Raw genomic sequence first — 57,671 nt, forward strand, 5'->3', positions numbered from 1 at the left:
AACCAAAGAAACTGCTGTTGTCCCGTCAACGTCATAATCGCCAAAAACTAATATGTTTTCCTGATTTTCAATGGCGCTTTCTATTCTTGCAACAGCTTTGTCCATATCTTTCATCAAATATGGATCGTGAAGATGCTCTAATGACGGGCGAAAGAAATTCTTGGCATCTTCAAATGTATCAATGCCACGCTGAATCAAAAGTGTTGCTACAAAATCTTCTACATTTAGGGCTTGCGCCAAATGTTTGATTTTATCTTCAGAAGGTTTTGGTTTTATGGTCCAACGCATTTTTTAATTGTAGATTTTAGACTTCAGATTTTAGATTCTCAAAACTAGCGTTTATTAAAACTATTAAATCTTCAGGATTTTTATTTTGACTTTTGAAATTGTAAAATTCATTGTTCATTGATATGTCTAACGCTTTTCCATTGCTAATTTTAATTATATATGGAAATCCTTTTCGTTTAGAAACGTTTAGTAACATATGTGAAAGATATTTCCGGTTATCTTCATTTCTAATTCGTTTACCTTCAAGAAAAATCGGTTCAATGTCATTAGTGAGATTTGGAATAATATTTTTTTCGATATAATGATGATTGTTTTTGCGATTGTTGTAACAAAAGAATTTTTTTCCTTCGATCGATATTAAATAATTGCTATATCTTTTTTTGAATCCTTTTTTTTGAAAAAATTCAAATATCAAATAAACCAGAATTACAGGAAAGAATAATATACACAAAGGAATGCCAATTATAAGCAGAAATATTATAATTGGGATTTCTTTTAATCTTTCCTTCATTTTAAAAAGGTATTAGTATTTATTTCAGTTCCAAGGCATTTCCTTCAAACTTAATTCCGTCCCAGCCCAAGTTGATGAAATTTCTAATGTTTTGGTGATTGGTTCCGTTTGGATCTCCTAAAACTTCTTCAAAATAGAAAGCTCCAAAACAAGCTAAAGTTTCTTCTTTGTTTAAGTTCTGCAATTTTGCAAAAGAAAATAATTTACAAGAACCTGAATTTTCTCCGGCAGCATTATGCTGTGTTCCATTTTGAAAAGCAGTTGGTGTAAAGTTGTAATTTTCTTCGATTACTGCAATAGTTTCAGGAAATGTTATTTGGGTTGGAGTTTGTTTTACTTTTTCTAAAAATGCTTGTATGCTCATGATTATAATTTGATTTTTTTGCGACAGATTAAAAGGATTAAAAAAAGATTTTTTTTGCCACGAATTACACGAATTACACGAATTTCCACTAATTTAATTCGTGCTAATTGGTGTAATTCGTGGCAAGCTTAAATATAATCTGTGTTAATCTGTGAAATCTGTGGCCAATATTGTTTTTTATTCTTCTTCGTCTTTAGAAAATTTACTTTTCTTAGCTTCTTTTGTTATTGTTTTTCCGGCAACGACAACGACGATTTCGCCGCGCGGTGCTGTTTTTTCAAAATGCGCCAGAACTTCTTTTGCAGTTCCGCGCACATTTTCTTCGTGTAATTTTGATAATTCTCTTGACACACAAACTTGTCTGTCTTCTCCAAAATACTGAATAAATTCGGCTAATGTTTTAACGAGTTTATGCGGAGAAACATATAAAATCATGGTTCTGGTTTCTTCGGCTAAAGCCAAAAATCGAGTCTGACGTCCTTTTTTATCAGGAAGGAAACCTTCAAAAATAAATTTATCATTTGGGAGTCCGCTGTTTACAAGTGCCGGAACAAAAGCCGTTGCGCCCGGAAGACATTCTACTTCAATTTTATTTTCGACACAAGCACGAGTTAACAAAAATCCGGGATCTGAAATTGCCGGAGTTCCTGCATCTGAAATCAAGGCGATAGTTTCGCCAGCTTTCAAACGTGCAATTAAATTTTCGGTTGTTTTGTGCTCGTTGTGCATATGATGGCTGTGCATGTGCGTGCCAATTTCAAAATGCTTTAGCAGTTTTCCGCTTGTTCGGGTGTCCTCAGCCAAAATCAAATCGACTTCTTTCAAAACCCGAATGGCTCTAAAAGTCATGTCTTCAAGATTGCCAATTGGCGTTGGAACGATATATAATTTTGACATATTTTTTATATTATAACACGAATTTACTTCGTCTGTTCGCTTTCGCTCGAGTCACGAATTGACACAGATTATAAGTGCTTTTAAAAGATTTCACAAAGAAAAAATTCGTGCTAATTCGTGTAATTTGTGTTTTATTTCTAAGCGAATTTCTTCTCAATAATTCCAAGAAAACGTTCTGCGTAATCGTCTTTTCCTTCCCAATTATTATAATCTGGTTTTACCATGTTTTCGATAAAATCTTTAGCTTCTGCATAAGAATCAAAAGTTAATAATTGGTTTAAAACACGGCTGTAATCTTCTGTACTGTTTCCGAAAAGATTTTTTGTAAAAGCGATTCTGTCGTTCAAATCAATATGAAAACCTTTTGCCAATTTTTCGTTTAAAGAAACTGATTTTGGTTCTTTCGGAGTTTCTAAAACCGGGATTTCAATATTTTTTTTCTCTTTTAAATCATTGTTTGAAGAAGAAACAGGTTCGAAACTGTCCACTTTTACAAATTGTGCATCGGCATAATTGATCCCGAAATCCTCAAATGCAATTGGGATAGGTGTTCCTTTTGATTCTGCTTTAGGCTCTTCTTTAACTTCCTCTTTTATTTCTTCTGTATCTAACTCAAAAGCAGGTTTAAAATCTGGAATTGGGTTTAAATTATTTACAGTTGTGAACGAAAGTTCTTCGATATTATTTTTTGAATCTTCTGTCTTTTCAACTTCTTCTATAACTTCTGGCTGAGGAATTTCTGCAGCAATTGGTCCTTCTGTTTTTTCTTCAACAGGTATTTCAGATGTTTCTTGAACGGTTTCTGTAATTGGCCCTTCAGGAATTTCTGCTGTTATTTCTTCGATAATCGCAGGTTCATGAGTTTCTTCTTCTTTAACTTCATCAATAACTGGAACTTCAGGAGTTTCTTCAGCTTTAATTTCTTCAACAATAGCTGGAGCAGCAGCAGTTTCTGTCTGAATTTCTTCTTTTTCAAAAATAGTTTCAATTTCAGAACTGATTTCGCTGTGGCTGATTGTTGGTTTTACCTCGTCAAAATTTTCATCGACAAATTTTAAAATCGCTAATTTCTCGTATAATTTCTGAGTTTCAAGATATAATTGATTGATATCGGATTTATTTTTAAGTTTTAAAATTCGATGTGCAATGCTGATTAAATCGGCTTCCAATTTTTTTTTCATAACTGTTGAAATTATAGTGAATAAGGTATTTTAGTGTATTTGATGCTTGAATGTCTTTATTCTTAAGGAAAACGGACAGATATTTTAAAGATATTTTTTATTTCTGTTAATAAGCGTCTGCCAATCCCTGATTTGATAAAAATTTTCTACTTTTGAAAAAATGTAAAACAGCACATTTTTACGTCGATTTATTACCAGTACAAAGTAATAAAAACTATTCATTTTTAAAGGCAGAAAAATACAAAATGTTTCTCGAAAATACAGTAAATCACAAAGAACAATTTGGTTGGATTGAAGTTATTTGTGGATCAATGTTTTCGGGTAAAACCGAGGAATTAATCCGCAGATTAAAACGCGCCCAGTTTGCCAAACAAAGAGTCGAAATTTTTAAACCCGCTATTGATACCCGTTATCATGATGAATTGGTGGTATCGCATGATGCCAACGAAATTCGTTCGACGCCAGTTCCGGCTGCAGCTAATATTGCTATTTTAGCTCAAGGCTGTGACGTGATTGGTATTGACGAAGCTCAGTTTTTTGATGATGAAATTGTTACGGTTTGTAATGATCTTGCTAATCAGGGAATTCGTGTGATAGTTGCAGGTCTTGATATGGATTTTAAAGGAAATCCTTTTGGGCCAATGCCGGCACTTATGGCTACTGCCGAATATGTAACGAAAGTTCACGCTGTTTGCACCAGAACCGGAAATCTTGCGAATTACAGTTTCCGTAAAACGGATAATGATAAATTGGTAATGCTTGGTGAAACCGAAGAATATGAGCCGCTGAGCCGTGCCGCGTATTTTAAGGCAATGAAAAAAAACCAGGAAAAATAAATCTAAATTCTATTTAACTTTAATAACCAATACAAGAAAAGCAGAGTATGAGAAAACAAAATATCTTACTATTAATTGTGATTGGAATTGCGGTGGCTTTAGCTGTTTATTTTCAATTTTTTCTTTCTGAAAAAGCAGATGAGGTAAGTACTGAAATAACAGAATTAGTTGAAAAATATAATAAAAGCTGTCCGTTAAAAATTCAGGAGGGCATTCGTTTAGACAGCGTTAGTTTACATGAAGAAAGAGTTGTTCAGTATAATTTGACATTGCTGAATGTAGAAAAAGAAACTGCGGAAGTTAATGTTATACAAGACGAAATTGAGAAAAGTCTTTTAAGTACAGCAAAAGCAAATCCGGGACTTCAGGTTTTTAGAGATAATGATTATACTTTGATTTATAGTTATAGTGACAAAAAGAAAGGATTTTTGTTTACGGTGAAAATATTACCGGATCAATATAAATAATTTGAACTTTTACAAATTGGTAAACCCGACAGGTTTTTAAAACCTGTCGGGTTTGTTGTTTTTTAGAAGTCATTCCATTCCATACATTCCATAGGAATGTTTCATCGGTAGAAAAATATTGGATTTGTGAGGTATACGTTCCGTAGAAACGTTTGATTAATATAACAGACATCGTTTTAATATAAAAAACCAAGTGTCCCGAAGGGACACAATGCCAAACGCTTTTTTTTTTCTACCAACCAGATATTCCTACGGAATAACAAATAATATCAATTAATGTAAACTGGACTGAAGTCCAGCTCTACAAAATAATTCGTTCCTTCGGAACTAAGAAAGAGCCAGAGGCTCGATACATATTGTAGGGCTGGACTTCAGTCCAGTTTAAGATGTAATGATGTGTAAAAGCACAACCCGATTTTTTAAAAACCTATTGGGTTTGTTGTTTTTAAAAGAAAATATTCATTCCGTAGGAATGTTTCATTGGTAGAAAAATATTTGTTTGTGAGGCATACGTTCCATGGGAACATTTGATTAATGGATGATGAATAATCTCAATTGATGTAAACTGGACTAAAGTCCAGCTCTACAAAATAATTCGTTCCTTCGGAACTTTGAAAGAGCCAGAGGCTCGATATATATTGTAGGGCCGGATTTTAATCCGGTTTGACGTGCAATGATTATGTGGAAATAATAAAGCCCGATAGATTTTAAACCTATCGGGCTTTATTATTTTAAATGAACTTATATTTCTTATATGGTTTGTAAAAAAAAACTAAATTTTCTTTCTCATTCTCGCAACCGGAATATCAAGTTGTTCACGGTATTTTGCAATCGTTCTTCTCGCAATTGGATAACCTTTTTCTTTTAAGATTTCGGCTAATTGATCGTCTGGAAGTGGTTTCTTTTTGTCTTCTTCTTCAATTGTATTCTTAAGGATTTTTTTGATTTCTAAAGTCGAAACATCTTCACCTTGGTCATTTTTCATGGCTTCAGAGAAGAATTCCTTAATCAGTTTTGTTCCGTATGGCGTTTCCACATATTTACTGTTAGCAACACGCGAAATCGTCGAAATATCCAAACCAACCATATCTGCAATATCTTTTAAGATCATTGGTTTTAGTTTGGTTTCGTCGCCGTCCAGGAAAAATTCTTCCTGATAATGCATAATCGCATTCATCGTTACAAAAAGTGTTTCCTGACGTTGTCTAATCGCATCGATAAACCATTTAGCCGAATCCAGTTTTTGTTTGATAAACTGAACCGCATCTTTCTGTGCCGTCGATTTATCACGAGAATCTTTATACGTCTGCATCATTTCCTGATAATCTTTAGAAACGTGCAGGGAAGGAGCATTTCGCCCGTTTAGAGTTAGTTCCAATTCGCCATCCACAATTCTGATAGCAAAATCCGGAACCACATTTTCAGTTACTTTATTATTTCCTGTAAAAGAGCCGCCCGGTTTTGGGTTTAGTCTTTCAATTTCGTGAATCGCTTTTTTAAGCTGTTCGTTCGAAACGCTGTATTTCTGTAATAATTTGTCGTAATGTTTCTTCGTAAAAGCATCAAACTGATTTTCGATAATATCAATCGCTAAATCAACATATTCAGTTGGCGTTTTATGCTTTAATTGTAACAATAAACATTCCTGTAAATCACGCGCTCCAACTCCCGAAGGTTCAAGTTCATGAATGACATGCAGCATTTTTTCGACCATTGCTTCATCAGTATAAATTCCCTGAGTAAAAGCCATATCGTCTACAATATCCGGAACGCTTCTGCGGATATAACCCATATCATCAATACTTCCAACAAGAAACTCCGCAATTTCGCGTTCTTCATCGTTTAAAATAAAAGTATTCAGCTGATTGATTAAATCCTGATGAAAACTAATTGGCGAAGCAAAAGGCGTTTCGCGTTCTTCATCATCACTATAATTGTTAACCTGAGTTTTGTAATCTGGAGTATCGTCGTCGCTTAAGTATTCGTCAATATTAATATCGTCTGCTTCGATTCTGTCAGACTCTGCATCATCATAATCGTCGTAGTCTTCATTTGCGAATTCATCCGCTTCGTATTCTTCTTCTTTTCCAGCTTCAAGAGCCGGATTTTCGTTCATTTCTTCTAATAAACGCTGTTCAAAAGCTTGCGTAGGCAATTGAATTAACTTCATCAGCTGAATTTGCTGTGGAGATAATTTTTGGGATAATTTTAAATTTAAAAATTGCTTTAGCATAGTTAAGGCGCTATTTTTTGCCACTAAGGCGCGAAGGCACAAAGTTTTTTTATTTGTTTTTTGTTTCTTGCCACAAAGGCATTAAGCCACAAAGTTTTTTTTGCTTTCTTATATTTCTATGAAAACTTAAAATACTCTTTTTGTATTTATAAATCTTCTAATGCCACTCTTTATTAATGGAACATTGAAGTTAATTAAAAATCCTAAATCTTTATTTAGCAATTTTAATTGACTTATAATTTGTGCTTCCCAAACCGGATTTATTTGTTCAACCGCTTTTATTTCTATAATTATAGAATCTTCAATCAGTAAATCTAATCTTAATCCTTCGCTAAATTCAATTCCATCATAAAAAATTGGAATATCAACCTGACGTTTTACATCAAGACCAGCTTTTGTGATTTCATGGGCTAGACAAACTTCATAAACTCTTTCTAATAATCCAGGTCCAAGTTGTTTATGAACCTTAAATGCCGAGTTTACAATTATTTTTCCAATTTCTTCTGTTCTTTCAGAGAGCATATTTTTTTTTGGTTTTGCCACGAAGGCACTAAGGCACAAAGCTTTTTGTTTTAAAAGTTTTTTAAATCTTCAGTAAACAATAAAATAATACTTGTGAATTTGTGTCTTCGTGGTATTATTTTAATTTTTTTAGAGTCTTTAATTCAGTTTAAAAATAAACTTTGCGTCTTTGTGCCTTCGTGGCAATAACCTTATGTATTAAAACTCCGCACTTCCAGGAGTTCTAGGGAAAGGAATTACGTCTCTAATGTTTGTCATTCCTGTTACAAACAATACCAAACGCTCAAATCCTAAACCGAAACCTGCGTGAGTTGCAGAACCAAATCTTCTGGTGTCTAAATACCAGTATAATTCTTCTTCGTCGATTTCCAGAGCTTTCATTTTTTCAACCAAAACATCGTAACGTTCTTCTCTTTCAGAACCACCAACGATTTCTCCAATTCCAGGGAAAAGAATATCCATTGCACGAACCGTTTCTCTTCCTGGCTCCGTGTTGTCGTTCAAACGCATGTAAAACGCTTTAATGTTTGCCGGGTAATCGTATAAAATTACCGGACATTTAAAGTGTTTTTCAACTAAATAACGTTCGTGTTCAGATTGTAAATCAGCTCCCCATTCTTCAATGATATATTGGAACTTTTTCTTTTTATTTGGAGTTGAATCTCTTAAAATATCAATTGCTTCCGTATAAGAAACACGTTTGAAATTGTTTTCTAATACAAAGTTCAATTTCTCTAACAAAGCCATTTCGCTTCTTTCTGCTTGTGGTTTTGATTTTTCTTCTTCAAGAAGTCTTCCTTCTAAGAAAGCTAAATCGTCTTTACAGTTGTCTAAAGCATATTTAATTACATACTGAATAAAATCTTCAGCCAAATCCATATTGTCATCAAGATCGTTGAAAGCAACTTCCGGCTCGATCATCCAGAATTCTGCTAGGTGGCGAGAAGTGTTTGAGTTTTCAGCTCTAAAAGTTGGTCCAAAAGTATAAATCTGTCCCAAAGCCATAGCGAAAGTTTCACCTTCTAATTGTCCAGAAACTGTTAAGTTCGTATGTTTTCCAAAGAAATCTTTTTTGAAATCAATGTTTCCTTCTTCATTTTTTGGAAGATTATCCAATGGCAATGAAGTTACCTGAAACATTTCTCCAGCACCTTCAGCATCAGCTCCGGTAATAATTGGCGTATTTACGTAAACAAAACCTTTGTCTTGAAAATATTTGTGAACTGCATAAGACAATACCGAACGCACACGCATAATTGCTCCAAAAGCATTTGTACGTACACGTAAATGTGCATTTGTACGTAAAAATTCTAAAGTATGTTTTTTAGGCTGCATTGGGAATTTTTCAGGATCAGAATCTCCAAGAATTTCCAATTTAGTAACCTGAATTTCGTATTTCTGACCCGCACCTTTACTTTCAACCAAAGTTCCAAATACAGAAACTGCAGCTCCGGTTGTGATTCTTTTTAAAGTCTCTTCCGGTGTATTTTCAAAATCAACAACACATTGTATATTATTAATGGTAGAACCGTCATTAAGCGCGATGAACTGATTATTTCTAAAAGTTCTCACCCATCCTTTTGCATTCACTTCCTGTAGCGTCGTCGTACTGTTTAATAAGTCTTTAACCTTTGTGTGTTTCATTTTTATTTTAGATTTTAGATTTCTGATTTTAGTTTAAAATAAAATCAGTGTTTTTATATCGAATTGCAAATATAAACGATAATAATTAATTTTTGAAGCTGTTTCCTGCTATCCGCTATATCTTTTTCTTGCTAAAGAAGCAAGAAAAAGGATGTCGCTTCTATCAGGGCTAGGGCATTCGGTTTCATGAGAACCATTTTAGATGCAGTTTTCATTCCGAGTAACGAGGAATCGCACTAGTAATTCCGTAAAGCAAATCACTAATAGTTGTCGAGCTTCGAGTGAGATTTCTCCTTTGTCGAAATGATAGACTATTTAGAGATTAGGTATTATTCCATAAGTAATATATAAAATCGACTTCAAAAAATACTGTAAACAAAATTGCTATTAATAATGAAATAGAAAATGCTTTACGAGTTTGATTTTTTACTAAAAGATTAGATTTTTGTAAAATGAATTTTATTATAATTCCTCCAATCATTGTGTAAATAAAAATAGATAGACAAAGAAATATAAAGTGGATAAACGTTATAAATCGTGCTAGTCCATATTGTCCTTCAGCTAAACAATTGCTACTATATAAATAAAGTAATGCAATTGCCATAATTCTTTTCTTTACCATCTTAATTCGTGTCAATTCGTGAATCCCGATAGCTATCGGGAGTGGCAAAAAAAACTATTTCTCCAAATTCTCCAATTCCTCCTTCTTAGTTTTCTTCTTCTCAAAAGTCAAAACCAGCGAAGGCAATACAACCAAGTTCGCAAACATAGCAAAAGCCAAAGTACAAGAAATTAATCCTCCAAGCGCAATTGTTCCGCTAAAGCTTGATAACGTGAAAGTCGCAAAACCTAAAATCAAAACAACCGATGTGTAGAAAGTACTAATTCCAGTTTCTCTTAAAGCACTAAAAACCGATTTCTTAACTTTTCCGCCGCTTTGAAGCAAGTCGTGTCTGTACTTCGCCATAAACTGAATCGCATTATCAACCGAAATTCCGAAGGCAATACTAAATACTAAAATAGTCGAAGGTTTTAAAGGAATTCCAAAATAACCCATTAATCCAGACGTAATACAAAGCGGCAAAACATTTGTAATTACAGATGCCATTACCATTTTGAAAGAACGGAATAAATATAAAATCAGAATTGCAATCGTTAAAATCGCGAAGATTAATGACTCAATTAAATTTTCTACCAAATATGTAGTTCCTTTCTGGAAAACCAATGCTTTTCCGCTAACGGTAACTTCATAACGATCTTTTGGGAAAATTTCATCGATTTTGCTGTGCAATTTTTTCTCCACTTTAGCCATTTCGTCCGTTCCAATATCTTTCATGAAAGTTGTGATTCGGGCATATTGTCCAGTTGAATCAACATAAGCTTTCATTAAATTTTCCTTGCTGTTTTTAGTTGCATTTTTAGCATAACTCAAAATAAAAGTCTGCTCCTGCGAAGTTGGCAATTGGTAATATTCCGGATTTCCGTTGTAGAAAGCCTGTTTCGAATATTTAACCAAATTCACAATGGAAACAGGTTTTGCTAATTCTGGAATTTCAGCAATTGTATTTTGAAGTTCATCCATTTTACGAATCGTTGAAGCCTTCATAACACCTTTTTTCTTTTTGGTGTCAATCATGATTTCAAGCGGCATAACTCCGTTAAACTCTTTTTCGTAAAATAAAATATCTTTAAAGAAAGAAGCACTTTTTGGCATTTCACCAATCAAACTTCCTGAAACTTTCATTTGTGAAACTCCAATTACGCTGAAAACCAAAAGCAAGCCGTAAACAATATAAACGTATCTGCGTTTTGTTTTAACTACATCTTCAACCACATTTAATAAAGTCGAAATGTAAGTTTTAGTCAAGTGATATAAATGCTTTTCTTTTGGCAATGGCATAAAACTATATACAATTGGCACAATAAAAAGTGTCAATAAATAAACAGAAATTACGTTGATTGAAGTTACCAGACCAAATTCAAAAAGCAAATCATTTCCGGTAATCATAAACGTAGCAAAACCAATCGCAGTCGTTAAATTCGTCATTAAAGTCGAAACCCCAATTTTTGAAATTACACGCTGCAGCGCCTTAGCCTGATTATTATGTAATTTAATTTCCTGCTGATATTTATTAATCAGGAAAATACAGTTTGTAATACCAATTACAATAATTAACGGTGGAATAATTGCTGTTAAAATCGTGATTTTATATCCAAATAATCCAAGTGTTCCAAACGACCAGATTACTCCGACAATTAATATACAAATCGAAATAAAAGTCGCTCTGAATGAACGGAAAAAGAAAAAGAAAATCAATGAAACTGTCAATAAAGCCGCACCAATAAAAAGACCAATTTCGCCTTTCATATCCGCTGCATTAATTGTTCTGATATATGGCATTCCCGAAACTTTAAGATCAATTCCGGTTGTTTTTTCGAATTTATCGATTTTCGGAACCAGATTTTCAAGAATAAAAGTTTTTCTTTCAGCAGTATTTACCAGTTTTTTATTGATGTAAATTGCAGAACGAACACTTCCGCTTTCTTTATTGAACAACAATCCTTCGTAAAAAGGTAAATTATGGAATAAATCGTACTGAACGCTTTTTAAATAAGCTGGATCTAAAACTTTATTTTGATCGATAAATGGCGTTAAAACAAATTTTTCGTTAACGGTATCTTTCTCTAGTTTTTTTAAATCGTTTAGTGAAACAACTAAATCTACTTCTTTAGATTTTTTTAAACCTGTCATTAATTCATTCCACGCAGCATAGTTCTTTGGAGTAAAAAAGTTTTTATCCTGAAAACCAATTACAACTAAGTTTCCTTCTTCGCCAAACTTGTCTAAGAATTTTTGATATTCTTTATTTGCGATATGATCTTTTGGAAGCAGGTTTGCTTCAGTATAAGTCATAGCAAGGTTTTTCCATTGGTAACCAAGGAAAATAGTTAAAGCAGAAAGGATGACCAGAATTGTGATTCTGTTTTTAAGTATGATTCGGGCTAATTTCTCCCAGAACCCAACTTTAATAGCGTTTTTCATAAAATCTTTAAAAATGGTTGCAAATGTAGTGAAAACTGCTCAAAATCATAAACAATCGATTGTATTTTACTTAATGTTAACACAAATGAACACCTTAAAAATTTGTGATAAATTTCTTTCTTTTCACTGTTTAGTCGTTAGCTTTTCTCATATTTGCAGTTAATTTAAAAATGAAAAGAAAATGAACTGGATTTTATTGATTATTGCCGGACTATTTGAAGTTGGATTTGCATCGTGTTTAGGAAAAGCAAAAGAAACATCAGGAATTACATCAACTTATTGGATGGCCGGATTTTTTGTATGTCTTTCAATCAGTATGATTTTATTGTATAAAGCAACGCAAACTTTACCAATTGGAACTGCTTATGCCGTTTGGACAGGAATTGGAGCAGTTGGAACTGTTTTAGTCGGGATTTTTATTTTTAAAGAACCGGCAGCTTTCTGGAGAATATTTTTCCTTACAACATTAATTGCTTCTATTATTGGGTTGAAATTCGTTTCAAGTCATTAAAAATATATGCCACAGATTTCACAGATTTAAAGGATTTTTTCATCAAAATAATTATTTTTAATCTGTGAGAATCTGTGTAATCTGTGGCAAAAAAAAACTTTAATTATCCTTAAACAATGCAGGAAAACAATACCACAACTTTTATATTTCTAGCCATTCTTTTACTGTTAATTATCATAATTTGTTTTATGATATATCAATTAACGCAGGCAAAAAAGGCAAAAGATAATGCCGAAAAAAGTTTTTATGCACTCGAAGCAAAAGTAAACGACTTGCAGTTAGAGAATTTAGAGTCAAAACTAAATCCGCATTTGTTTAAGAATATTTTGAATTCGATTCAGTCGCACGCATATCAAACTTATTTTGCTCTGGATAAACTGGCAAATGTGCTGGATTATATTTTATACGAAAGCAAAAAGAAATTCGTAACCGCAAAAGAAGAAATAAATTTCGCATTGAATTTAATCGAAATCAATAAAATCAAAATCAGTCCGCTTTTTGAACTGAAGATCAAAACCAATATCAACGAAGATGATAAATTGTACGATCAGCCTTTGCTGGCGCCTTTGATTTCGATTGATTTAATTGAAAATGCCTTTAAACATGCTGATCTTCAAAGTGCCGATGCTTTTATTTCGGTAGTTTTTGAATTTCGTGACAACGCTTTTTCTATGACTGTTTCGAATAAAATTTCAGATAAAAAAGTATTGAAAAAGGAGCGAAGCGGTTTTGGCCACGCCACTTTAGAACATCGTCTGCGTATTATTTACAAGAATAATTTTAAACTTGATAAATTTGTAGAGAACGATGTTTATATTGCCCATCTAAAAATAGATTTACTTGAATACAAAACTGAAATGCTTGCTTCTGGACGATGAGATTCCGGGATTAACGTACTTGAAAATGCTTTGCGAACAAATTCCTGAACTGGAAATCGTAAAGACATTCAATAATCCGCAGAAACTTTTGTCTGATATTCCCGAACTCGAATTTGATTTGCTAATTTCAGATATCGAAATGCCTGGAATGGACGGACTTCATCTGGCTGAAATGGTTGGTAATAAATTAGTGATTTTTTGTACGGCGTATAAAGAATATGCCGCCGATGCTTTTAATATCGATGCGGTAGATTATATCACAAAACCGGTAAAACTGGAACGTTTGCAAAAAGCAGTTTCAAAAGCTTTAGAACGTTTTGAAAAGCCGGATGCATCTAAAAAATTTATTCAGTTAAATACCGATAAAGGAAAAACACTGCTTTATTTTAATCAGATTCAATACATCAAAACGGCTGCAAGTGACAGTCGGGACAAAACGGTTTTGCTTGCCGACGGAAGTTTTTTGAACTTGAAAAACGTAAAATTCGATACACTTTTAAACGAATTGCCAGAAGCTGATTTCTGCCGAATTAACAAAAAAGAAATCATTGCAGTAAAAGCGATAAAATTCTTCAACCACAACGAAATTGTACTGCATCACGTTGAAGAAAATAATAAAAACACTACTTTAATTTTAAGCGAAACTTACCGTTCTGATTTTTTAAAAAAGGTAAAATTATAAGCTCTTCTCCCGATGCCTCGGGATAGCTTAGAGTGACAATACAAAATATTTAAGAATAAAGTTTTAGCTATAATTTGAATTTGAAATTTCAGGATTTGGAATTTTATTTTACTGTCATCCTGAGCGAAGTCGAAGCCCTTTTTAGTTCCATAGGCCTTCGACTTCGCTCAGGATGACAATGCTTTTTAGATGTTGTTTTTAACTTATTACAAAGTTTTTCCGACTTGTTACATACATTGAAAATTAGGTGTAAATTTACTTTTCCACTTGAAGCCCACTTCTGATATTTGCGGCAATAATTAAAAGAACGAGTTATGAATAACATTAAGAACTCCTTATTCTACGTAACCATTATTGGAGGTTTTACCGCTCTGATATATTGGGTAATTTCAAAAGGCGCTGCATTAGAAGTAGGCCGTAATATCATCAAGAAAAAAATCGAAAGTAATCATTGGAATGATTTCCTTCATTCAATGGTTGAAAATTTACAGCATCCATTAGCTATTTTACTGGCGCAGATTGTGACTATTATTTTAGTGGCACGTTTGTTTGGATGGTTTTTTAGAAAAATTGGACAGCCGTCTGTAATTGGTGAAATGATCGCCGGAATTGTTTTAGGGCCATCTTTAGTCGGGATGTATTTCCCTGAATTTTCTGCAGCGTTGTTTCCAAAAGAATCCTTAGGGAACTTACAATTTTTAAGTCAGATTGGTTTAATTCTTTTCATGTTCGTTATTGGAATGGAACTGGATTTGAAAGTGTTAAAAAACAAAGCACACGATGCTGTTGTTATTAGTCACGCCAGTATTGTAATTCCGTTTGCTTTAGGATTAAGCTTAGCATATTATATATATCATACTTTTGCGCCGGTTGGTGTGGAGTTTGCTTCTTTCGGATTGTTTATGGGAATTGCGATGAGTATTACTGCATTTCCGGTTTTGGCCAGAATTGTGCAGGAAAGAGGTATGCAGAAAACCAAACTCGGAACCATTGCCATAACGTGTGCCGCTGCAGATGATATCACGGCTTGGTGTATCCTGGCTGTTGTAATTGCTATTGTAAAAGCAGGTTCTTTCACGAGCGCGTTGTATGTAATTGGTTTAGCAATTTTGTATGTAATTATAATGTTGAAAATCGTTCGTCCGTTTCTAAAACGTGTTGGAGATTTAAATTCAACAAGAGAAAGTTTAAACAAACCAGTTGTTGCGATTTTCTTCATTACACTTTTAATTTCTGCATATGCTGCTGAATTAATCGGAATCCATGCTTTATTCGGAGCTTTTTTAGCGGGAGCAATCATGCCGGAAAACAATAAATTCAGAAATATATTTATTGAGAAAGTAGAAGATGTTGCGATAATTGTATTACTGCCATTATTCTTCGTATTTACAGGTTTACGTACACAAATAGGTTTGCTTAACGATCCCGGATTATGGAAAATTACCGGATTAATTATAGCGGTTGCCGTGGCCGGAAAATTCTTTGGAAGTGCATTAGCAGCAAAATTTGTGGGTCAAAACTGGAAAGATAGTCTGGCCATTGGAGCCTTGATGAACACAAGAGGTTTAATGGAGTTGGTTGTTTTAAATATTGGATACGATCTTGGTGTTTTATCGACAGAGATTTTTACCATGATGGTCATTATGGCTTTGGTAACCACTTTTATGACAGGGCCGGCTTTAGATTTCATCGGGTTTGTTTTTAAAGATAAAATCACGGCTATTCCACAGGAAATTGGAAATAAAAGTAAATACAAAATACTGCTTTCCTTTGGAACTCCTGAAAGAGGAAAAAAACTGTTGCAAATTGCCAATAGTTTAGTTAAAAAACAGCAGGATAATTCAATCGTAACGGCAATGCATTTGTCTTTAAGTACAGAAATACATTCGTTTGATGTAAAAGAACACGAACGTAAAATGTTAGTTCCGGTTATCGAAGAATCGCACAAGCTGAACCAAAATATGGTAAGCCTGTTTAAAGTTTCTAATGATATTGATACCGATATCATTGACGCAGCGAATCAAGGAGAATATGATTTACTATTGGTTGGTTTAGGACAGTCTATTTTTGATGGAACTTTACTTGGAAAAATTCTTGGTTTTACAACCCGAATCGTAAATCCGGATCGTTTAATCGACAAGTTTACCGGAAAAGAAGGTTTATTTGAAAATAATCCTTTTGATGAAAGAACGCGTCATATTCTTGCAAAAACCAAAATGCCGGTTGGTATTTTTATTGATAAAGATCTTGAAGAAGTAAATCAGGTATTCATGCCGATTTTTAGCCGTGAAGATGCTTTTTTAATTGATTTTGCTAAAAAATTAATCAATAATAATGGTTCACAAATTACAGTTCTGGATGCCAGCGGTGAAGTAAAAAACACACGAGACATTCAGGAAACGATTCGTTCTATCGAGCAAATTGCACCAAATCATATTATGATTATGCACGACAGAACAATCAAAAAAGATTTTCTGGATAGTCAGAACTTAATGATTATAAGTTTAGACAGCTGGAAAAAATTGATCGAATCTCAAAGTACATGGCTGAATAATACGCCTTCGGTGCTGATTTTGAAACCATAGTTAGTTTAAAATTCCAATATTTAAATTCCAAATTCCAATTTTTATGATTGGGGTTTGGGATTTTTTTATGGTATTAATTGTCTGCAGACCTTTGTCAAAGTTTTAAACTTTGACAAAGGTTAACCGTAAAGTTTATTATAGAAATCGAAATGACAAACTTTGTGTATAATTAAACTTTGTGGAGTTACGAGACGATCCTTCGACTTCGCTCAGGAAGACAAAAATAGGAGAATTGCTTTGTGCTCTCATCAAAACATGTTTTCTTAATAAACTTTGCAAACTTTGCGAAAAAAAACTTTGTGACCTTTGCGGTTAAACTCGCTCTAATTGGAATTTGGAATTTTAAGATTTGGAATTTAAAATTTATAATCCCAAATCAAGAACATAAGAAATCTTAACCGCAATATTATCATCAAATTCAGGTAATTGATTCGGACCGTAGCGATAGAATCCGCCGAGACCAAAACCTTTGTAGATTTTATTTAATTCAATTCCTGATTCGAAGAAACCTTTATCTAATGTCTTATAAGTCGGGCCAACGTGTTGTTCCGGTTTTTCCATATTTCCCCACGCCATTCTGGTAACTAAAACTAGTGAAGGACGTACTTTTTTCATGATTTTAATTCTATCAAAACCATGTTTGATTTGAAAAAACACATATTGACTGGAGAAAAATTCATTAAAAAACATAGTTTCAAAACTGTTTCTTCCGGCAAAAGTTATACGCTGAATAATAGTTTCCTTAGTAAGGTTATTCGGCATGGTATTATATAAATGCGTAATCGGAACATCACCTATTGCATGACCTCCCTGTAAAAGCAGACTTGTTTTTTGACCGTTTAGATATTTCTTTTCGTACTCCGTTTTGAAATCTATTTTTCCGAAACTAAAATCATTATCTAAAACATTTGGCAGCGATTGTGTATACTGAAAAGTAAATCGAGGGAATCTTTTATCAGATTCCGTTCTTCCTGTTGGAGTCTGCATAAAGTCGCTGAAAGGCGCCCAAACAATAGAAACCATTGCGGTTGTCATAATAAAACTTGAATACAACTGACCGTTGTAATTAAAAAGATAATCGAATTTAGGCTCAACATACGTTCGGGATAGTTCCAGAACAGCTTCTGTCTTCGGAATGATTTTCGTCTGTACATTTGCTTTCCAGCTTTTATAATGATAAAAAGTACTAATGTTGATTGGTCTCGGATCATAAATTTTAAATACACGTTTGTCAACAGCAAACAGTGTACTAGCAATTTCCCGTACATCATCTGTATACGATCCGTTTAACCAAGTGTTCGTATTTTGGTCTAATAAAACACCAGCTCCTAAATTGTATTTAACAACACCGTCTTTTGTACCGTATGCCGTATAGCCTTCAATTCTAAAATCTTTAGAAAATTTATCATTTGTAATGCCTCCAAGACCTAACCGAAAACCTTCGTAATTGTTGTAACTAATAATTTTCTTTAAATCTAAATCAACAGGGCCAATTGGAATATAGCCATTAATGATTTTTCGGCCTAATCCCAAACGTTTTTCAATTCTTTTATTGATAGATAAGCTGTCTAATAATTGATACGTTTTCTGGCTTTTTTGGTCTAAAGCTTCTTTGCGGTACTGATTCCAAAATTCTTCCGGCTTTTTGCTTGCATCGTCTTTAATTTCAATATAAAGAGATGGGTTTTTTATTGGAGTTTCGGTATTGTAATGAATATCAAAATTATTACTTTCAGAAAGTAAATAGGTGAAATCTGAAGCGGCTTTTTTTCTAGGTTCAAAATCTTCGGCAACATCTCCGTCAAACTGAATCGTTCCGCCTAAAATTTTAATATCATCGTCATTTTTACCTTTTACGATTTTAAAAGTCGTATTACTTTGAAACCATACTTTTTCATTTGGCACGTAATCAAATTCGTGAATACCGCTAATATCTAAAACGCCTTTTATGCGCATTACCGCTTTTGCAATAGCAAAATTTTGCGAGTCGATATACAACACACCTTCTAAGCCTGATGTTCTTCGTTTGTGTTTATTTTTAAAGTAAATCATAAAAGTTTCACGTCCTTTTATGTTTACGGTATCCAGTAATTTGTAATTGTAGGTTCCAGGAGCTGTGTTCGAAATAGGATTTTCGTATTTAGTTTCGAAAAGCTCATATTTGTTATCGTAAATCGAAATAGACTGTAAATTGAAAGCGATAACTTCATAAATAGGATTTTTAAAACCGGCTATTTTGGTTCCCAGAACCGTTTCTTTAAGTTTATTATTTCCGAATTGATATTGTGAAACTTTTTCGGTTTGAAATAAATGCTGTTTGCTTATTATTTCTTTGAATTTATAATCAGAGGAATCGATGTTGATTTTCTTTTTATTAAAGTCTTTATAAACGGCAGATGAATCTATTCTCCCGTCAATCGAATCAGGATTGGCGGTAACAATAAGTTTATTATAGGTTTTGTACTCAAAACTGCTTAATTTTTTCTGCGGATTATTATTGTTTTTATTGGCAATAACTTTTTTGATAATCGTTAAAGCCGGATTTTCATTAGAAACAATAACTTCTTTTAAATCATCTGTTTTTTGAGATAAGGAAACAGAATAAAACTTTTTGTTTTCTACTATCGCAATAGTTTTAGTTTGAAAACCAATATAGGAAACAATAAAATTCCCCGAGTTTATAGAAGTTTTGAATGTAAATTTCCCGTCAACATCTGTAATTGTGTTGCTATTATCAGAAGTTTTAATAGTCGCAAAGGGAAGTGGCTTGTTGTTTGAATCTGTTACAATTCCGCTTATTTGAAATTGCGCCTGAATACTAAGCGTAAAAAATAAAGTCAAAAAACAAAATAGCCTCATAGAGAATTATATAGATTCAAAAACGGAAAGAATTCAATTTTGGTATGCAAAAATAAGAATAAAAAAATCCGTCTGATAATTTTACCAGACGGATTTTTGAATTTCAGTATCAAATACTTAAACCTTCATGATTTCAGCTTCTTTTGCAGCTAATAATTCATCAATTTTTTTAATATAAGTGTTTGTTAAGTTTTGAACTTCTTCTTCTGCAGATTTACAGATATCTTCTGAAGTTCCTTCTTTTTCTAATTTTTTAATGTCAGTATTTGCGTCTTTACGAGAGTTACGAATACCAATTTTTGCATCTTCAGCTTCAGATTTAGCTTGTTTAGCCAGATCACGACGACGCTCTTCTGTTAAAGGCGGAACGCTGATAATGATAACGTCTCCGTTATTCATTGGATTAAAGCCAATATTAGCAATTAAAATAGCTTTTTCAATGGCTTGTAACATGTTTTTTTCGAAAGGCTGCAAAGTAATTGTTCTTGCATCAGGAACACTGATTTTTGACACTTGAGAAAGTGGCGTTGCAGATCCGTAATAATCAACAAAAACACCTCCAAGCATAGCTGGAGAAGCTTTTCCTGCACGAATGTTTAGAAATTCTTTCTCTAAGTGTGCAATAGAACCGTTCATAGATTCTTCAGTACTTTCTAATATAAAATCGATTTCTTCAGTCATTTTTTTTTTAGTTTTCAGTTTTTCAGTCTCAGTTTTCAGTTTAAGCCGTTGCGACTGTAAACTGTTACTGGGACTTATATATTTACTACAGTTCCGATGTTTTCTCCTTCGCAGATTTTCAAAAGGTTTCCAATTTTGTTCATGTCAAAAACAACAATTGGCAATTTGTTTTCCTGGCTTAAAGTAAAAGCTGTTGTATCCATTACATTTAGTCCTTTTTTAAGAACATCATCAAACGAGATAAAATCAAATTTTACAGCCGAAGCATTTTTTTCAGGATCAGAATCGTAAACACCATCAACACGTGTTCCTTTTAAGATCACATCAGCATTGATTTCGATTCCTCTTAGAACCGCTGCAGTATCAGTTGTAAAATATGGATTTCCTGTTCCGGCACCAAAAATAACAATTCTTCCTTTTTCTAAGTGACGATCTGCTCTTCTTTTGATATATGGTTCTGCAATAGATTCCATTTTTAAAGCAGTCTGCAAACGCGTTTTCATTCCCTTGTCTTCAAGTGCACCCTGCAAAGCCATTCCGTTAATAACAGTAGCAAGCATTCCCATATAATCACCTTGTACTCGGTCCATTCCTGCGCTGGCACCGGCAACGCCTCTAAAAATATTTCCTCCTCCAATAACGATTGCAATTTCTACTCCCTTTGCATGGATCTGTTTAATTTCATCTGCATATTCGGCTAATCTTTTAGGGTCAATTCCGTATTGTAAATCACCCATTAAGGCCTCACCGCTAAGTTTTAGAAGAATTCTTTTATATTTCATATTTCGTGTTGCGTTAATTTGTGCAAATATAGACATATTCTGATTTTTAAAAATAATGTTTACAAAAAATTAATTGTACTTGAGATTTAATTTTATAACGACTTTTTTGATTTTTTCTTTCGAATGTGATAAAAGTCATTCGAGGTTGTTTTTAAAATCCGTAATTTTATAGTAAGCAAAATAAACCTCTATGAAAAGTACTGTAGCCAAAGCATTATTCAACAGTCATTCCTATGCTGAATATCGAAAATTAGTTACTGATTTATTATCTGAAGGAAAATCAACAGGAAGCGAACAGTCTGAAAGTCTGACTAATTATTCCAAATTGAACGAAGCCAGAATGAATCGATTAGAAAAAACAATCAAAATCTCCGAAGATGTTATTTCAAAACTCCAGCATCTGGATAATCATTATATCTGGCTTGTAATTTCTGAAGGCTGGTGCGGAGATGCGGCACAGATTCTTCCCATTTTAGATAAAATGGCGCACGGATCTAATAAAAAAATTGATCTTCGAATTGTACTTCGTGATGAAAACGACGAATTGATGAATCAATATTTGACAAACGGCGGAAGAGCGATTCCGAAAATAATTGTGATCTGCAAAGAAGCCGGAATTGTTCGTGCCGATTGGGGACCAAGACCAAAAGGCGCAGCCGAATTAATGGCTAACCATAAAAGAGATGTTGGCCCAATTGATGAAAAAATTAAAACCGATTTACAATTATGGTATCTCGCAGATAAAGGTCTTTCTGTGCAGGAAGAGCTGGTCGAAATCATGGAAAAGATCAAATATAACCGACTTTAATTGTTGATTACTTTTGTAATACTTGTCTGAAACCCTTTAGTGGTAAAGTGTTGATAGTAAATGTTATAATGTTTTTAAAAAATGTAAGAAAATAGTTTTTTTATTAGAAAATTTTGTATCTTGCTATAACCAATCCCACTTCTATTATATATTTTTTGATTTACTCTTTTTATTGGTGTCTATTTTCTACTAACAATTAAAAATGCACTATTATGAAAAAGTTATTCGAAAGGTTTTATGATTTTTTCTCCAGATATTTATTCGGAGGACAAAGAAATGTTCCTCACTATTGATTAAGCAATAAGTATGGAGTAACATTATTTTAGGAGTAGGCACATTACAATATTTATATGTAATGTGCTTCTTGTTTTTTATGAAGTAAGACTTTCTTCAAACAACGTAATATCAATCGCATTTTTTACGTCGTAGTCACCAATCTTCGTTCTGCATAAAACAGTTAAATGCGAACCGGAATTCATTGCTTTTCCAAAATCGTAAGCCAGAGACCGAATATACGTTCCTTTACTGCAAACTACTCTAAAATCAATTTCAGGCAGCGCAATTCGTGTAATTTCAAATTCGTGAATCGTAGTTTTTCTGCTTTCAATCTCTATAGATTCTCCGGCACGCGCATGTTCATATAAGCGAACACCATCTTTTTTAATAGCCGAAAAAATAGGCGGTTTCTGGTCGATTTCGCCTAAAAATTGTTTCACCGTTTCGTGAATTAAAGCTTCGTCGATATGTTCCGTTGGAAAAGTCTGATCGATTTCGGTTTCTAAATCATACGATGGAGTAGTGGCTCCAATGTAAAATGTTCCCGTATATTCTTTTGCCTGACCCTGAAGTTCAGAAATTCTTTTGGTAAATTTTCCGGTACAAATTAATAAAAGACCGGATGCTAACGGATCTAAAGTTCCGGCATGTCCAATTTTGAACTTTTTTGGAAGTCCGACTTTATTAATTAAAAGGTATTTTAATTTATTGACCGCTTGAAACGAACTCCATTTTAAAGGTTTGTCTATCAATAAAACCTGTCCGTTTAAATATTCTTCGGGTGTCATTATATAATGGTAAGCGGGTGAATGAAAAAGTGAATCAGCAATAAGATGATTCCGGCAAGAATTCGGTAATAACCAAAAACTTTAAAACCGTTTTTAGTCAAAAATCCAATAAAGGTTTTAATAGCCAAAAGTGCTACAATAAAAGCAACAATGTTTCCAATAACTAGTATGTTGATTTGATCGTGAGATAATTCAAATCCAGCTTTGTAATAATCGTAACATTTTTTTACTGTTGCGCCCAGCATAGTTGGAACTGCAAGAAAAAACGAGAATTCGGCAGCCGTTGTTCTTGATAATTTTTGAGACATTCCGCCCACAATACTGGCGCCGCTTCGTGAAACTCCGGGAATCATCGCGATACATTGAAATAATCCAATTTTAACCGCTTGTAAATAGGTGATTTCTTGTGAAGTTTCGGCAGTATTTGGGTTGTTGAACCATTCGTCAACTTTCAATAAAATTAATCCTCCAATTAAAAGAGAAATTGCAACCGTAACCGGGTTTTCTAATAAACCATCAATAAAGTCACTCAGCAATAATCCTAAAACTACCGCCGGAATAAAAGCAACTAAAAGTTTAAAGTAAAAATCAAGCGTTTGAAAGAAACGTTTAAAGTATAAAACAACAACCGAAAGTATAGCACCAAGCTGAATAACAATCGTAAAAAGTTTAGTGAAATCTTCATGTGCGATTCCAAAAAAAGAAGAGGCAATAATCATGTGTCCAGTTGAAGAAACAGGTAAAAATTCTGTAATTCCTTCAATAATGGCAAGAACGATAGCTTGTAATGTGTTCATTAGAAATTTTAGATTTCAGATTTTAGATTTCAGATTGTTCTTTTCGCTGCGCTCAAAGTTTTAATTGAAATCTATAAACCTAATTTATTTAGATTTTTTGAAAATAGAATAAATCGTGATTCCAAAACCAATTAAAACAGTTGTTGGAGCTAAACGAATACGTCTAAAACTAAAAACATCCTCATTAAAAACATTCGGATTATCACTTCCACCGCCAGACATTAAAATAAATCCTAATGCAATAACGCCAATACCAACTAATAAAATTTTGTAATTGATACCGTCAAAAAGGAATTCCTGTTTTTGCTGTTGTTCTTCTTTAATATTGTTGTTCTTCATTTTTTATATTTTGTTGCCCTGGATAATCAAGGGCATTTTTATTTATTTGTCAGCCTGAGCGAAGTCGAAGGCCTTTTCAAATCTAAAATCTGCAATCTAAAATTAATAAAGATCGTCAGTTCTTAAATTAAGGAAACGCTGTGTTGCAAAGTGTGTGCTTACCCAGGTAATTAAAACCCCTAATCCGAAAACGGCCAATAAAACCAATCCAATTAAAGCTTTATCTTCTAAAATTCCTAAACCAGGGAAATTAGTTTCTACATAGAATAAAAGTCCAATTAAGGCAATAATTGCCAGTAAAGCACCAAGCATTCCTAATTTTACGCTGCGCGTTACAAAAGGTTTACGAATGAACGATTTTGTAGCACCCACCATTTGCATGGTTTTAATAATAAAACGGTTGGAATGGATTGATAAACGAAGCGAACTATTGATTAATAAAACAGCAATTACAGTAAGGAAACCACTGATAATCAAAATCCACATACTTACTTTTTTAATATTGTCGTTTACCAGATTTACTAATTGTTTGTCGTAAACAATGTCTTCAATCATAGTGTTTTGACGTAATGCGCTTTCTATTTTAGAAATACTGTCACGTTCAACATAATCTGCTTTTAAGTGAATGTCGTATGAATTCAATAATGGGTTTTCGCCCAAAAACGTCAGGAAGTCTTCTCCAATAATATCAGTATGTTCTTTTGCTGCTTTTTCTTTGGTTACATAAACATAAGAAAGCGCAAAAGGAGCTCTTTTTAATTCTGAATCAAATGCTTTGATAATACTGTCATTCGCTTCGTTTTTAAAGAAAACCGTCATGGCGATTTTTTCTTTAAAATCATCTGCCAGTTTTTTAGAATTGATAATGAATAATCCCAGTACTCCCAAAAGGAATAAAACCAAGAATACACTTAATACAACCGAAAAATAAGAGGAAATTAACCTGCGTTTTTGAAATTTATCAAAATTAGAACTCATAGATACTTAAATTATGTGGTAAAAATAATAAAGAATTTCTTTATTTAAAGTTAATAACAAACTTTTATACTATAAATGTACGATTTGATATTGAATAAAAGTTTTTATTTAACCGCAAAGTGCGCAAGGTTTTCGCAATGTTCGCAAAGTTAAAAGAGAATAGCTGCAGATTAAAGGATTAAAATGATTTCAAAATCTGTGTGAATCCTTTTAATCTGTGGCTAAAAAATAGTAACGCAAAGTTCACAAAGTTATTTTAAAGGTATTGTTTTATAAAAATACAAAGTTCGCTAAGCTTTATGAACACAAAGCTTAGCGAACTTTGCGGTTAAATATTAAATTTTGCTGGTTTCCCAAACTAAAGATAAATAATACAATCCGCCAATTGACGGCCCGCCAAGAATTGAAGTATAAGGTTTATTTAAAATATTTGTTCCGCCTAATTTTGTAGTAAGACCTGTTCTTTTGAAGTTATAATTGATTTGTGCATCCATTGACCAATAAGCCGGAACCGTTCCGCTGACTAAAAAAGAAACATAATCAAAATTGTTTTGATAACGCGCCGTCGCACTTGCGCTAAGATTTTTCCAGATGTTTTGGGCCAATAAAGTTCCGTTAACATTAAATTCCGGTGTGTTGAAACCATCTTCTAAACCATCTTTATCGTCAGTTCGGTCGAGTTTGGTATAAGTAAGATTGGTCAAAGCTGTAAAAGTTGCATCAATTCGATATTTTAAACCTAAACTTCCGCCATAATTGTAAATTTTACTTTTAGAATTCGTCCACAAACGGTAACGATTTTGCGTGTTTTTAGAATATAAAGCGGTCGGAATTTGATTTGGATCTGTAGTATTTGGAATACTTGCTTCGACCTGAGCGATGAAATTTTTATAAGAGTTATAATAAAAATCGGCATCAATAAAAAGGTTTCGGTTTAATGTAATTCCCCTAAAACCAAATTCAAACGACTTTACAAATTCAGGCTGTAAATAGGTATAAGGATTTTTTTGAATGGTATTTTTATTCTTTTCAATGGCCTGCGCCTGAGTTAAACCGTTTGTGTTCACATCAGTATTTACCTGCGCCTGAAATTTATCGATTGAAGCTTTTGTGTAGGAATTCTCAAAAATACCATCAGACATAATTCGTAAACCGCCAACACGTTTTACGCCGCCCGAATTCACGTTAGAAAACCCTTCAAAAATACTTGGAAATCGATATCCGTTTTGATACGAAGCCCTAAAATTAAGCACTTCTTTTGGAGAATAAACTGCCGTAAACTGTGGTGTAAACTTGGCATCAAAATAATCAGCTTTATCAATTCGAATTGTTGCGCCTAAACGCAATTTGGAACGAAATAAATCTTTTGTCAATTGTGTAAAACCTCCTGTTTTTTGGTACGTCAAATTTTCATCAGTATGAACGGGATTTATAAAATAATTTCCGTCTGGAACGATAATGTAATTTCTGTAATCGAAACCGCTTAAAAGTTTAGCATCGATTTTTTCGAAGAAATCTACAAAAGCCTTGTCCCAATTCAATAAACCTTCGCCATGAACTAAAGTCGATTTTACGAGCAAAGCCGCACCAATGTCCCAGTTATTGATATCGATTAATTCATTTTTCTTGTTTTCATAAGTCTCGGTTCCGGGTTGAAATCTTCCTTGATCAGATTGTGTTCTGGCAATTCTGTGGGCATCGGCAACAGTTGCGCCATTTGTAACTGCATTTTTATAAGCCGTACTGTAATCTGCGAACCATTTATCATCAGATTTATAAGCGCGATCCATGTTTTCGGCAAGTGAACGTAAATTGTATGAGTTTCCAGTATTTTCAGTTGTAGCATACGCTTTTACCTGAAAAATAGGGGTGTGATAATCTACCGCAAACTGATTTAAAGTATAGTCGTCAAGTCTAAAACGATTCGAACGCTGATAAATCGTATTGATCAAAGCGGTTTTATACGTTACAGAAAGTTCATTTCCTTGTTTTGGACGAAAGTAAAACCCAACATCAGCTTTATAATTTTTAATATCATAATTAGTAATGTCTGTTTCGCGATAACCGGTTCTGGCAACAACATAATTTTTGCCATTTAAGTTTAATGTTTTTCGGTTTGCCGACTCATTTCCATAACCATTTACTTCATCGTAAGCCGGATTATCGGCACCAAATAAATTGGTTGAAGCATTTGCATTTGGAGCCAGATCAGTTCTGTCATCTGCAACCCAGTCTTTTCCTCCGGTTGAAGATGCATTTACTTTAAACGCCAATTTTTCATTGAAAGCTTTTGCCAATCTCAAATTAAACTGCGAATAAACTTTTGGAGAAAACCGGTCAATGTTTCCAACATGATTTACGCCGGTTAATTGCTGTATGGCAATTCCTTGATATTCAAAGGGATTTTTAGTCTGGATATTAGCCAAACCATTAATGGCGTTCATTCCGTATAAAGCAGCGGCAGTTCCAGGAATAATTTCGATTTTATCTATATCAAGATCATTGGCACCCAAAGCATTTGCAATTGGCGCGCCCAGATGCGGAGCCTGATTATCAATTCCGTCCACTAATTGTGCGAATCTAACATTGGTCGAATTGGCAAAACCTCTTGTATTAATCACTTTAAAACCTAAACTGGGCGTAATAATCTGAACGCCTTTTACATTTTCCAGCGCTTCATAAATACTTGCCGATCCCATATTTCTGGCTTCCGCCGATTTTAATTGTTCAATTGTTATAGGAGAACGCATTAAATTTTCAGGACGTCGGGATGCTGTAATAACAACTTCGTTTAATTCTTCTTTTTTAATGCTGTCTTGCTTTGCTTTAGAATTTTCGGTTTGAGAAAAACTTTTCAAGCTTATAATTAGAAAAAACAGATATAGTTTTTGGTTCATGCTTTTGGTTTTATTTCAGTATGTTTTAAAATGAATACTGATGGTTAAAAAAAATGGTCTTGGTTTAAATGCTTTATCTGCTCTGGGTTTTATTAATCTCGCAAAGACGCTAAGTCGCAAAGTTTTTTTTCTTTTTTAAGTTTTAATATTATTCTCTTTGCGACTTAGCGTCTTTGCGAGATTAAAAATATAAATTCTGCGAACTGATTTCTTTAAATTAAAATTTCAGATTTTGAGTTTCCTTTTCAGCAAAATCTTTAATACGTTTTTCGAGTTCGTAAAAAGTGGTTATCGCTCTTTCTCCGGCTTCCGTCAATCGTGCGCCGCCGCCGCCTTTTCCGCCTAATAGTTTTTCAACAAGCGGACTTTCGGCACGCTGATTCATTTCTTCAACCAATTGCCAGGCTTGTCGATACGCCATTTTCATTTCTTTAGCAGCATTTGTAATCGAACCTGTTTTTCGAATATTTTCTAAAAGCCAGACTTTGCCAATACCAAGAAAAGCGCCTTCTGCTCCTTCAATCCAAACCCGAACTTCGATATTGTATTTCTTATTTTCTGCCATAGATTTCAGTGCAAATAAGTATTTGTAATTGCAATAATACGTATTTTTACTTAATTGTAAATACGTAAAACGTAAATTTATTTGTTTGTCAATGAAATAGCTTTGGTACAATGCGCAATAAATGTAAATTTGCGCCTAATAATTAATTTAGTGAAAAGCCTTAGAACCTTAGTAACTTAGAATCTTAGTCACTTAGAAATGAAGTACAATCCAAACGAAATTGACGCCAAATGGCAAAAATATTGGGCAGAAAATCAAACTTTTGCAGCAAAAAATAACTCTGAAAAACCTAAACATTATGTTCTCGATATGTTTCCTTATCCATCTGGAGCAGGATTACACGTTGGGCACCCGCTGGGTTATATAGCTTCAGATGTTTATTCTCGTTTCAAAAGACACCAAGGCTTCAATGTTTTGCACCCAATGGGTTACGACAGTTTCGGATTGCCGGCAGAACAATATGCAATTCAAACAGGACAGCGTCCTGAAGATACAACACGCGTAAATATTGACGGTGGTGTTGATAAAGAAGGAAAACAAATTGCCGGATACAGAAAACAATTAGACAAAATAGGATTTTCATTTGACTGGAGTCGTGAAGTACGAACTTCAAATCCTGATTATTATAAACATACACAATGGATTTTTATCCAGTTGTTCAACTCTTGGTATTGCAGAAAACAAGGTCAGGCATTTGAAATTTCAGAGCTTGTAAAGGTGTTTGAAGAAAGCGGAAATGCATTGGTTGAAGCAGTTTGCGATGACAATGTTGCGATTTTTACTGCTGATGAATGGAACTCCTATTCTGAAGATCAAAAAGAAAAAATCCTTTTGCAATACAGAATGACTTATTTGGCAGAAACAGAAGTAAACTGGTGTCCTGGTTTAGGAACTGTTTTGGCAAATGACGAAATTGTAAACGGAGTTTCTGAGCGTGGAGGTTTTCCTGTTATCAGAAAAAAAATGACACAATGGAGTATGCGAATTTCTGCTTATGCAGAACGTTTGCTTCAAGGTTTAAATGATATTGACTGGAGTGAATCTATAAAAGAATCTCAAAGAAACTGGATCGGGAAATCGGTTGGAGCTTTGGTAACTTTTAATTTGAAAAATCACGATGAGGTAATCGAAGTTTTCACGACTCGTCCTGATACTATTTTTGGAGTTACTTTTATGACTTTGGCACCAGAACATGATTTGGTTGCTAAAATTACAACTCCAGAGCAAAAAGCTGCGGTTGAAGCCTATATCGAAAAAACAGCAAAACGTTCAGAGCGCGAGCGTATGGCAGATGTAAAAACTATTTCGGGAGTATTTACAGGAGCTTATGCTGAACATCCATTTACAAAAGAAGCTATTCCGGTTTGGATTGGTGATTATGTTTTGGCAGGTTATGGAACAGGCGCTGTAATGGCGGTTCCTTGCGGAGACGAAAGAGATTATGCTTTTGCTAATTTCTTTAAAGGTCAAAACGGAATGCAGGAAATCAAAAATATCTTCGCTAATGTTGATATTTCTGAAGGTGCTTACGGATCAAAAGACAATGTTGAAATCGCAGCTTCTGATTTCTTAAACGGATTAAATTATAAAGATGCAACAGCAAAAGCGATTTATAAACTTGAAGAAATCGGGCAGGGAACAGGAAAAACAAATTACCGTTTGCGTGATGCTGTTTTCTCTCGTCAGCGTTATTGGGGTGAACCATTCCCGGTTTATTATGTAAACGGATTGCCTAAAATGATTGATACACAGCATTTGCCAATTATTTTGCCAGAAGTTGAGAAATATTTACCAACAGAAGACGGTTTGCCTCCATTAGGAAATGCAGCAGTTTGGGCTTGGGATACAAAACAAAATAAAGTTGTCGATACTGATTTAGTTGACAATGTTTCAATTTTTCCTCTTGAATTAAACACAATGCCGGGTTGGGCAGGAAGTTCATGGTATTGGATGCGTTATATGGATGCACACAATGAAAATGAATTTGCAAGTAAAGAAGCTCTAGCTTACTGGGAAAGTGTAGATTTATACATTGGAGGAAGCGAACACGCAACCGGACATTTATTGTATTCTCGTTTCTGGAATAAATTCTTAAAAGACAAAGGTTTTGCTCCAACCGAAGAGCCATTCAAAAAACTGATTAATCAGGGAATGATTTTGGGAATGAGTGCAAGTTTTTATCAATTGGCTGTTAATGTCTTTATTGATGAGGAAAATAAAACGGAAGAAATCAGAAAAGAAATTCGTCGATTAACAGAAGACAATAAAAGTGTTTATTTGTCATCGGGATTGATTGAAAATATCCCAGATTTAAAGTTTAATGAAGAAGGTGTAGCAAAAGATAAAGATCAAAAATGGATATTTATTAAAGATTTAAATGAATATTTAAGAAATGAAATTATTGTTGCTTATGAAATTAAGGAATGTATTCAAGAATTTATTGCTGTATCTAAATATTTGCTTCTGTCTCCAAAGCGTATTGATATAAATTGCGTTGATCTGAGTAATAATTTATTATTCGATAAGTTAGAGAAGGATTCACGAACAGAAGCGAGAATTCTTGCAAAAAAAGGAACGTTTATAAAAGAACAAAATGGAGATTTTAAAGTTTCTCGCGAAGTCGAAAAAATGTCGAAATCAAAATACAATGTGGTAACGCCAGATGATATTTGTAACGAATACGGCGCTGATACATTGCGTTTATACGAAATGTTCTTAGGACCATTAGAGCAGGCAAAACCTTGGAATACTGCTGGAATTTCAGGAGTTTTTGGTTTCTTGAAAAAATTATGGAGATTGTATTTTGATGATAACGGTTTAATCGTAAACAACGACGAACCAACAAAAGACAACTTAAAATCATTACACAAAACAATCAAAAAAGTAGCAGAAGATATTGAGAATTTCTCTTTCAATACTTCAGTTTCTCAGTTTATGATTTGTGTAAATGAATTGTCTTCTCAAAACTGTCATTCAAGAGCGATTTTAGAACCATTAGCCATTTTGGTTTCGCCTTATGCACCGCATATCGCAGAAGAATTGTGGTCACAGTTAGGACATACAACTTCAATTTCAGAAGTTGCTTTCCCAATTTTTGATGCAAAACATTTAGTTGAAACCAATAAAGAATATCCAGTTTCTTTTAACGGAAAAATGCGTTTCACAATCGAATTGCCTTTGGATTTAACCGCAGCGCAAATCGAAGAAATCGTAATGAAAGACGAAAGAACGCAAAGACAATTAGACGGAAGAACTCCAAATAAAGTGATTATCGTTCCTGGAAAAATTATCAACCTTGTAGGTTAATTTTAAAATTGCTTCGCCTATTCGCTATCGCTCGAGTCCAATATAAAAATCCTAAATTCCAATTTTACGATTGGAGTTTGGGATTTTTTTTTGTTTATTTTTTTGCCACGAATTGCACGAATTTTCACGAATTATTTTTTCACGCGGCGGTGAGTCATTGCGAGGAACGAAGCAATCTCATTGGCTAGATCAAGCTTTGTGTTTTATTATAGTGAGGTTGCTTAGTTTCTCGCAATGACAAAGATGTGGAAAAACTTTGCGCTCTTTCTCGATAAAATCGGAATTACAAACAAAAAAACTTCCAAACTTTGCGAAAAACCTTAGCGCACTTTGCGTTAAAAACACACACCAACATTGGAATTTGAAATTTTTTTATTGAAAATTTAATTTGAGTTGTAACATTTTAATAGTTCACGTATCCAAACGACGGATCCGATTAAATTAACAACTTAGAACTATTAAAAATGAAAAAGTATATCATCTTAATTATCGCATTCTTATTCTCTGCATTATGTCTAAATGTTTTTGCACAAACAAAATCATATCCTTTTGAAGTTCTTAAAACCGGAAAAGGAAAACAATCGATTATATTCATTCCCGGATTTGCTTCTTCTGGTGAAGTATGGAACGAAACCAAAGCCGCATTCGAAAAAGATTTTACTTGTTATACGCTAACAATGGCCGGATTTGCCGGAGCAAAACCACAGCCAAATCCTTCGTTTGAAAATTGGAAAACAGGAATTGCCAATTACATCAAAGAAAATAAAATAGAAAAACCAATTATAATCGGTCACAGTATGGGCGGCGGACTGGCGCTTGCCATCGCTGCAGATTATCCGGAATTAATTGGTAAGATTGTCGTTGTTGATGCTTTGCCTTGTTTGGCTGCTTTAACCGATCCTTCTTTTAAATCAAAAGAAAATAATGATTGTTCAGCAACAGTAAATCAAATGATGACAATGACCGAAACACAGTTTTATGATATGCAGAAACAAGCCATGCCGAGACTTTTGCAGGATACTTCAAAACTAGAAATGGTTATCGGTTGGAGTGTAAAATCAGATAGAAAAACCTTTGCTCAAATGTATTGCGATTTCTATAATACTGATTTGAGAGATAGGATTTCGACGATAAAATGTCCGTCGCTAATTTTATTAGAATCTTATTTTATAAATTTAAAACCGGCAATCGAAGGGCAGTATAAAAACCTAAAAACAGCTAATTTTCAATATGCTAATAAAGGTTTACATTTCATAATGTACGATGATACTGAATGGTATTTGGCACAATTAAACACTTTTTTAAAATCTTAAAATGGAATTCGAAGAAATCTACAAAACATATTGGGATAGAATTTTCAGGCTTTGCATGGGATTTGTGAATGATTATGATGCCGCACAGGATTTAGCTCAGGAAACCTTTATAATTGTCTGGCAAAAGCTGGAAACCTTTAGAAACGAATCTTCTATTGGAACCTGGATATTTAGAATTGCGTCTAATAATTGTCTTCGGCAGATAGAAAAGCAAAAACGCTTTCCAAAATCAGAACTGCCAATTCATCTTTCAGAAGAAAAACAAACTTCATTAGAACCTCAAATTCAGTTTTTATATAAATGTATCGCTGAACTGCCCGAAACGGAACGTATCATTATCTCATTAGAATTAGAAGATGTCAGGCAGGCAGAAATCGCTAAAATTATTGGACTTTCTGAAGCCAATGTGCGAGTGAAAATTCACAGAATAAAAGAAAAACTGACTCAAAAATTTAAAGAAAATGGACAACGATAACAATATAGATTTTAAAGATTTATGGAAAAAACAATTCATAAGTCAGCCTGATATGCAGGATTTGCTGGCGCGGGTAAATAAATTTAAAAGAGCAGGCTTAAGAAGTTTGTGGATTACTAATATGCTGCTTTTTGCAACAACTGCGTTTATTGTTTTTGTCTGGATTTATTATCAGCCGCAATTTATTTCGACTAAAATAGGAATCATCGTGACGATTCTGGCAATGATGATTTATTTATTTGTTTACAATAAATTATTGAGCAATTATAAAAACATCGAAACGACGCAAACTAATCAGGAATACCTTCAAAATTTAATTCTGATTAAAAAGAAACAACAATTTTTGCAAACCACAATGATGCGTTTTTATTTTGCAACGCTTACGTTTGGAATCTGTTTATACATGTATGAATATGCCAGCAGAATGACTTTTTTAGGAGCAAGTCTGGCTTATGGACTAACATTATTATGGATGGCGGTTAATTGGTTTTTTATTCTTCCAAAACAAATCAAAAAACAGCAGTTCAAAATAAACAGCCTGATTGAGAAATTTGAAGAAATAAATAAGCAATTGTTATAGAGATAGATTGTAGAGACGCGCAGCAGTGCATCTTTTTTATTTAGATATGGTTTTTTGTCTGAAAAAATGCCAAAATGACATTTTGTTAAAATGGTTCATAATTTGCAGTTTGTTTTGTAAATTTAAATTCAATCAAAAAAGATAAAGATATGGGAGGTGAATATTTAATACTTGCCGGAGCGATAATGTTGTTTAGCTGGATGGTAAGTTCAAAACTTAAAAGTAAATTTGAATTGTATTCAAAACTGCAATTACGAAACGGAATGAGCGGCGCAGAAATAGCTGAAAAAATGCTTGCGGATAACGGAATTAGAGATGTTCGTGTTATTTCGACTCCGGGTCAGTTAACAGATCATTATAATCCGTCAGATAAAACAGTAAACTTAAGTGAAGCAGTTTATAATCATCGAAATGCTGCCGCTGCGGCAGTTGCGGCTCACGAATGCGGACATGCAGTTCAGCATGCTATTGGTTACGAATGGTTAACAATGCGTTCTAAATTAGTGCCAATTGTAAACGTAGCCTCAAGCTATATGCAGTGGGTTTTATTAGCCGGAATTTTAATGATCAGAACTTTTCCGCAATTGTTATTAGTGGGGATTATAATTTTTGCTGTAACAACATTGTTTTCGATTATTACACTACCGGTAGAATACGATGCGAGTAACAGAGCGTTAGCATGGCTTGAAAATAAACACATGTTAACACAAGAAGAACAGGCAGGAGCAAAAGATGCCTTAAAATGGGCTGCAAGAACGTATGTTGTTGCCGCACTTGGATCGATTGCAACTTTATTGTACTATATCTCAATTTATTCCGGAAGCAGGAGGAATTAAAAGAAAAATAAATTCCAATATAAAAATTCCAAATTCCAAATTTGGTGTAAAAAAGACAAACCCGACAGATTAAAACCTGTCGGGTTTTGTTTTTGCATATCTATATAAATTAAACTGGACTGAAGTCCAGCCCTACAACATAATATGTTCCTTCGGAACGACTAAAGAGCCTTGGCTCAATCCATATTGTAGAGCTGGACTTCAGTCCAGTTTAGAATAATAAATCAAAAAATTGTCACATTCTCTAATTTTACAATTGAATCTGTCTGTCAATCTGCTGATCAAGTGAAATAAACGTTTCCGTTCTTGAAACACCTTCAATAGCCTGAATTTTAGTATTTAAAAGCTGCATTAAATGTTCGTTATCACGGCAGATGATTTTAATTAAAACCGACCAGTTTCCGGTTGTATAATGACATTCCAGAACTTCGGGTATTTTTTTTAAATCTTTTACAGCTTCTGAGTTTCGGGAAGCTTTGTCAAGATAAACTCCCACAAACGCCATAGTATTATATCCCAAAACTTTTGGATTTACAGTAAACTTCGATCCTGAAATAACACCAGACTGTTCCAGTTTTTTTAAACGCTGATGAATCGCAGCTCCCGAAATGCCAATTTTATTAGCAATTTGTAAAATAGGTTTTCGGGCATCGTCCATAAGATATCGAAGGATTTCTTTGTCGATACCGTCAATTTCGATTAAAAGGGAGTTGATTTTCATAACTTATAATTTGAAACTATTTATTGTGATTTGGGTTTAGAATAGAAATCAAATGTAGTTAAAAGGAAGGAAAAATAAAATTCCAATTTTTTTAAATTCCAAATTCCAAGCGGAGATTAAAAAAAATCAAATTCAAAACATAGCAGGTGGTTTCAACCACGCGAAAATAAAGGTGATACAAATTCATTAAAAACAAAAATTCCAAATACCAACATAAAAATTGGAATTTGGAATTTTAAAAATTTGAATATTTTAAAAAAGGATTATTTTCCTTTGTTTGCTTCTGCAATATATTTCTCTAAAGCCATTGTCATAGAAGGTGTTTCAGGAGTTGGAGCAAGAATATCAATTCTTAAACCATGATCTAAAGCTTCTTTTTGAGTTGTGCTTCCAAATACAGCGATTCTGGTGTTGTTTTGTTGAAAATCCGGGAAGTTTTTAAATAAAGATTTAATTCCTGTTGGACTAAAAAACGCTAAAACATCATAATAAACATCAGCAAGATCAGACAAGTCGCTCATTACAGTTCTGTAAAAAATAGCTTGAGCCCAGTCTACTTTCAGGCCGTTTAATGTTATAGGAGCATCAGCATTTAACTGGTCAGATGCAGGAAGCAAAAACTTCTCGTCTTTGTACTTTTTGATAAGAGGAGATAAATCTGCAAAATCTTTTGCTCCAACGTAAATTTTACGTTTTCTGTAAACAACATACTTTTGAAGATAAAACGCTACTGCTTCAGATTGACAAAAATATTTCAATCCTTCAGGAACTTTGTAACGCATTTCATCAGCCACTCTAAAAAAATGATCTACAGCATTTCGACTTGTTAAAATGATCGCAGTGTAATGATTAAGATCGATTTTTTGTAATCGGATCTCTTTTGCGCTAACCCCTTCCACATGAATAAATGGTCTGAAATCAATTTTTATTTTGTGTTTTTGTTGGAGCTCAAAGTAAGGAGAATTCTCCACTTTAGGTTCAGGCTGTGACACCAAAATTGTTTTCACTTTCATATTATAAACATTTTCTAAGCACTCCCTTTTGTTATCCAATAATAAAGAAAATAATAAGGCGCTATTTCAAGAGCGCAAAGATATAAAATAAAATAAAATAACTTACCGATTATTACGTTTTGATATGTTTTAATTGAAATAAAATAAGAGTATAGACTGATACACAGCGAAATGCCTATCGTTACTAGCGGTACAATCGTTGAAATATTATCATAATAAAACAAAATTGCATTGATTGGAAGGATTAAAACGCCAATATAAGTTCTGTAAGTAACTTTTTGCAAATTAAAAAGCTCCACAAAGTCGTCAATGTTGAATGCTGCAGCTACAATTTTCTCAATTAAATATTTAGCCAGAATAAAATAAAGCAGGAAAGTTGCAATCTGAATAAATAAAATATAATCCGTTTTTGAGGCTTTATCATAAATGTTCATCGTTAGCAAAATAAAAAAGGCAAACGAAATAACCTGCACAAAAAATAAACCAACCGTAAAGCTGCTTTTCATGTGGCTGTTATCCCGATAAATTTTTGCATACTTATCGGAGAAAATAAGCTTACTAAATTCTGAAAAACGAGTCTCATAAGCAGATTTTGTCATGGCGACAACAGCAAACGTCAGGACAAACAAAGCTGTTGCCCAGTCTTTGTTTTCAATAATTCGTGGATGAAGGTGTTCAATCATAGCGTGACAAAATTAGTAATTTTTTGTATCAATAGTTTTATTATGTATTTATTATGAACCAAATGCTATAAAAAGTTTACTTTTGCGGTGAAATTACCGAGAAAAAAATGAGTGATAGTATTGTCATAATCCCTACTTATAACGAAATTGAAAACATAGAAAGTATAGTGAGAGCTGTACTTTCGCAGCATAAATCTTTTCACCTGCTAATAATCGACGATAATTCGCCGGACCATACCGCCGATAAAGTTATTGCATTACAGGAAGAATATCCGGGAAGATTATTTCTTGAAAAAAGAGCTAAAAAAGCCGGTTTAGGAACCGCTTATGTTCATGGTTTTAAATGGTCATTAGAACATAAATACGATTTTATTTTTGAAATGGATGCCGATTTTTCGCATAACCCAAATGATCTTGAAAAATTATACGATGCCTGCCACTTCGGAGGTGCTGATTTAGCCATTGGATCCCGTTATGTTACAGGTGTAAATGTAGTAAACTGGCCTTTAAGCAGAGTTTTAATGTCTTATTTTGCATCAGTTTACGTAAAATTTATTACCGGAATGAAAATTCACGATGCAACTGCCGGTTTTGTTTGTTATAAAAGAGAAGTTTTAGAGAAAATTAATCTAAACAAAATAAAGTTTGTTGGATATGCGTTTCAAATCGAAATGAAGTACAGAACTTATTGTGCTAAATTTGAAATAAAAGAAGTACCTATTATTTTTACAGACAGAACAAAAGGAGTTTCAAAAATGAGTAACGCTATTATTAAGGAAGCAATTCTGGGTGTAATTTCTCTTCGCTTAAAAAAATTAGTCAATACATTATAAGATAGAACATGAACAGGATTTTAATAAAAAATGCCAAAATTGTAAACGAAGGATCTATTTTTGACGGAGATGTTTTGATCGAAAATGACTTAATCGTTGAGGTTGCTGACAGCATCAGTCTAAAAACATCAGACTGTATTGTAATTGATGCCGAAGGAAGTTATTTAATGCCGGGTGCAATCGATGATCAGGTTCATTTTAGAGAGCCGGGATTAACACATAAAGGAGATATTGAATCAGAATCGAGAGCTGCAATTGCGGGAGGAATTACTTCTTTCATCGAACAGCCAAATACGGTTCCAAATGCAGTTACTCAGGAAATATTAGAAGATAAATATCAAATTGCTGCCGAGAAATCATTTGCGAATTATTCGTTTATGATGGGCGCAACGAATGATAATCTGGAAGAAGTTTTAAAAACAAATCCAAAAAATGTTGCCGGAATCAAGATTTTCTTAGGTTCATCAACAGGAAATATGCTGGTTGACAAGGAAGAGACTCTGGAAAAAATATTTTCAAGTACACCAATGTTAATTGCAGTTCATTGCGAAGATGAAACTACAATTCAGAACAATTTAGCAGAATTCAAAGAAAAATACGGTGAAGATGTTCCGGTAACGGCGCACAATTTAATTAGAAGTGCCGAGGCTTGTTATCTTTCGTCTTCAAAAGCGGTGGCTTTGGCGAAAAAAACGGGAGCAAGGCTTCATATTTTTCATCTTTCGACAGCAAAAGAAATGGAATTGTTTACCAATAAAATTCCATTAGAAGATAAAAAAATTACGGCTGAGGTTTGTGTACATCACCTTTGGTTTACCGATGAAGATTACAAAACAAAAGGAAATTTCATCAAATGGAATCCTGCTGTGAAAACAGAACATGACAGAGCTGAACTTTGGAAAGCTTTAAATGACGGCCGAATTGATGTTATTGCAACAGATCACGCGCCGCATACTAAAGAAGAAAAATTACAATCGTACTTAAAAGCGCCTTCTGGAGGTCCACTTGTGCAGCATGCAGTTGTGGCAATGTTCGAAGCACATCACCAGGGAAAAATCACCGTGGAGAAAATTGTGGAGAAAATGTGCCATAATCCGGCTAAAATTTTCAAAATCGAAAAAAGAGGTTTTGTTAAAGAAGGTTATTTTGCCGATTTAGTAATTGTAAACCCAAGCTTGCCATGGAGCGTAAAACCAGAAAATATTCTTGCAAAATGTGGATGGTCACCTTTTGAAAATTATACTTTTAAATCTAGAATTACGCATACTTTTGTAAACGGGGAATTAGTTTACAATAACTTTAAAGTAAAAGATATCCGCGCCGGAAAACGATTATTGTTTGATAGATAAAAAGCTGAAATGAAGAATTGTTTAGTAATACTATTGGTTTTGTTTCTTTCTGTAAGTTGTAAAAAGGATGTTGTGAAACAGCCTGCAAAACTTATTGAGAAAGATAAAATGATTGATATTATGTATGATTTGTCTCTTCTGGAAGCAATGAAATACCAGCATCAGGAATTGTTAGATTCTACAGAAACGAGCCCAACAAAATTCATTTTAAAAAAATATAAAGTTGACAGTCTTCAGTTTGCTCAAAATAATATGTATTATGCTGCAGATTATGAGAACTACAAGGAGATGTTTGATGAAGTAGGCAAGCGATTGAAGGTAGCCGAGAGAGCAGCAGATTCTCTTGTTACTATTGAAAATAAAAAAGCAGCGAAAGAAGCAAAAAAGAAACTTAAAGAAGTTCCAAAAACTCCAAAGGATTCAATCAAAAAAAGTTCAAAACAACAAATAAACCTCGATTCGATAAGACGACAAATGAAAAAACCACCTAGAAGATAAGGTTTATAGTTTCGAAATGTCTTTTATGTATTGATGTACATCTAAAAAAACCGTTCCTAGAGCGGTTTTTATTTTTTCATTAGAATAGAGATTTTTAGAATAAGATGCTTTTGCAGTCGCTTTTGTAATAGTTCTTTTTTGAAAAAATAAAGTCGAAAATATTCCGTCGGCAATCCAAAGGAAATTCATTAAAAAAGGTTTTGCATGAAGATGTGGTTTTTTGACTTTTAAAACATCGGCAATGGTGTCTAGAATATCTTTAAAAACAACATTGTCTGTAATCAAAGTAAAACGCTCGTTTTTAATATCACTTTTCATTAACTGATACATTGTTTTTACAACATCATCAATCGAAATAAAACCAGTACTTCCGAGTGTGTAAAAAGGAAGTCCGTTTGCGACTTTTACATACAATTCTGCACTTCCCTGCTGTTTAGTTTTTGTTTTCGGAATTGGACCTAAAATAACACCCGGATTTACAATAATTACATCTAAACCTTCCTGATGGGCGCGCCAGACTTCCATTTCTGCACCATATTTAGAAATAGCGTAATCGCTGTGCGGTTTTTCGGGGTTCCAGTCGGTTTCTTCGGTAATATAAGTTTCATGTGGGGCTAAATCGCCAAGAGCGGCAATAGAACTCACAAAACAGAATTTCTTTATTTCTCTGGCAAGAGAAAAATTAACCATATTGGCTGTTCCTTCAATATTGGTTTTTCGGAGTATTTCTTCATCTGTGGGATCAAAAGAAATAAAGGCAGCGCAATGGTAAACGTAATCAATATCATTAAAAGCAATTTCCAGAGAAGGAACATCTAAAATATCGGCTTCAAGCCATTCTATTTTTTCAAATAAATCAGCTTTTTGATACAATTCAAAAACCGATTTTGTTTTTTGAATATTGCTTTCGGTTCGGTAAATAGCCCGAACATTTTCTCCATTTTCAATTAAATGAAGCAATAAATGTGAGCCCACTAAACCTGTTCCGCCAGTTACTAATACCATTTTGTAAAGATAAAATAGAATGTTTAATTTACCTATTTTTTAGATTTTAGTTTTTTATTAAGTGTTTCGATAAGTTTGTCTTTTTCTTTTAAGCGAATTTCATATTGCTCGATTAATTTTTCTGATATTGTTATATCTGCCTTATTCTTGATTTCTTGAACGAAAGAAATTTCCTCCTGTTCACCAAATAAATAAGAAATTGGAGTTTCTAGTAAATGAGCCAGTCTAAGTATTTCGTTAGCAGTAAATTGTATCTGACCTTTTTCCCTTCTACTATATTGTGATTGATCTAATCCTAATTCATGTGCAATATAACTTTGCGATATTTTTTGGTTTTCTCTTATGGCTTTTACTTTTTCATTGAGGTTCATGATTTCTGATTTTGGCAGTTAGTATATAAATGAATTTTTCATTCTTGTAAGATATAGAGGACTTTTTTTGTTTTTTATACTCACTTATTGAAATGTTTTTTTATAAAAAAGCATAAAAAAAGCTTTTATGGTTAAATCACATTGAAAATGCAAAAGGAACATTTTGTAAGAAAAATATATGTCTTTTATTTGCTTTTTTATTAGTGAGGCTTTTTATCTACTATGATTTTCAGATATAATGTTAAGCTAATGTTTGTTGAATTAGTAAATTATTTAATCATGAAATTAATTAGAAAACACTCAAAAATAATAGCTTCAATGTTGGGCTTAACCTTCTTGTTTGTTAGTTGCTCACAAAATGAAGATCAGGTGTCTGGAAATGCAAGAAAATATTCTGGAGAGGATATTTTTAGAGGTCTTTTCTTTTTTAAAAATGATATTGCGGATGGTATTCCCCAATTGTCACAACTAAAATCTAAAATACAAAAAACTAAAAAGTTTGATGAAATTAAAGAATCTATGAATGAGCTTTCTGAAATTTCAATAGAATTTATTAATCTCCATTATCCCAATTTTTTTAATGATTTAAAATTTAAGATTTGTTCTGGTAATCTTTACGAAATAAGTATTGTTTTAGATAAGGCTTCACAATATATAGAAGAAGCTGGTTTGTCTTCAGAAAAATTTCAATCAGCATTTTTAATGGGTAGAAAAATTAATAGTGATGATAATTTGAAAAAGCAGATTTCCGGTTTAGACTTATCTACTAGTGATGGGATGAATGAATTAAAAGTTATTATCGAAGGGCTTAATGCCACTAGTATAACAGGTAAAAATACATGTATTACCACGGCAGCCGTTGCAGCTCTTGCTGTTTTTTATGTTGCCGTTGCAGCAGTTTCAATAGCTGTTGGTGCATATAGTGTTTATTTTAAAGTTGCTTATTGGGGGCCACTTGAAGAAAAATTACCGGATGAGATTTTAACTGAATTTCCAGACGAATTTTCACTGTCGGACGATGGTGGACGAGTTAGAATTGAGAGAGAAGTTTTGATAGCTCAGACAAGCGATTTTTTTTCAAATTAATAATCTAAAATGAAATATATTTTATTTAAAACAATGCTGATTCTAGGCTGGTCATTATTTGGAGTTTTTACTTTTTTTTCTTCGTTAAAAAGTCAATTGATAATAAATGAAAATGTAAAAGAAGTGTCGAATAAAATCTCTCCTCAGGGTTGGGGGTTTTTTACTAAAAATCCTAGAGATCCGATTTTGAGTATCTATAAAATCAAAAACGGAGAATTGCTAGAAATAGATATTTCTAATCAATCATTGAAGAATAGTTGTGGTTTTTCAAGATCAGCAAGAATGATAGGTTATGAAATGTCAAAAGTAGCAGAGAAAATTAGGATTAAAGATTGGAAGCAAAACTTGAATGGAAATATGTCTGATCATTTAAATGATAGTGTAATCAGCATAGATAGTAAACATCAATTTAGACATTTAACTAAAGGAGAATATCTTTTGAAACTTTATAGCCCAATACCTTATGCATGGGCTAAATTTGATCAAGAAAAGTATAATCGCTTTTCAGTTGTAAAAGTGAATATCAAATGAAAATAATTCAAAACTTATATAGAACAAATACATTAGCCCTTGCGAGGGCCCTCTTAGCATTGTCATTTTTAACAACGTTACTATTTAGCCCGGTATATGATTTGTTTCCTGTTCAACACATTGAGCAACTCAAAGCAAACGCTGACTGGATGTCAAAATTAAATTTGTATTTATGGTTTGATAATGTTGAGGTGCCTTATTTTGTTTCTATTATTATTCTGTTATTGGTAGTTTCTGGAATTTATCCAAAATTAACTTGTTTGTTTCAATCTTGGATTTCGTATTCAATTTTTTATTCAATGCTTATAACTGATGGAGGAGATCAAATAAATATTATTTTAACGTTTTTACTTATACCAATTTGCTTGCTTGATAACAGAAAAAATGGATGGATTATAAATTCAAGCGCAAGGATAAGTTCAAATGAACTTTTACTTTATAATGCTTCAATTGCAATATTGTTTATTCAAATTCAAATGAGTATTTTATATTTTAATGCTGGCGTAGCAAAAATGTTCGTGCCAGAGTGGTTAAACGGTACAGCTGTCTATTATTGGTTTAATGATCCCACTTTTGGAGCTCCGGTTTGGGTAAAAAAAATGGTGGGATTTCTTTTTGAAAATGACTATACTGTAACTTTAATTGATTGGGGTGTAATGATTTTAGAAATTGCGTTATTTGTTGGTTTGTTTTTAAAACAAGAATACAAATACCTCTTGTTTATCATTGCATTTATTTTTCACTTTTTGATATTCATAGTTCATGGATTACCATCCTTTTGTTTGTCAATGAGTGCAGGATTAATAATGTTTTATTTTCAGCTGGATAAATCAATAAATGAAAATTTTAAATTAATGAAATATAGTGTAATTCAAATCTTAAAAATATGAAAATTGAAATTAAAGAAATATCTAAGTTGCCAAGTTTTATATTTGTGCTGTTTGGAATACAATTAATAGTTTTCTTATGTCTAATTATAAAAAGAGAGAAATCTGATTGGGAAATTTTTTATGTTTTGCTGCCCGTGACAATGATTTTCACTTTTTTAAAAATGACTTTTATAATAAATGCTGAGTTGTTAAAGTATAAATTGACACCATTTCATTTTAGTTATAAAAAAATAATGTGGAAAGATGTAGAAGCGATTAAAATTTCAAAAATTGATGCCCTTTCTGATTTTTTAGGTTGGGGAGTGAGATATTCTAGAAAATATGGCTGGAGTTACATTTTTAACTCGAATGATATTATCTTTTTAAAATTAAAAAGCGGTAAAAAAATAACATTTACAATTAAGAATAAAGAGGATATAATGCATTTCTTAAATGATAATAAAATCTCTTTTAATGTTTGATAGAATTAGGTTATTTAAATTCATTTTTGAGATTACAACCCACAATCCTTATATTTGCGCAAAATATTTTAAAAATGAAGAATCTAGTTGAAGAATTAAAATGGCGCGGTTTATACCATGATAGCATGCCAGGAACGGAAGAACAATTGCTAAAAGAGGTAACGGCGGCATATATTGGTTTTGATCCAACGGCAGATTCGCTGCATATTGGCAGTATGGTTCAGATTATTTTATTGGTTCATTTAAAGAATTTTGGTCATCAGCCAATTGCCCTTGTGGGCGGCGCGACCGGAATGATTGGTGATCCTTCTGGAAAATCTGACGAAAGAAATTTGTTGAACGAAGAAACTTTGGCTAAAAACGTGGCTGGAATTAAAAGTGTTCTGTCTCGTTTCTTAGACTTTAATTCAAAAGAAGCAAACGCTCCAATTATGGTTAATAACTATGACTGGATGAAAGAATTCTCGTTTATTGATTTTGCCCGTGAAGTTGGAAAACGTATTACGGTAAATTATATGATGGCGAAGGATTCTGTTAAAAAGAGAATTAACGGAGAAGGTGAAGGAATGTCTTTCACGGAGTTTACTTATCAATTAATTCAGGGATACGATTTTTATCATTTATATAAAAACAATAACTGCCTTTTGCAAATGGGAGGTTCTGACCAATGGGGAAATATTACCACGGGTACAGAATTAGTACGCAGAATGGGCGGAGAAAGTGCAAAAGCTTTTGCATTGACAACGCCATTAATCACAAAAGCTGACGGATCTAAATTTGGTAAATCTGAAGGTGGAAATGTTTGGTTAGATGCTGATAAAACTTCTGTTTACAAATTTTACCAATTTTGGGTAAATGCTACAGATGTTGATGCAGAGAAATATATTAAAATCTTTACTTTTTTAGATAAAGAAACTATTGATGGTTTAATTGCTGAACATCAGGCAGCGCCGCATTTAAGAATTTTACAAAAGAAACTAGCTGAAGAAATCACGATTTTTGTTCACAGTAAAGAAGAATTAGAAAAAGCAATTCAGGCTTCGAATATTTTATTTGGAAATTCTACTGCCGAAGATTTGAAACAGTTAGATGAAGCGACTTTCTTAGAAGTTTTTGACGGAGTTCCTCAAGCTGAAATTGCAAAAGCAGATTTAGAAAACGGATTAGATATTATCTCGGTTTTAAATGAAAAAACGGGTTTCTTTAAATCAAACGGAGAGGCGAGAAGAGCTTTAACAGCTAATTCAATTTCTGTAAACAGAGAGAAAATTAAAGAAGATTTTGTTTTGAGTACAAATGATTTGATTAATAATCAGTTTGTGTTATTACAAAGTGGAAAGAAAAATTATTTTGTGATTAGAGTAGTTTAAATGGTTTAACTGTTTAATTGGTTAATCGATTTTCTTAAAGCTAGAATATATTATATAGATCCCAATAGTTCGGAAGAATTGTTGGGATTTTTTTATTTTAAAAATCATTCCTTAATGTTTCGTTGGTAGATAGTATTTTTTTAAATCGAATAATATTTTTAGTATGTTTATCCTCTAAAAACAAAATTTATGATCGGATTTATATTTATTTATTGGATTTGGAAAGCGTTTAGCAATTTGGCAATTGAATATGATAAGAACAAATGGAAGTATTTCTTTATCGGATTAGGATCATATTACGGAATTACTTTTTTGTCTGCTATTGTGTATGTAATTGCGATTGGAGTTCTAAATGGACTTGATGCGATGGATGATGAAAGCAGCTATAGTTCTGGTTTAGATTTCTTTTTTGCGCTTTTAGGAGGTTTAGGCTGTTATGGTGTTTATAAATATTTAGAAAGCAAAGGCGAAAAAGAAAGAGAATTATCTAAAAAAGAAGGAATAGAAAGTATAGGTTTAATAGAAGAAAATTAATTAACGATTAACCAATTTACAAAACCATTAAGTTGCAGCCGCGAATATCAGAATTATCAAAACGTCCCAATACTTCGAAAGAGTTGTTGGGATTTTTTTTGCCTAAATCCTGCGTTGCAATAAAAGAACAGGAATTGATATTAGCTAAGTCAATTACGTTAATTCCTCCGGTTTTTCCGTCGTTTACGTAAGTGAGAGCATCTTCGGGATCACGAACTAAAATGTGCATCCATGACGGACATTCAAAAACACCTTCACCCAAAGAATAGGCTTGTGCTAAAAGTTCTGTCATTCCGTATTCTGAATGAATAGAAGAAACACCAAAACCTTTACAAAGTATTTCGTGAAGTTCTTCGCGAATCATTTCCTTGCGTTTTCCTTTCATTCCTCCGGTTTCCATAATAATGGTATTTTGAAGATTGAATTGATGTTTTTCAATCAAATCTAATAAGGCATATGTAACACCAATTAAAATCACATTTTGACCCGCTTGGTCTAATTCAGTCAGCTTTTTAATTAAGTCGTCGTGGTTGTGTAAATAAAAGCCGCTCTCAGGTTGATTGGACAGCTTTATCAAGTCTTCGACCATATAAATAAGCGAAGATCCCTCGCGCTCTAAATAAGAAGGCAAAAGAGCTAAAACAACATAATCTTCAATATTGCCGTAAAATTGTGAAAATCCCTTGCGGTAACTTTCCTCATATAGGGAAACATCGGTCACTAAATGTCGGCTGGTAATCATTCCGGTTGTACCGCTGCTGGTAAAAGTTACCTGAGCAGGATTTTCATTAGAAACCACATCGTGGCTTTTGAAAAACTGAATAGGTAAAAAAGGAATTTGCTGCAATGATTTTACCTGCTGAACATCTGTCTTTAAAAAATCACAGAAATCGCGATATACGGCGTTATTAGCGTATTGAAAGCGAAACACTTTTAATGCTGTTTTTTCAAATTGTTTATGGCTTGAAATCGTAAATATATCGCTGGCTGTAATCAAAACTTCTTTTTTGTGCAAAGATATTTATTTTTTTAGTTTTCAGTGTTCAGTTTTTTGGTGTTCAGTCTAATTTCACATTTATAAGCTTTTACAGAAACTGAATACTAAAAACTGAACACTGCAAACTATAAAAAAAGCTCCCAAAAAGGAGCTTTTTTTATTTTATCGGATAATTAATTTTCGGGTTGAGGAGGAGTTTTGTTCGCTTATTTTTATGATATAAACGCCTGGAACTAAATCTGCAACGCTAAGTTCTCTGGAAGCTAAATGCGTCTGCAGTACTTTTTTTCCTAATATATCAAAAACGATTATTTCTTTCTCCAGATCATTTTTAGAAGAAATATATACTCTTCCGCTGGTAACAGGATTAGGGTACAAGCTTAGTCCCTCAATACCTGTAGCGTCTTGAGTTTTTGGTAATTGCTTACTGTCTTGTGCCGAGACACTTACAGTAAAGAAAAAAGCCAATAAGAATGTAATATAAAAGTAGTTTTTTGCCATCGCATTTGTTTGTGTAAGTAAATATACAAAAAAAATTACAAAAACTACGCCAAAAAAAAACATCCTAATAATTTAGGATGTTTTTAACAATTTTATGCGGTATGTCTTATTTGATCAAGTTTGTTCCGTCAACTGTAGCCCAGTTTCCTGTAGTCAATGAAGCTCCAGTAGCTGTAGTACTTGTTGTAAAAGTTCCAGCTGGGAAAGAAACTGTAAATGTATCAACACCAGCAACAGGGATTACGTTTGTAGTATTGCTAATTTTAACATTTAAAACTTTTATTTTTCCAGTGTTTACCTGGTGTGTATTTGTTGCAGCATCTAAGATACTTACTACGCTACCTTTGTAAGTTGTAGTTCCAGTTGTAAAGTTTCCGTAACCATCAACAATAATGTTGCTGTATTCTCCGTTACCTTCTCTTTTGAATTGGAAAGCATCAACTTGGTTATCTCCAACTTCAGGAACGTTTCCAGCTTCTCTTTTTAAAGTAATGTTAGTAACTTTTGGCCCGAAAGCATTGTCATTTGCAGAAGCTTCGATTTCCATTCCGTAGTTTCCTTTTCCTGTTTGGTAAGCATACCAGTTTGTATTAGCAGTACCTTGCCATCCATCTTGCCAGTCGAATGCATCATCATAGTTTCCGAAAGAAATAGCGTTTGTCATACTCACAGTTCCTCCGAAGAATTCGAATCCGTCATCAGCACCTTTGTAAGCTACTAAGTGATCTAAAGTTGTTCCTGATCCTACTGAGTAAAAAGTAAAAGCATTGTTTTCTTTTTGACCATCAGCTAATTTAGATCCAGCATATTCAACTCTTACATAGTTTAATGAACCACCATTGTGAGTTGCATTAGTTCCTCCGTAAGAAATATTGTTTCCGTCTTCTGAAGTTGAAGAAGTTCCTCCACCAGCAACTTTTGCAGGAGCATCACCGTACATGATGATTCCTCCCCAAGAACCTGGAAGTTTAGATTTTTCTGTAAATACAACTGGTTTGTCAGCAGTTCCGTTGATGATTAATTTTCCACCGTTTAAAACAACTAAAGCATTATCTCCAGTAGCTTTGTCTATAGTGATTGTAGATCCTGCATCAAAAGTTACAGTTACACCAGAATTAATTTTTACAATTCCTTTTAAAGTGTAGTTACCGTAAGCAAAAGTTTTGTTAGCAGATATTGGACCTGTAATTTCTCCAGTTGCAGGCGGAGTAACAGGAGTAGGATCGTCACTACTAGAGCAAGAATTTAAAAATAAACTTGTAGCAAGGGCTAAAGCAAAAAATTTAGTTTTCATAATTTGTGTGTTGTATTATTTCGTTTTTATAATGCCAAAATTAATTGGTTAATCTCTTTAAGGCGTTACCTGAACATTACATTACGGTTACCAAAAATTAATTAAAATGTGAAGAGAATGTTAAGCAGGATTTTTGATTTGTCTTTTAAAATAAAAAGGCTCCAGATATCTGGAGCCTTTTATTTGCGATATGTTGTGTATTAAAACGTGTATCCTAATTTTACAGAAAAACCAACACCTCTTTTATAACTGTTAGCCAATAAAGATGGCTCGTCAACTTTTACAGTTCCGTTGTTTCCAAATTCTAATTTTCTTACTGGATTTAATAAGTTATCAGCTGTGAATTTTACATCAAAGTGTTCTGAAATTTTACTTCCCCAAACAAAGTCCAATTGCGATACAGGTAATTCATAAGTATTGTCCTGACCGTTTGTACCTACTGCGTAAATTCTTTTTCCGAATACACCATAAACAAGTGACATTGTGTTTGTCCAGTCTTTAGCTAAATTGAATTCATACTTCAAATCAGAATTAATCAACCAGTCCGATGCACCTTGTAAAGATCTTGTCTGGTGTGTTTCGATTGAATTTTTAACCGTAACCAAACCGTCTTCGTCCTGAGATTCGTAAGTTTTTGCAACATTTACTTTTGTAGACATAACAGAAGCGTTTAATCCAAAAGAGAAATGCTGTAAGCTTTCACTTATTCTGTTTAACCCTAATAAAAATTCAACTTCAGCTCCAAATAATGTTGCGTTATCTGAATTTAAAAATGTAGTTACAGTTCCAGATGTTGCATTAGCAATAAACGTTCTTTCGATAGGATTGTCGATATATTTTCCGAATACTCCAAAAGTCAACATTTCTTTAGCAGTTGGGAAAACTTCGTACTTTAAATCAACATTATAGTTATCACTATTTTTCAATAAAGAGTTTCCTTGAGTCGAAGTATTATCTGCATTGATGTATGATATTGGGAAAGATTCCATTACAACTGGTTTTGTATAAGTTTTACTTGCTGCAAAACGAATGTTTGATGTATCGTTTAAAAGATACTTCAGGTTTAACGATGGTAAAACATAAAGGTTGTTGTATTTTTTTAATTTGAAAGGATCATCAAAAGAACCTAAAGTTCTGTAGTATGTTTCTTTAATAGTACTTTCAACTCTTACACCTCCATTAAGTTCAAATTTCTCTGCAAATTTCAAGAATAAGTTTGCGTATCCGGCATTTGCACTTTCATTCAATTTTACTTTGTAAGTAGTGTTTGAACTTTCGTTAAAGAAAACGGCATTGCTGTTAATGTCATTTGTAATTTTTGTATCAATATTATTTATATCTGTTGATGTAAAAGTTCCGCCATTACTAGCAACAAATCGATAAGAAGATTCCATTTTAGAAACATTTCCGTTATAACCAACTGTCAATTTGTTTTGTTTTCCATCTTTTCCAAATTTCAAGTTGTATTCTAATAATCCGGAAACAAATACATTTCCATCTACATCTAAATACTGACGTAAGAAGTTGTTACCACCGTAAGAAGTGTTAATTTGATTTTCACTTTCCTGAGTTCCTGAGAAAAATTTTCTATCAGGTTGTCCGTATTTTGTATTTGCATAAGATACACCACCTTTTAAAGTTTGGTTTTTATCTTCTGTCAAACTATATTCTCCTAATAATTGAGCATTTAAATAATCTGTTTTATCCAATTGGTTAGTACGGATAAAGTTGTTTTTAACTCCATTGTTGCTTAAAACACCGTATTGATCTAAAATTGAGTTTAATGTTGTTTTTAAATACAAAGTATTAAAAGCTAACTTAAATCTTTCAGTAGTATAATTTACTCCAATTAATGCAGATGTACTAGTTTTTAAACGGTATTCAGTATTAACAAAATCATTATTGTATTTATCACCAAGAGTTTGAAGCGTTCTGCTTACACCTTCTCTAACAGCATAACTATTGTCGAAATTAAGAGACAATAAGTATGAAAGGTTACGATCATTGCTTAAGTCAAATTTTTCTGCATGAAGAAAATTGAAACTAGAGTTTAATGGGCTTTTTGTTTTACTAACATTAAAACCTTTATCATTACTTACAGAGTTTAATGCCTGATCTTGTGTAAAAGTTGTTCTGCCGGCAGTTTCACCTAAAAAGCTTGGCAGCTCTCTGTCTTTTCCGTTAAACCCAAAAAATCCTGCAGCAGAATCTGCATCAGCAGAAAGCAAGAAATCTTTAAAACTGTTTCCAGTAGTATATCCTGCACCAATATTTATTTTGGTAATGTTTTTAGAAACCTTTGAAGTTTGAATGTTAAAAGTTCCACCAGCAAAATCTCCATAAATATTTGGGTTAAATGTTTTGTATACATCAATAACACCTACAATGTTTGTTGGAAACAAATCAAGAGGAACAATTTTTGAAAAAGGGCTGTTTGACGGAACAGCAAGATCATTGATCAATAAGTTGTTGTAACGATCTTCCAGACCACGAACAAATATACCTCTTGATCCTACTTTTGTAATTCCTGTTACTTTTGTTAAACCTTCTTCAACGTCGCTTACACCTTTTCTGGACATTTCCTGTGCACCAATACTTTGTTTGATAACAACAGCATTTTTTTGGTCTAATAAAAGAGCAGTTTCTTTTTCTTTGTTTGCTGTAGATTTTACAACAACATCTTTAAGAGTAAAACTTCCAGAAGAAAGTATTTGATTTATAACTACAGTTTCACCTGCTTTTACAGTAACCGGAGCTTCTTTAGTTTCATATCCTACAAAACTAAAAATAATAGTGTAGTTTCCAGGATTTACATTCAACGAATATTTTCCGTCAATGTCAGTATTAACGCTAATATTTGTACCTTTAATTAAAACATTAGCAAAAGGTAACGCTGCATTGTTCGATTCTTTGTCAGTCAGAACTCCAGAAATCGTACCTTTGTTTTGCGCGATCGAAATCGTACAGATAAATAATGCAATAAATAGAAATCTTAAATTGAATTTCATTTGTGTGTTGTGTTTAATTTATTTTTGTGCAAAGAAAGAACCGCCCTGTAAAGTTCATGTTACGGACTTGTTATGTTTTTGTGTTGTTAAGATTATGAAATTGTTATGAGATTAAATTACGGTTAACACCAATTTTTAACCGTTCATTTGTTAGTATATTTACGCTGTGAAATAAAAAACATCGAATAAATAATTAAGAATATTTGATGTAAAAATCTCAATTTTTGCTATTTATGAAAAAAACACAAACTAAGATTTTATTAGTTGACGACGAACCGGACATTTTAGAAATCGTTGGCTATAACCTCGCTCAGGAAGGCTACCAGATTGTTACAGCTTCTAATGGAAAAGACGCTATAGCAAAGGCTCAGAAAGAATTGCCGGAATTAATTATCATGGACGTGATGATGGCAGAAATGGACGGGATGGAAGCTTGTGAGCACATCAGAAAAATTCCTGAGTTAAATAATGTTATCATAACATTCCTTACCGCAAGAAGCGAAGATTATTCGCAAGTAGCTGGTTTTGACGCAGGTGCTGATGACTATATTACAAAGCCAATCAAGCCAAAATTATTAGTGTCTAAAGTAAAGGCTTTGTTAAGAAGGTTAAAAGAACAAGAAGTCGTTACAGATACTATAAATGTTGGCGGAATCGAGATTAACCGCGAAGAATATAAAATCATAAAAGGCAATGTCGAAATTGCTTTACCAAGAAAAGAATTCGAATTATTTTATTTATTAGCTTCAAAACCAGGGAAAGTTTTCAAAAGAGATGAAATCCTTGATAAAGTTTGGGGAAATGAAGTTGTAGTAGGAGGAAGAACAATCGATGTTCACATCAGAAAACTGCGTGAAAAAATAGGAGAAGACCTTTTTAAAACCATAAAAGGTGTTGGGTATAAATTTGAAGTTTAAAAATTCTATATAAATTTGAACCATATAAGTTATATAAGTTCATTTAAATTATAGTGTACATACTTTTGTATTAAAATTATCTTTGTCAAAGTTCTGAACTTTGGCAAAGATTTACTTTTTTACATTGTTTTGTAATCCAAACAAATAAGCTTATTTTTAAATGAACTTATATAACTTATGGTGAAAAGAATAAGCTCTTAATGGTTTTATATTTTAAATATATCAATGAAAATCAATTTTAAAAAAACATACAAATTTGCTATAAAATCGGCATTGTATATCAGTCTTTTCTCGACAGGATTTGTACTGATTCTGATGTCGTTATTGTATAAAAATCAGTTAAAACATCAAATTGCATTTGGAATTATTTTCATAATATCCATTTATATATTCTCCTTTTTGGTTTTACAGTACCGCGTTGAACGTTTTATTTATCGAAGAGTAAAGAAAATATATGATGAGGTTTCGTTATTAGAATCCACAACACTAATCAACCAGCCCATTACTACAGATATGGAAACGCTTTCGCGCGAAGTGAAAAAGTTTGCAACCGATAAAAAACTCGAAATCGAAATGCTCGAAATTCGTGAACAATACCGCAGGGAATTTCTTGGTAATGTTTCGCACGAATTAAAAACACCATTATTTACCGTTCAGGGATATGTTTCAACTTTGCTCGATGGTGCAATGGACGATAAACACATCAGAAAAAAATATTTAAAACGTGCCGAAAAAGGTGTAGAACGTCTTATATATATAGTTGAAGATTTAGATATGATTACCAAACTGGAGTCTGGTGATTTAGATTTGAATATGACTGATTTTGATATCGTTGAATTGATCCAGAATGTTTTTGATTTACTGGAAATGAAAGCCGATAAAAAGAAAATTAAACTGGCTTTTGAAAGCAAAAATGTACAGTCGGTAATTATTCGCGGAGATCAGGACAGAATTCAGCAGGTTTTAGAAAATCTGATTGTCAACTCCATTAAATACGGAAAAGAAGGCGGTTTGACCGAAGTGGGAGTTGTAAACCTAACCAAGAAAAAAGTCTTAATTCGTATCAGTGATAATGGAGAAGGAGTTGAAAAACAAAACATTCCAAGACTTTTTGAACGTTTTTACCGAGTTGATAAAAGCGGAACACGTTCTGAAGGAGGTTCTGGTTTAGGTTTAGCCATTGTAAAGCATATTATTGAAGCACACAAAGAGAAAGTTTATGTAGAAAGTGAGTTCGGAATTGGTTCAGAATTCTCTTTTACACTCGAAAAAGCATTTAAAATACAAAAAGCCGAGGTTAAAAAATTGTAATTGAGTTTTTGTCAAACGCCCTAAAACAGGGTGTTTAACAATAAATCAACATAAAACTTCCGGCGATAACATTAAATTTTTATTATGGTAACATCTTGTTAATGATTTCTTAACATAGGTGAGTCATCTTTGCATCCTGAAATTAAGGGAATTAAAGAACTAATGATAAAAAGAAAAATATTAGCCGTTTTAATGCTGATTACTTGTGCTGCAAATGCGCAGGAAATAAACAAACAAGAAGTAAAAAATGAAGTACTTCGTATTTTAGATTCCATCAATAAAGCAAAACTTCCGGAAACTAAATCCGGAGGAGGAGTTGAAGAACACTGGTACGACAGAATCTCTTTAAGGGGTTATGCTCAAATTAGATACAACGGACTTTTTTCTACAAATGATAAAGTATCCTGTGAGCAATGTGATAAATCCTGGGGAACAACTTCAACCGCTCCAGATGCAAAAGCAAACAATGGACTTTTCATTCGTCGTGCCCGTTTAGTGTTTTCTGGACAGGTTCATCCAAATGTATTTTTCTATTTTCAACCCGATTTTGCCAGTTCGCCTGTAACTGGAATTCAGAATTTCGTCCAAATCCGAGATCTTTATTTTGACCTTTCTTTTGATAAGAAAAAAGAATACCGCATTCGTGTTGGGCAGAGTAAAATTCCATACGGATTTGAAAACATGCAGTCAAGTTCGCAGCGTTTAACTCTGGATCGTGCCGATGCCATAAACAGTTCAATAGCAAATGAACGTGATTTAGGAATGTTCTTTTACTGGGCTCCAGCCGAAATTAGAGAGCGTTTTGCCATGTTAGTAAAAGACGGATACAAAGGTTCAGGAGATTTTGGAGTATTTGCCTTTGGAGTTTATAACGGACAAATTGCTAATAAAATAGACGGAAACAGAGATTTAAATGTAGTAGCCAGAGTAACGTATCCATTCGTAATTGGAAATCAGATTATCGAACCGGGAATTCAGGCTTACACAGGAAAATGGGCATTTACAGGAGAAATTTCTAATGGAGTAACTGTTGACGATCCGCAATATGTGAAAGACCAAAGACTTGGAGCAACGTTTGTTTTATATCCAAAACCATTCGGAATCCAGACGGAATACAATATAGGAAGAGGTCCTCGTTATAATACGTTAACCAATCATGTTGACGAAACCGATTTAAACGGAGGTTATGTTTTACTAAACTATAAATGGGACATCAAAAAACAGCATATTTATCCTTTTGCCAAATTTCAATATTATGACGGAGGAAAAAAATACGAAAAAGATGCCAGAAGTTATGTCGTAAGAGATTACGAATTTGGTGTCGAATGGCAGCCAATTAAAGCTTTTGAACTAACGGCAGAATACGTAATCGCCGACAGAACTTTTGAAGACAGCGCGCTTCCAATAAACAGACAACAAGGAAATGTATTGCGATTACAAGCGCAGTTCAACTTCTAAAAAATAAAATCCGTGTCAATCCGCGTTTTCACGATAGTGAATCCGTTTAATCTGCGTCGAAAATTAGACACAGATTAAACGGATTTGCTTTTGCAAAATCGCAGATTGACACAGATTTTTATTTTTTATAAATGATCTTCAAAAACACTAAATAATAAGTCCCAGTCTATTTCATTTTTAAATTGAGACAAACCTTTAAACGACTTTACTTTTGATAAATCTTCAATTGTAAAGTCGTCTTGCATTGCATATGGTACAAGATTTTCTTCCTGAAGTTTTACCGCCAGATATTCCTGTTCATACTGTCCCGGCGTAGGAATAAAAAAAGCTTTCATTCCTAATTTAGCCAAATCCATAACAGTGGTATAACCAGAACGGCAAAGCACAAATTCACTTTCGTTAAAAGTCTGCTCTAACTGTTTTGAGTTCATGAAATTGTAATAGGTAACATTTCCTGCTTCCCATTTTTCCTGAGTTTTCTCCACTATTCCCTGTACAAAAACAACCTTGCCATTAAATTTTGCAGCTTCTTTTTGCAGTTTTTCATCCAGAAAAGTACGTTGAGGTTCAGGCCCTGATAAAATAATCATCAAGTCATAAATCTTTGGCGTTTCCTTTTTCTTCATTCTGCTCAAAGGGCCAATATATCGTAAATTCAGTTCATCTGTTTTAAGATGACCCAAGTCTCCCGTAAGATTCACTTTGTCATTAGAATCAGGAACCCAGCATTCTGTATATTTTTTTATAAAATGCTGATGACATTTACTCGTAAACCAAGTCGTATTTCCCGTCATCACATTCAATTGATGCGTCATAAAAACAGAAGGCACTTTTTTGCTGAAAACACCCAGTCGATTATCAGAAATAATTCCGTCAATACCATGTTTTTTAATCCAGCCATTAACCATTTTCTTTTCATCTAAAATGGCCGTAATCATTTTCGGAAGATTTTTAATCAGCTTCCATTTAAAGTTTTTACCATTCTTAGCATATTCAATATGATAAGAAGGCAGCTCCAGAGTTTGAATGTATGGAAATTCCTTTCGTAATAAAGCCAGCGCAACACCGTCAGAAGCAATAATCGGAATAAAATTATTTTCTTGAAGCGCCTTAATTATAGGAATACATCTCGTTGCATGCCCAAGTCCCCAATTTAATGGAGCAACTAATATAGTTTTGTTAGCAGAATAATCAATGCTCATAGTTTTTAACGCTTTTAAAAAACGAAGATAGATAAATATGTTTTTTATGTTATTTCGCACACATTACTAAATTATTAACTCTACAGGCATCCTCAGGCTTTGTTTTTCGTTAAAAAGAAGAAGAAAATACACCAATACAAAAAACAAAGTTACTTATATGTTAAGTTGCTAAGTTTCTGAGATACTAAGGTTCTAAGTTTTTTCTCAGCAAATAAAAAAGCCGAACGTAAGTTCGGCTTCAAGTCTTGTATCTTAGCAACTCAGCATCTTAGTATCTTTCCTTAATCCTGAATATAAGTTTTATTTCCGTTTTTGTTAATATAGTATTTTCCGCCTTTTGGTCCAGTGTATACTTTTTTACCATTGTACTCTCCAGTAACCTTGTCCGGTGTTTTTGGAGCTTTTACGTTGGTTTCTTTTACAGTTTTTGTAGCTGATTTTTTAGCAGCAGCGGCATCTTTCTTAGCAGATTTACTTGCTGCGTCAGCATCAGCTTTTGCTTTTTTAGCGTCAGTTTTTGCGCCTTCAGCTTTATCAGAAGCTTTTTTTGCTTTAGCTGCATCAGATTTTGCACTTGCTGCTTCCTTTTTAGCTTTAGCCGCTTCTTTGTCTGCCGCTGATTTCGTTTTGGTTGCAGCATCTTTTTGCGCTTTCGCAGATGCGTCTGTAGCTTTTGATGCTTCTTTTTTAGCTTTAGCAGATTCTTTTTTAGCATC

Annotated in this window: 53 protein-coding genes (2 of these 53 running past the window's edge); 24 read left to right on the plus strand and 29 right to left on the minus strand. The window is 33.3% G+C overall.

What is annotated here, in order from left to right; all coding sequences use genetic code 11:
- The 5 genes from recJ to APR43_RS09250 form a co-directional block, all read right to left on the minus strand.
- Nucleotides 1-288 carry the start of a single-stranded-DNA-specific exonuclease RecJ gene (gene recJ / locus APR43_RS09230; RefSeq protein ID WP_053473278.1) on the minus strand. Its footprint begins 1,413 nt before the window's first position, so 288 of the gene's 1,701 nt are visible here — the first part of the coding sequence; it begins with the start codon at nt 286-288; its stop codon lies beyond the left edge, outside the window.
- Nucleotides 289-304: 16 nt separating this feature from the next.
- Entirely contained in the window at nt 305-799 is a 495-nt protein-coding gene (locus tag APR43_RS09235; protein WP_053473277.1) for a hypothetical protein, read from the minus strand.
- A 19-nt stretch (nt 800-818) separates the two neighbouring features.
- Entirely contained in the window at nt 819-1,163 is a 345-nt protein-coding gene (locus tag APR43_RS09240; RefSeq protein WP_053473276.1) for a HopJ type III effector protein, read from the minus strand.
- Nucleotides 1,164-1,340: 177 nt separating this feature from the next.
- Nucleotides 1,341-2,060, minus strand: coding sequence for a 16S rRNA (cytidine(1402)-2'-O)-methyltransferase (gene rsmI, locus APR43_RS09245; protein WP_053473275.1), 720 nt, complete (start codon nt 2,058-2,060; stop codon nt 1,341-1,343).
- A 137-nt stretch (nt 2,061-2,197) separates the two neighbouring features.
- Complete coding sequence (locus tag APR43_RS09250) at nt 2,198-3,241, minus strand: hypothetical protein (RefSeq protein ID WP_053473274.1); 1,044 nt, start codon at nt 3,239-3,241, stop codon at nt 2,198-2,200.
- A 245-nt stretch (nt 3,242-3,486) separates the two neighbouring features.
- On the opposite strand from APR43_RS09250, the gene APR43_RS09255 reads away from it, so the two are divergent.
- Nucleotides 3,487-4,077 carry a thymidine kinase gene (locus APR43_RS09255; protein ID WP_053473446.1) on the plus strand — a complete coding sequence of 197 codons (591 nt, stop codon included), beginning with the start codon at nt 3,487-3,489 and terminating at the stop codon, nt 4,075-4,077.
- Between the two features lie 47 nt (nt 4,078-4,124).
- Nucleotides 4,125-4,544, plus strand: coding sequence for a hypothetical protein (locus APR43_RS09260; protein WP_053473273.1), 420 nt, complete (start codon nt 4,125-4,127; stop codon nt 4,542-4,544).
- A gap of 772 nt (nt 4,545-5,316) precedes the next feature.
- On the opposite strand, the gene rpoN is transcribed toward APR43_RS09260, so the two are convergent.
- From rpoN to APR43_RS09280, 4 genes are all read right to left on the minus strand, one after another.
- On the minus strand, nt 5,317-6,777 hold the full coding sequence (rpoN, locus tag APR43_RS09265) for an RNA polymerase factor sigma-54 (RefSeq protein WP_053473445.1): 1,461 nt from the start codon (nt 6,775-6,777) through the stop codon (nt 5,317-5,319).
- A gap of 126 nt (nt 6,778-6,903) precedes the next feature.
- Nucleotides 6,904-7,299, minus strand: a complete 396-nt coding sequence (locus APR43_RS09270; RefSeq protein WP_053473444.1) for a GxxExxY protein — start codon at nt 7,297-7,299, stop codon at nt 6,904-6,906.
- Nucleotides 7,300-7,497: 198 nt separating this feature from the next.
- Nucleotides 7,498-8,943, minus strand: coding sequence for an asparagine--tRNA ligase (gene asnS, locus APR43_RS09275; RefSeq protein ID WP_053473271.1), 1,446 nt, complete (start codon nt 8,941-8,943; stop codon nt 7,498-7,500).
- Nucleotides 8,944-9,619: 676 nt separating this feature from the next.
- Nucleotides 9,620-11,986, minus strand: a complete 2,367-nt coding sequence (locus APR43_RS09280) for an efflux RND transporter permease subunit (RefSeq protein ID WP_053473270.1) — start codon at nt 11,984-11,986, stop codon at nt 9,620-9,622.
- A 181-nt stretch (nt 11,987-12,167) separates the two neighbouring features.
- On the opposite strand from APR43_RS09280, the gene APR43_RS09285 reads away from it, so the two are divergent.
- The 4 genes from APR43_RS09285 (at nt 12,168) to APR43_RS09300 (ending at nt 16,642) form a co-directional block, all read left to right on the plus strand.
- Nucleotides 12,168-12,497, plus strand: coding sequence for a DMT family transporter (locus APR43_RS09285; protein ID WP_053473269.1), 330 nt, complete (start codon nt 12,168-12,170; stop codon nt 12,495-12,497).
- Between the two features lie 116 nt (nt 12,498-12,613).
- Nucleotides 12,614-13,375: a sensor histidine kinase gene (locus tag APR43_RS09290; RefSeq protein WP_053473268.1), complete on the plus strand. Its 762-nt coding sequence runs from the start codon at nt 12,614-12,616 to the stop codon at nt 13,373-13,375.
- Nucleotides 13,338-14,057, plus strand: a complete 720-nt coding sequence (locus tag APR43_RS09295) for a LytR/AlgR family response regulator transcription factor (RefSeq protein ID WP_053473267.1) — start codon at nt 13,338-13,340, stop codon at nt 14,055-14,057. The genes APR43_RS09290 and APR43_RS09295 overlap by 38 nt, the downstream gene beginning before the upstream one ends.
- A 314-nt stretch (nt 14,058-14,371) precedes the next feature.
- A complete protein-coding gene (locus APR43_RS09300; RefSeq protein ID WP_053473266.1) occupies nt 14,372-16,642 on the plus strand; it encodes a cation:proton antiporter in 2,271 nt (756 codons plus the stop codon).
- Nucleotides 16,643-17,005: 363 nt separating this feature from the next.
- Here the strand turns inward: APR43_RS09300 and APR43_RS09305 are convergent, their stop codons facing one another.
- From APR43_RS09305 to pyrH, 3 genes are all read right to left on the minus strand, one after another.
- On the minus strand, nt 17,006-19,501 hold the full coding sequence (locus APR43_RS09305) for a DUF5686 family protein (RefSeq protein WP_053472457.1): 2,496 nt from the start codon (nt 19,499-19,501) through the stop codon (nt 17,006-17,008).
- Between the two features lie 117 nt (nt 19,502-19,618).
- On the minus strand, nt 19,619-20,182 hold the full coding sequence (gene frr, locus APR43_RS09310; RefSeq protein ID WP_053472458.1) for a ribosome recycling factor: 564 nt from the start codon (nt 20,180-20,182) through the stop codon (nt 19,619-19,621).
- Between the two features lie 74 nt (nt 20,183-20,256).
- On the minus strand, nt 20,257-20,964 hold the full coding sequence (gene pyrH, locus APR43_RS09315) for a UMP kinase (protein WP_053472459.1): 708 nt from the start codon (nt 20,962-20,964) through the stop codon (nt 20,257-20,259).
- Between the two features lie 190 nt (nt 20,965-21,154).
- On the opposite strand from pyrH, the gene APR43_RS09320 reads away from it, so the two are divergent.
- The gene (locus APR43_RS09320; RefSeq protein ID WP_053472460.1) at nt 21,155-21,772 is read left to right on the plus strand and encodes a thioredoxin family protein; all 618 of its coding nucleotides are present in this window, start codon (nt 21,155-21,157) and stop codon (nt 21,770-21,772) included.
- A 371-nt stretch (nt 21,773-22,143) separates the two neighbouring features.
- On the opposite strand, the gene truB is transcribed toward APR43_RS09320, so the two are convergent.
- The 6 genes from truB to APR43_RS09350 form a co-directional block, all read right to left on the minus strand.
- Entirely contained in the window at nt 22,144-22,836 is a 693-nt protein-coding gene (gene truB, locus APR43_RS09325) for a tRNA pseudouridine(55) synthase TruB (protein WP_053472461.1), read from the minus strand.
- Nucleotides 22,836-23,633 (minus strand): undecaprenyl-diphosphate phosphatase, encoded by a 798-nt coding sequence (locus tag APR43_RS09330; protein WP_053472462.1) that lies wholly within the window; start codon nt 23,631-23,633, stop codon nt 22,836-22,838. Before APR43_RS09330 ends, truB begins: the two co-directional genes overlap by 1 nt.
- A gap of 84 nt (nt 23,634-23,717) precedes the next feature.
- The gene (locus APR43_RS09335) at nt 23,718-23,972 is read right to left on the minus strand and encodes a DUF3098 domain-containing protein (protein ID WP_053472463.1); all 255 of its coding nucleotides are present in this window, start codon (nt 23,970-23,972) and stop codon (nt 23,718-23,720) included.
- 102 nt (nt 23,973-24,074) lie between these two features.
- Entirely contained in the window at nt 24,075-24,950 is an 876-nt protein-coding gene (locus tag APR43_RS09340; protein WP_053472464.1) for a cell division protein FtsX, read from the minus strand.
- A gap of 335 nt (nt 24,951-25,285) precedes the next feature.
- Nucleotides 25,286-27,847 carry a TonB-dependent receptor gene (locus APR43_RS09345; protein WP_053472465.1) on the minus strand — a complete coding sequence of 854 codons (2,562 nt, stop codon included), beginning with the start codon at nt 27,845-27,847 and terminating at the stop codon, nt 25,286-25,288.
- A gap of 217 nt (nt 27,848-28,064) precedes the next feature.
- Nucleotides 28,065-28,412, minus strand: a complete 348-nt coding sequence (locus tag APR43_RS09350; RefSeq protein ID WP_053472466.1) for a winged helix-turn-helix domain-containing protein — start codon at nt 28,410-28,412, stop codon at nt 28,065-28,067.
- Between the two features lie 198 nt (nt 28,413-28,610).
- Between APR43_RS09350 and APR43_RS09355 the strand changes: the two genes are divergently transcribed.
- The 5 genes from APR43_RS09355 (at nt 28,611) to APR43_RS09375 (ending at nt 34,922) form a co-directional block, all read left to right on the plus strand.
- Nucleotides 28,611-31,718 (plus strand): leucine--tRNA ligase, encoded by a 3,108-nt coding sequence (locus tag APR43_RS09355; RefSeq protein ID WP_053472467.1) that lies wholly within the window; start codon nt 28,611-28,613, stop codon nt 31,716-31,718.
- A gap of 464 nt (nt 31,719-32,182) precedes the next feature.
- Nucleotides 32,183-33,031 (plus strand): alpha/beta fold hydrolase, encoded by an 849-nt coding sequence (locus APR43_RS09360; protein WP_053472468.1) that lies wholly within the window; start codon nt 32,183-32,185, stop codon nt 33,029-33,031.
- Between the two features lies 1 nt (nt 33,032).
- Nucleotides 33,033-33,506 carry an RNA polymerase sigma factor gene (locus tag APR43_RS09365; protein ID WP_053472469.1) on the plus strand — a complete coding sequence of 158 codons (474 nt, stop codon included), beginning with the start codon at nt 33,033-33,035 and terminating at the stop codon, nt 33,504-33,506.
- Nucleotides 33,493-34,086 (plus strand): hypothetical protein, encoded by a 594-nt coding sequence (locus APR43_RS09370; RefSeq protein ID WP_053472470.1) that lies wholly within the window; start codon nt 33,493-33,495, stop codon nt 34,084-34,086. Before APR43_RS09365 ends, APR43_RS09370 begins: the two co-directional genes overlap by 14 nt.
- A gap of 149 nt (nt 34,087-34,235) precedes the next feature.
- Entirely contained in the window at nt 34,236-34,922 is a 687-nt protein-coding gene (locus tag APR43_RS09375) for a zinc metallopeptidase (RefSeq protein ID WP_053472471.1), read from the plus strand.
- A gap of 250 nt (nt 34,923-35,172) precedes the next feature.
- Here APR43_RS09375 and APR43_RS09380 read toward each other — a convergent pair whose 3' ends face one another.
- The 3 genes from APR43_RS09380 to APR43_RS09390 form a co-directional block, all read right to left on the minus strand.
- Nucleotides 35,173-35,643: an Lrp/AsnC family transcriptional regulator gene (locus APR43_RS09380; RefSeq protein ID WP_035681816.1), complete on the minus strand. Its 471-nt coding sequence runs from the start codon at nt 35,641-35,643 to the stop codon at nt 35,173-35,175.
- A gap of 263 nt (nt 35,644-35,906) precedes the next feature.
- Entirely contained in the window at nt 35,907-36,656 is a 750-nt protein-coding gene (locus APR43_RS09385) for a uroporphyrinogen-III synthase (protein ID WP_053472472.1), read from the minus strand.
- 14 nt (nt 36,657-36,670) lie between these two features.
- On the minus strand, nt 36,671-37,339 hold the full coding sequence (locus tag APR43_RS09390) for a DUF4271 domain-containing protein (RefSeq protein WP_053472473.1): 669 nt from the start codon (nt 37,337-37,339) through the stop codon (nt 36,671-36,673).
- A gap of 107 nt (nt 37,340-37,446) precedes the next feature.
- Here APR43_RS09390 and APR43_RS09395 point away from each other — a divergent pair, with 107 nt between their 5' ends.
- The 3 genes from APR43_RS09395 to APR43_RS09405 are packed head-to-tail and all read left to right on the plus strand — an operon-like array spanning nt 37,447 to nt 40,019.
- The gene (locus tag APR43_RS09395) at nt 37,447-38,172 is read left to right on the plus strand and encodes a polyprenol monophosphomannose synthase (protein WP_053472474.1); all 726 of its coding nucleotides are present in this window, start codon (nt 37,447-37,449) and stop codon (nt 38,170-38,172) included.
- Between the two features lie 8 nt (nt 38,173-38,180).
- The gene (locus tag APR43_RS09400) at nt 38,181-39,521 is read left to right on the plus strand and encodes a dihydroorotase (RefSeq protein WP_053472475.1); all 1,341 of its coding nucleotides are present in this window, start codon (nt 38,181-38,183) and stop codon (nt 39,519-39,521) included.
- Between the two features lie 9 nt (nt 39,522-39,530).
- A complete protein-coding gene (locus APR43_RS09405) occupies nt 39,531-40,019 on the plus strand; it encodes a DUF4296 domain-containing protein (RefSeq protein ID WP_053472476.1) in 489 nt (162 codons plus the stop codon).
- Between the two features lie 3 nt (nt 40,020-40,022).
- Here APR43_RS09405 and APR43_RS09410 read toward each other — a convergent pair whose 3' ends face one another.
- Together APR43_RS09410 and APR43_RS09415 are read right to left on the minus strand one after the other, a co-directional pair.
- Nucleotides 40,023-41,024 (minus strand): NAD-dependent epimerase/dehydratase family protein, encoded by a 1,002-nt coding sequence (locus tag APR43_RS09410; RefSeq protein ID WP_053472477.1) that lies wholly within the window; start codon nt 41,022-41,024, stop codon nt 40,023-40,025.
- A gap of 32 nt (nt 41,025-41,056) precedes the next feature.
- Entirely contained in the window at nt 41,057-41,395 is a 339-nt protein-coding gene (locus tag APR43_RS09415) for a helix-turn-helix domain-containing protein (RefSeq protein WP_053472478.1), read from the minus strand.
- Nucleotides 41,396-41,674: 279 nt separating this feature from the next.
- Between APR43_RS09415 and APR43_RS09420 the strand changes: the two genes are divergently transcribed.
- The 6 genes from APR43_RS09420 to APR43_RS09445 all read left to right on the plus strand — a co-directional run bounded on the left by APR43_RS09420 (nt 41,675) and on the right by APR43_RS09445 (nt 46,267).
- Nucleotides 41,675-42,481 (plus strand): hypothetical protein, encoded by an 807-nt coding sequence (locus tag APR43_RS09420; RefSeq protein ID WP_123924586.1) that lies wholly within the window; start codon nt 41,675-41,677, stop codon nt 42,479-42,481.
- Nucleotides 42,482-42,490: 9 nt separating this feature from the next.
- Nucleotides 42,491-43,012: an SdpA family antimicrobial peptide system protein gene (locus tag APR43_RS09425; protein ID WP_053472480.1), complete on the plus strand. Its 522-nt coding sequence runs from the start codon at nt 42,491-42,493 to the stop codon at nt 43,010-43,012.
- A complete protein-coding gene (locus tag APR43_RS09430) occupies nt 43,009-43,902 on the plus strand; it encodes a sporulation-delaying protein SdpB family protein (RefSeq protein WP_053472481.1) in 894 nt (297 codons plus the stop codon). Before APR43_RS09425 ends, APR43_RS09430 begins: the two co-directional genes overlap by 4 nt.
- Entirely contained in the window at nt 43,899-44,363 is a 465-nt protein-coding gene (locus APR43_RS09435; protein WP_053472482.1) for a hypothetical protein, read from the plus strand. Before APR43_RS09430 ends, APR43_RS09435 begins: the two co-directional genes overlap by 4 nt.
- 74 nt (nt 44,364-44,437) lie before the next feature.
- The gene (tyrS, locus tag APR43_RS09440; RefSeq protein WP_053472483.1) at nt 44,438-45,733 is read left to right on the plus strand and encodes a tyrosine--tRNA ligase; all 1,296 of its coding nucleotides are present in this window, start codon (nt 44,438-44,440) and stop codon (nt 45,731-45,733) included.
- A gap of 189 nt (nt 45,734-45,922) precedes the next feature.
- Nucleotides 45,923-46,267 (plus strand): hypothetical protein, encoded by a 345-nt coding sequence (locus APR43_RS09445; RefSeq protein WP_053472484.1) that lies wholly within the window; start codon nt 45,923-45,925, stop codon nt 46,265-46,267.
- A 16-nt stretch (nt 46,268-46,283) separates the two neighbouring features.
- Here the strand turns inward: APR43_RS09445 and APR43_RS09450 are convergent, their stop codons facing one another.
- From APR43_RS09450 to APR43_RS09465, 4 genes are all read right to left on the minus strand, one after another.
- The gene (locus tag APR43_RS09450) at nt 46,284-47,264 is read right to left on the minus strand and encodes an acyltransferase (protein WP_053472485.1); all 981 of its coding nucleotides are present in this window, start codon (nt 47,262-47,264) and stop codon (nt 46,284-46,286) included.
- A gap of 162 nt (nt 47,265-47,426) precedes the next feature.
- A complete protein-coding gene (locus APR43_RS09455) occupies nt 47,427-47,765 on the minus strand; it encodes a T9SS type A sorting domain-containing protein (protein ID WP_053472555.1) in 339 nt (112 codons plus the stop codon).
- 106 nt (nt 47,766-47,871) lie between these two features.
- A complete protein-coding gene (locus APR43_RS09460; protein ID WP_053472486.1) occupies nt 47,872-49,059 on the minus strand; it encodes a hypothetical protein in 1,188 nt (395 codons plus the stop codon).
- 200 nt (nt 49,060-49,259) lie between these two features.
- The gene (locus APR43_RS09465) at nt 49,260-52,067 is read right to left on the minus strand and encodes a TonB-dependent receptor (protein ID WP_053472487.1); all 2,808 of its coding nucleotides are present in this window, start codon (nt 52,065-52,067) and stop codon (nt 49,260-49,262) included.
- Between the two features lie 233 nt (nt 52,068-52,300).
- Here APR43_RS09465 and APR43_RS09470 point away from each other — a divergent pair, with 233 nt between their 5' ends.
- From APR43_RS09470 to APR43_RS09480, 3 genes are all read left to right on the plus strand, one after another.
- Entirely contained in the window at nt 52,301-52,984 is a 684-nt protein-coding gene (locus APR43_RS09470) for a response regulator transcription factor (protein ID WP_012022635.1), read from the plus strand.
- 225 nt (nt 52,985-53,209) lie between these two features.
- Nucleotides 53,210-54,295: a sensor histidine kinase gene (locus tag APR43_RS09475; RefSeq protein WP_053472488.1), complete on the plus strand. Its 1,086-nt coding sequence runs from the start codon at nt 53,210-53,212 to the stop codon at nt 54,293-54,295.
- Between the two features lie 162 nt (nt 54,296-54,457).
- Nucleotides 54,458-55,753 (plus strand): porin, encoded by a 1,296-nt coding sequence (locus APR43_RS09480; RefSeq protein ID WP_053472489.1) that lies wholly within the window; start codon nt 54,458-54,460, stop codon nt 55,751-55,753.
- Between the two features lie 125 nt (nt 55,754-55,878).
- Here APR43_RS09480 and APR43_RS09485 read toward each other — a convergent pair whose 3' ends face one another.
- Nucleotides 55,879-56,955 carry a glycosyltransferase gene (locus tag APR43_RS09485; protein ID WP_053472490.1) on the minus strand — a complete coding sequence of 359 codons (1,077 nt, stop codon included), beginning with the start codon at nt 56,953-56,955 and terminating at the stop codon, nt 55,879-55,881.
- Between the two features lie 281 nt (nt 56,956-57,236).
- A protein-coding gene (locus APR43_RS09490; protein WP_053472491.1) for a hypothetical protein crosses the window boundary here: on the minus strand, nt 57,237-57,671 show its 3' portion. Its footprint extends 135 nt past the window's final position; only the last 435 of its 570 coding nucleotides appear in the window; its start codon lies beyond the right edge, outside the window — the gene reads right to left on this strand; its stop codon occupies nt 57,237-57,239.

Source organism: Flavobacterium sp. NLM, from assembly GCF_002210235.1.
GTDB lineage: Bacteria > Bacteroidota > Bacteroidia > Flavobacteriales > Flavobacteriaceae > Flavobacterium > Flavobacterium panici.

What these genes read in the sequence shown, in the direction of transcription:
- APR43_RS09235 (WP_053473277.1), bottom strand. Translation starts at nt 799, where the DNA reads ATGAAGGAAAGATTAAAAGAAATCCCAATTATAATATTTCTGCTTATA.
- APR43_RS09240 (WP_053473276.1), bottom strand. Translation starts at nt 1,163, where the DNA reads ATGAGCATACAAGCATTTTTAGAAAAAGTAAAACAAACTCCAACCCAA.
- rsmI (WP_053473275.1), bottom strand. Translation starts at nt 2,060, where the DNA reads ATGTCAAAATTATATATCGTTCCAACGCCAATTGGCAATCTTGAAGAC.
- APR43_RS09250 (WP_053473274.1), bottom strand. Translation starts at nt 3,241, where the DNA reads ATGAAAAAAAAATTGGAAGCCGATTTAATCAGCATTGCACATCGAATT.
- APR43_RS09255 (WP_053473446.1), top strand. Translation starts at nt 3,487, where the DNA reads ATGTTTCTCGAAAATACAGTAAATCACAAAGAACAATTTGGTTGGATT.
- APR43_RS09260 (WP_053473273.1), top strand. Translation starts at nt 4,125, where the DNA reads ATGAGAAAACAAAATATCTTACTATTAATTGTGATTGGAATTGCGGTG.
- rpoN (WP_053473445.1), bottom strand. Translation starts at nt 6,777, where the DNA reads ATGCTAAAGCAATTTTTAAATTTAAAATTATCCCAAAAATTATCTCCA.
- APR43_RS09270 (WP_053473444.1), bottom strand. Translation starts at nt 7,299, where the DNA reads ATGCTCTCTGAAAGAACAGAAGAAATTGGAAAAATAATTGTAAACTCG.
- asnS (WP_053473271.1), bottom strand. Translation starts at nt 8,943, where the DNA reads ATGAAACACACAAAGGTTAAAGACTTATTAAACAGTACGACGACGCTA.
- APR43_RS09280 (WP_053473270.1), bottom strand. Translation starts at nt 11,986, where the DNA reads ATGAAAAACGCTATTAAAGTTGGGTTCTGGGAGAAATTAGCCCGAATC.
- APR43_RS09285 (WP_053473269.1), top strand. Translation starts at nt 12,168, where the DNA reads ATGAACTGGATTTTATTGATTATTGCCGGACTATTTGAAGTTGGATTT.
- APR43_RS09290 (WP_053473268.1), top strand. Translation starts at nt 12,614, where the DNA reads ATGCAGGAAAACAATACCACAACTTTTATATTTCTAGCCATTCTTTTA.
- APR43_RS09300 (WP_053473266.1), top strand. Translation starts at nt 14,372, where the DNA reads ATGAATAACATTAAGAACTCCTTATTCTACGTAACCATTATTGGAGGT.
- APR43_RS09305 (WP_053472457.1), bottom strand. Translation starts at nt 19,501, where the DNA reads ATGAGGCTATTTTGTTTTTTGACTTTATTTTTTACGCTTAGTATTCAG.
- frr (WP_053472458.1), bottom strand. Translation starts at nt 20,182, where the DNA reads ATGACTGAAGAAATCGATTTTATATTAGAAAGTACTGAAGAATCTATG.
- pyrH (WP_053472459.1), bottom strand. Translation starts at nt 20,964, where the DNA reads ATGAAATATAAAAGAATTCTTCTAAAACTTAGCGGTGAGGCCTTAATG.
- APR43_RS09320 (WP_053472460.1), top strand. Translation starts at nt 21,155, where the DNA reads ATGAAAAGTACTGTAGCCAAAGCATTATTCAACAGTCATTCCTATGCT.
- truB (WP_053472461.1), bottom strand. Translation starts at nt 22,836, where the DNA reads ATGACACCCGAAGAATATTTAAACGGACAGGTTTTATTGATAGACAAA.
- APR43_RS09330 (WP_053472462.1), bottom strand. Translation starts at nt 23,633, where the DNA reads ATGAACACATTACAAGCTATCGTTCTTGCCATTATTGAAGGAATTACA.
- APR43_RS09335 (WP_053472463.1), bottom strand. Translation starts at nt 23,972, where the DNA reads ATGAAGAACAACAATATTAAAGAAGAACAACAGCAAAAACAGGAATTC.
- APR43_RS09340 (WP_053472464.1), bottom strand. Translation starts at nt 24,950, where the DNA reads ATGAGTTCTAATTTTGATAAATTTCAAAAACGCAGGTTAATTTCCTCT.
- APR43_RS09345 (WP_053472465.1), bottom strand. Translation starts at nt 27,847, where the DNA reads ATGAACCAAAAACTATATCTGTTTTTTCTAATTATAAGCTTGAAAAGT.
- APR43_RS09350 (WP_053472466.1), bottom strand. Translation starts at nt 28,412, where the DNA reads ATGGCAGAAAATAAGAAATACAATATCGAAGTTCGGGTTTGGATTGAA.
- APR43_RS09355 (WP_053472467.1), top strand. Translation starts at nt 28,611, where the DNA reads ATGAAGTACAATCCAAACGAAATTGACGCCAAATGGCAAAAATATTGG.
- APR43_RS09360 (WP_053472468.1), top strand. Translation starts at nt 32,183, where the DNA reads ATGAAAAAGTATATCATCTTAATTATCGCATTCTTATTCTCTGCATTA.
- APR43_RS09365 (WP_053472469.1), top strand. Translation starts at nt 33,033, where the DNA reads ATGGAATTCGAAGAAATCTACAAAACATATTGGGATAGAATTTTCAGG.
- APR43_RS09370 (WP_053472470.1), top strand. Translation starts at nt 33,493, where the DNA reads ATGGACAACGATAACAATATAGATTTTAAAGATTTATGGAAAAAACAA.
- APR43_RS09375 (WP_053472471.1), top strand. Translation starts at nt 34,236, where the DNA reads ATGGGAGGTGAATATTTAATACTTGCCGGAGCGATAATGTTGTTTAGC.
- APR43_RS09380 (WP_035681816.1), bottom strand. Translation starts at nt 35,643, where the DNA reads ATGAAAATCAACTCCCTTTTAATCGAAATTGACGGTATCGACAAAGAA.
- APR43_RS09385 (WP_053472472.1), bottom strand. Translation starts at nt 36,656, where the DNA reads ATGAAAGTGAAAACAATTTTGGTGTCACAGCCTGAACCTAAAGTGGAG.
- APR43_RS09390 (WP_053472473.1), bottom strand. Translation starts at nt 37,339, where the DNA reads ATGATTGAACACCTTCATCCACGAATTATTGAAAACAAAGACTGGGCA.
- APR43_RS09395 (WP_053472474.1), top strand. Translation starts at nt 37,447, where the DNA reads ATGAGTGATAGTATTGTCATAATCCCTACTTATAACGAAATTGAAAAC.
- APR43_RS09400 (WP_053472475.1), top strand. Translation starts at nt 38,181, where the DNA reads ATGAACAGGATTTTAATAAAAAATGCCAAAATTGTAAACGAAGGATCT.
- APR43_RS09405 (WP_053472476.1), top strand. Translation starts at nt 39,531, where the DNA reads ATGAAGAATTGTTTAGTAATACTATTGGTTTTGTTTCTTTCTGTAAGT.
- APR43_RS09410 (WP_053472477.1), bottom strand. Translation starts at nt 41,024, where the DNA reads ATGGTATTAGTAACTGGCGGAACAGGTTTAGTGGGCTCACATTTATTG.
- APR43_RS09415 (WP_053472478.1), bottom strand. Translation starts at nt 41,395, where the DNA reads ATGAACCTCAATGAAAAAGTAAAAGCCATAAGAGAAAACCAAAAAATA.
- APR43_RS09420 (WP_123924586.1), top strand. Translation starts at nt 41,675, where the DNA reads ATGAAATTAATTAGAAAACACTCAAAAATAATAGCTTCAATGTTGGGC.
- APR43_RS09425 (WP_053472480.1), top strand. Translation starts at nt 42,491, where the DNA reads ATGAAATATATTTTATTTAAAACAATGCTGATTCTAGGCTGGTCATTA.
- APR43_RS09430 (WP_053472481.1), top strand. Translation starts at nt 43,009, where the DNA reads ATGAAAATAATTCAAAACTTATATAGAACAAATACATTAGCCCTTGCG.
- APR43_RS09435 (WP_053472482.1), top strand. Translation starts at nt 43,899, where the DNA reads ATGAAAATTGAAATTAAAGAAATATCTAAGTTGCCAAGTTTTATATTT.
- tyrS (WP_053472483.1), top strand. Translation starts at nt 44,438, where the DNA reads ATGAAGAATCTAGTTGAAGAATTAAAATGGCGCGGTTTATACCATGAT.
- APR43_RS09445 (WP_053472484.1), top strand. Translation starts at nt 45,923, where the DNA reads ATGATCGGATTTATATTTATTTATTGGATTTGGAAAGCGTTTAGCAAT.
- APR43_RS09455 (WP_053472555.1), bottom strand. Translation starts at nt 47,765, where the DNA reads ATGGCAAAAAACTACTTTTATATTACATTCTTATTGGCTTTTTTCTTT.
- APR43_RS09460 (WP_053472486.1), bottom strand. Translation starts at nt 49,059, where the DNA reads ATGAAAACTAAATTTTTTGCTTTAGCCCTTGCTACAAGTTTATTTTTA.
- APR43_RS09465 (WP_053472487.1), bottom strand. Translation starts at nt 52,067, where the DNA reads ATGAAATTCAATTTAAGATTTCTATTTATTGCATTATTTATCTGTACG.
- APR43_RS09470 (WP_012022635.1), top strand. Translation starts at nt 52,301, where the DNA reads ATGAAAAAAACACAAACTAAGATTTTATTAGTTGACGACGAACCGGAC.
- APR43_RS09475 (WP_053472488.1), top strand. Translation starts at nt 53,210, where the DNA reads ATGAAAATCAATTTTAAAAAAACATACAAATTTGCTATAAAATCGGCA.
- APR43_RS09480 (WP_053472489.1), top strand. Translation starts at nt 54,458, where the DNA reads ATGATAAAAAGAAAAATATTAGCCGTTTTAATGCTGATTACTTGTGCT.
- APR43_RS09485 (WP_053472490.1), bottom strand. Translation starts at nt 56,955, where the DNA reads ATGAGCATTGATTATTCTGCTAACAAAACTATATTAGTTGCTCCATTA.